The following is a 57,671-nucleotide window of genomic DNA, read 5'->3' as shown; positions in this document are numbered from 1 at the left end:
TTTTTGGGGCATACGCATAGTCAGGTGAAAAAAGACCGCCTTCTTTTTAAAGAAAGCGATCGTTTTTTAGCATGCTGTTTTATTGATACTGCCGTGGCTGCAAATTCTGATTCTGCCAGCTCTGAGCCATTGGCCAGCCCGCATTCTGCACGCCGGCTTGTTGTTGCGCTGTTTGTTGAAGCTGAGAACAAATTTGCATCGCCTGCTGCATCTGCTGTATGGCAGTTTGATGTCCTTGCAGAACAGATTGAATGGTTTGAACCGCTTGACGTTCTTTCTGGGCCAGCTGATCCAGTTGGGCGGCGTTTTGCTGCTCCTGTTGCAACATTTGCTGATACATGTTGCTCGATTGCTGCGTTTGCTGGATCAACTGTTGAATAATCTGCGCGCATTGGCTTGCTTGCTGTGAAAGGTTTTGTTGATACACGATCTTTGACCTCCTTCAATATGGTAGGACTTCATCCCCCAAAGCTTATTATGTGCAAGCGCCCATTTTTCATGTAACGCCTATATTGTGATCTCACAATTCATTTTAATGAAACTGCACATCAATTTGCCGTTGGGTATCGGCTTTTAATTTCGGCATGCGAACTTCAAGGACACCGTTGCGATACGTTGCTGTCGTTCCTTCCGTTTGAACGCGTGATGGCAAAGACACCGACCGTTGGAACCGTCCGACAAACCGTTCTTTGCGGTGTATTTGTTCCTGTTTCACTTCATTCGCTTGCTTTATGGTCCCACTAATTGTAAGCATGTTTTCATCCACATCGATATGAAGGTCTTCTTTTTTATCCAAACCAGGGATTTCACAAGAAGCAATCACTTCATGTTCATTCTCAAATACATCAATACGAGGGGTTGCAAATCCTAGACGCGCGCCGATTTCTGGAAGACCTTCGTTAAAAATTTTTTCCAAATCCCTTCTCCATAGATCGGTATTGCGAAACGAATCCCAAGGAATGAGCGGCATGTAATTTCCTCCATTGTCACAATATCATTTTTTCAGCTTTATTTTGTACTCTTCGGGAAATATTATTCTTTGCTACCCTGCATTGTTGAATTGGAATATACCTTTGGTCACGAACTCCCAGCAATAGCCTCCGAAAAAAATTTTTGAGGGTTTGTTCCGTGGCCATTGGCATTTACCGCAATGTTACCGACACTTTTAAGCTGTTCCCGTAAATGCGGGTAATTGAACAATAACGTTTGTGCCGAGATCAGAGCTATCGATGTTCAAAGAGCCTCCCATTTTTTCTATCATAGCATGACTAAAACTGAGCCCAAATCCAATGGCGTCCGGTTTGTTTGTAACAAACGGTATGATGATTCTGGACTGCAGATCTTTTTGGAATTCCTGATCCTTGATCGCGAACAATGATTTGGATATGATTGTCGGTAATGTGTATCCGAAGCGTTAAGACAGAACCTGGGGGACTTGCATCTAATGCGTTGTCAATGATTTTTTGCAGCGCCGCTTATCAGCAACTTGGGGTGTCCCAGCACAAAGCCATTTTGCTCCGGATATTCCAAAGCCAAACGCACTTTTTTGTCCAGTGCTTGGATTTGTATACCGGGAATCCATTCCTGCATGAACGAAATGACGGAAACAGGAACAAATTTCAATTCGGAAGGCTTCCCAAAAAGCAAAAACCGCTGCAGCGAGTTGTCAATCGTCTGAATTTGATCGTCAAGCAGTTTAAAGTATCCGGCCATCTTCTGATGAAGCGGAGAAGCCGCAAATTCCAAATAGGAAACATGATCCTTTAGACTTTTTTCCAGAAGTTGAAGCGTTCCTTTTATTACCGCTAAAGGATTCAAAATGATATTGGCTGTGCCTGCCGCCATATGCCCGATCGTTTCCATCCTTTCTCTTTCCCATTGGAGCTGCACGTACTGCTGAAAATCCCCGATGTCTGCTAATAGAACGAAACATTCCGACTTTTGCTGCGGGTAGACGTAGGCGATCATGGATCGCACTTGGCCATCGAAACCTTCTTGCACTGGAACCCCTGAATAAATCTTTTCTTCTTGCAACACTTGCCCAAGGATAGATCTTAATACCGAGTGCTCTGGGAATCCTTCTCCAAGGGTTACCGAATACCATTTAAGAATAGAATTTTTGCTTTAGAATCGACGACGGCTAGTCCAACATCTACCTGATTGGAATTCATAAGAAACTCGAAGGTTTGCTTAATCTCCATTAATGTCCTCCATTTATGCCCTTGACCTACCACTAATCGTTTGCAGGAAGCGTAACAAGCACGCGAGCAAATTCACATCATGAAGTAGATTGGTGATCATGTAATGGAACCCGCTTTCTGCTTTGTCTCTTGAAAAATCTCCCTTGTCGTTAACCTGATGAAGAAGATTATCTCATGCCAGAAATAGTGGAGATAGGAGTGAAATAATTTGTTTAATTCCAGCCTTTATGTATTAACAAAAATAATATGTTTATCGTATGAGCCGTTACGGAGCAATGGGAAAGGATACTGTGAAAGTCGTGCCTTTACCAACCTCACTCGCTACTTGTATATCCGCTTTATGATACTCTGTAATCTGGTAACATATGGATAGTCCTAGACCTGTTCCTGTTGATTTTTTTGTAAATAAAGGTTGACCAATCTTTTCCAAAATTTCTTCCGGAATTCCAACACCATTGTCCCTAATCTTCACTTTAACCCATTCATTACACCGTATTTGTTCAATCCAGACGTTTCCTCCTTCGGGCATCGCTTCAATTGCATTCTTGATCAAGTTAATAAATAGTTGTTTGATTTTATGTCCATCACACTGGATATGAACTGGTTCCTCGGATGAGCTAAAGAGAATTTCAACATTATTTAGTGTAGCTTGAGTTTGAAGCAGCACGACGACATCCTGAAGAAGTTCGGAAATATTATGCCGCGTCATCTTCATCTCATTCGGCTTGGCTAAGGCAAGCAATTCATTGAGTATAAGCTCGATACGATTAAGCTCTTCCTTCATAATGCCGTAGTATTTACCGGCATTTTCGTTGCCGTCGCTAATCAATTGTAGAAAGCCTTTTAGTGCGGTGATCGGGTTTCGAATTTCATGCGCAATACCAGCGGCCATCTGGCCCGCTAAGGATAATTTTTCTGATTGGTGGGCAGATTGCTTGGCCGCGTCAAATTCGGTAATGTCGTGCATCACACAAATTCCACCTACGATCTTGTTTTGTACAACAATCGGCTTCCCATGACAGAGAACAAGACGCAGTTCTCCGCTAGATTTTTTTACAATCATCTCCACGTCACGGAAACTTTCGCCTCGATACGCCCGATACAATGGGACGCGTTCCTTGCTCAGCAGCACTTTTCCATCGGCCTCATACAATCCGTATGTAGAACTCCAGTGCTCAGGGGAAGAGGCAGCTTTACAACATCGTGCAATTGTCTTGCCGCTCTGTTCATTCTCGTTAATACCCCGTTTTCGTCACAAATCACAACGCCGACAGCCATTGTTTCTACAATGTCACTCATAACCCGTTCCTGAGCGGCAAGTGCATCTTCCAACATTTTGCGTCTCGTGATATCCCTAAAAACGCTTATAATTTCACGAACATTGCCCGATTCGTAACGTATCGTGTTGCTCACAACCTCGACCCAAACAAATGAACCGTCTTTTCGAAGCAGTCGCAACATTTTGTATGATTGGTTTTCGTTAATCCAGTCTTGCCACCTTTCCATCTTCTCCAAATCATGAAGACAGAACAATTCCCAGACTGGTTTTCCTATCAATTCCGTTGGTTCGTAGTCCAGCATTTGTTTGCACGCTGGCGATACATAATAGATAATGCCATTGATATTCAGTGTAGCAATCATTTCTAAAGAGTGATCAGCTAACAACCGATATTTTTTTCGCTATGCTCCAGTGCCTTTTCCATGGTAGATTGTATAGTAACATCCCTGGCGACGCAATGCACCCTAACGAGCTCATCCCGAACGAAATTGGGGATATGTAACACGCTGAACTTTAAGATGCGCCCATCTTTCGTTACTATCGATGCTTCCATTTGAAAAGGCTCCTTCGTGTACCTTTGTGTAACCTGCTGCAGGACTTTTTTCGATAACATTGTCTAGCGCTTTCTCAAATTCATACAAATCATCACCCAATAGTTTCGCGCAGGTACGATTCACGTAGCTGATACTTCCATCTAACATGACATCGTAAACCAGATCTGGATGATTGTCTGCAAGCATTCTGAATTTATGGGCGTATTCCTCATTTAATTCAACCAGCCTTTTGCGATGTGTTACCTCTTGAATTTGGATTAGAAAACAACTTTCTGGCAGACTCTCCTTTTGGATGACAGATAAGCCTGTTATTCCCCATTTGTGCATGCCGTCATGGCATATATAGCGATTTTCCATTTCGACATAATCGATGTTACCCCCTAGCAACGCATTTATGGATCCGGTGTATGATGACACGTCTTCCGAATAAATAATATCCTGAAATGTTTTCCGAATCAGTTCTTGCTCTGTGTAACCCAACATTTTGCATAGAGAGTGATTGACCATTTTAATTTCACCGTCAAGCCGAACCAGAGCTTTCCCATTTGAAGTATAATGGAACGAATGATGAGCGATAGGATCCAATAGCAATTCTGAAATGTCCATTCTGTAGGTGACCTCCGACTGCGCAAAGAGCGAATTTCTTGGTATACGATTGATTGGAAAGCGCGTATCTATTCATGTACATCATTATATAGGTAATCTCTAACAGGTGAAACAGATTTCGAGGCAAACTTTGATTCCCGGATGCCAAAGGAATCGATTCTCAGTTCGCCTAAGCAGTAATGGAACTAACAATGCATCCTTTGCTTCTCATTGCAATCCTCACGAAAGCCAGCGGCGGAATCCCAAAGCGCAAGTCTGATCTCAAGCGATTAAACGGATCATGAATTGTAAAATACAATTCCGGATTGACTATAAGGTCGCAGGGTCGGGTTCTTACAGAGTTATTTTATATAGCGGGAATACAAGGAAACATCCGCTCGGTATCCTGCTCATTATTTCGGCTCCTCTCCTCCTGGATCAATTGACATAACGTATTCGCTAATATACGGCCAGCCGTTCTAGGTGCTACCAACCCGGGTAAACTTGGCGCCAACAAGGCCTTGATTCCCCGTTTTTCAGCAAAACGAAAATCAGTTCCGCCGGGTTTGGAGGCCAAATCAATGATGATGGCACGATGCGGAATGCGGGTTATGACGTGAGCAGTAAGTATATGATCTGGAACGGTGTTAAAAATGATATCCATATTCACCACTTCATCGTACAAATCTTTAGTATAGAACGGTTGAATCCCCATTTCCGAAGCACGTGCAAACTGATCCGGTTTCTGTACGCCCACTTTGACCTGTGCTCCTAATCTTTGAAGCATGCCGGCCAAAGTAAGACCAGTTCTCCCCAAGCCCAGTACCATACATCGCGAACCATGTAGGGTAATGTCCGTATTTTGAATGGCCATCATTAAGGCCCCCTCTGCAGTGGGGATGGAATTATACACAGCGACATCATCCCTGCTGAATAGTTCAACGAGGTCGATCCCGTGGTTTGCACATAGCTTTTTTAAGTAAGGCTTTGCTATTCCGGTATAGACTTTTGCATGTTGGGGCAATGAGCCTATATATGCCTCATTCAGCACTAGCGTTTCGTTTGAATACGAAGATTCTACGCTGCCATGATCATCTGTACCAACGACCGGCAGTATCAATACGTCCACTTTTCTAAAAATTTCCTCAGTAAGCTTGGAATGTGAGACCCCCTTGAGTTGATCATGAATACATTCAAAGCCGATCAAAACAACCGTCGCATCCAGGTCTGTGCATGTTCGAATGATTTCAAGATGTCGAGCATCCCCTCCCAGGAATGCAACTTGTAAACCAGTGAGCAAAATATTCCCCTTCTTTCCTCAATAATCACTTTTCTAAAGAGTCACTCGGCAATGTTTATCATCTTTAAAAGCGCATCCGTTCCCTTCATTCCAGGGTGAATCCCGTGCAATTCCGCCTCAAAGGTAACCATATCAAGAGGAGCATCCAGCAATTGCTCCATTGTACGCACCCCGGTTGCGCGTCCTGCCACAATTCGACGATCTTTTAATTTCTGATTTAGCAAGTGGATATCCAAAGCGCCGCACATGATATATCCTTTATCCGTTGTTACCGCAAGAAGTGTTGTTTTTGGCAGAGCGACCTCGATACCTATCACCTTGAAACCTTCAACTTCGATTGGTTTCATCCGTATCATCCATTTTGCATCTCCTCTTTTTTTCTACACTATATGCCGGGCATGATATTTGCACCATAGACTGCTGCCTAAATCGGATATCAAATTTCATACTTCGTCGTTTTATTCGTGAGGGTTATCGACGGGTGTCAGAGGTATCGGTACTTCAATTCTCCTCTCTTCAACTTCCAATAATTCATTGCTCAACCTCGAATTGGCAATAAAAATAAGGAACGGTTGTGAATTTTAACTCATCGTGGAAAGCATACTAAGAGTAAATGGAATATGGAGGCATAGCAGATGACCATGGCCAAAAAACGTAACATCAAGAGAATCGCCGTGTGGCTTGTTGTTGTATCGATGATGTCAACAGGGTGCGCGAGCAAAACAGAAAATCAATCGCGGCAACAAGGCGTGCAAATGCAGCAAATCCTAACCCCTCCCCAGACACATATCGATAATCGAATTCAAATTGCTGACGCGGCGGCAGAGAAAATTGTTCGAATAAACCGAGTAAAACAAGCCAATGTACTTGTAACGGGAAGAAATGCATATGTAGCCGTGATCGTGGATACTCCCCAAAATCAGTTATCCCGTGATTTGGAAGCTCAAATTGCGCAGCAAGTTCGATCGACCGATCCGAATATTCAAAATGTGTACATCTCCGCGAATCCTGAATTTGTGGACCGTATTACCAGTTATGTAACAGACGTACGACAAGGCCGCCCTGTTTCCGGGTTTTACGAGCAATTCACAGAGATTGTTCAACGCCTGTTTCCAAAAGCCCGATAAAGTTTCGGTCTCCAAAAGAATACAGGTTGGTTTCGGCACGAATGTGAACTACTTCTCCAATCGAGTAGGAGGCGGCTAACCCCCGTCCTCTCACAACACCTAAGCACTAGGTGTTTCCAAAAATCAACATGTTCCAAGTAACGAAAAAGTAAACCTTTCAGCCCTTTCGCTTCCCAGTAGGAAGTTGGAAGGGCGTTATTTAATTACGAGACATTTCCAACACCTCGCCTTGAATTAGCCATCATGAATGCAGCCCAATCAGGCACTTCAAGCGCCCGGAGTTCGCGAATACGGGGGCGCACCCCATCGGCCAGAAGGTGTACTCTGCACGTATTATCGCCCTCGGCTCGCTCATCATCAAGGAGCGCCTTGGTTTAAGCGATCGTGAGACCACCTTGCAAATCCAAGAGAATCCGTATTTGCAGTTCTTCTTGGGCTACACCACATATGTAGATGAAGAGCCCTTTCATCACTCTTTACTAACCCATTTCCGAGAACGGCTCGGTCTGGAAGTCTTGGCTGAAGTTAACGGCTGGATTGCCCATGCCGCGCTGCAAGCAGAGCGCTAGGCCAAGACGAAACCGTCCAAGCAGGACCGCGATGACGACGATAACGACGCGGGCGGTTCGCAGCTCACCATGGAGGTAGGCGAGGCGTTCTCCCTTCCACAGGAGCCCACCACTGTGGCAAAGAAAAACCGGAAGATGGCGAAAGAACTGAGCGTTCTGCCAATCGCAGCCTCCCCGGTAGCGAATGTCACGAACAAGGCACCCTCATGCTCGATGCGACATGCGCGCCTGGAACGATTCTTGTTGAGCAAGCCCTATTTATAACAACGGAGATAAAACGCGCGCTGCTTGATCAAGAATGCGCTCAGAAGAAGAACGATGCAGATAATCTTCCATTCGCAAAGGAATGGAGTCGGTGAGATCCCGTTCGAATTGTTCCGTAAGCACCCGAGCCACATCGGAATTATACAGCACTGCACACACTTCGTAGTTTAAACGGTAACTACGGAGATCGTAGTTGGAAGAACCCACTTCGGCAATCTCGCCATCGATAATCATGACTTTCGCGTGCAGCACCCCTTTGTTGTACTGAAACACATCGATCCCTGCTTCCACGAGTTCGCCATAATACGTACGGCTTGCAGCTCCTGCAACTTTAGGAATCACTTGGCGCGGCACCAGTAATCTCACTCGAACGCCACGCGCCGCGGCTGTTTTGATGGCCATCATGATATCCGCATCGGGTATAAAATAAGGGTTGGTCACGTCGATGGTTCGGGTCGCCTGCGTCAGGCAGATGAAATGCATTTCCCGAATGACCGGGGTAGGCAGCCCGGGATTGCCTTCAAATATCTGTATATAGACGCTATGCGAATCCTCGGATGGGGAAGCTTTTCCAGTTTGGGTGCTCTCCATCGTTCCCAGCTCCGATCCCCATTCCCATCCGTATCCGGATCGTTCCGTTTTGCCGGATGGAAAGGGATGAATGGCTTTATCGTCTGAAAGTTGAGCCAATTCAGGGATAAATTTTGCCTTTCCCGTTGAATGGAGCATGTCCGGTGACGCCATTTTCCAGTGAGCCTCAAAAACGGCTTTCACATCATCCGCTGTTTCGCCGGTTAACCGCATATGAGTGTCGCGCCAAAAACCGACATCCGGCTTCATTCCGGTATACTCGTCCCCAACGTTGATTCCTCCCATGAAAGCTTCCTTTCCGTCGACGATGACGATCTTGCAGTGATCCCGGTATGTCAAGTTGGATAGTACCCAGGGGAATCGCATGGGAAAAATAGTCCTGCATTCAATGCCTGCTTCCATCATCCGGCGAACCGCATGTTTGGGAAACGACCGACTTCCCCAGCCATCCCTTATAAAACGAATTTTCACACCGGATAAAGCCCGGTCAATCAGCACATCTGTGATACGTTTACCGATATGGTCATTCCGGTATATGTAATATTCAAGATCTATTGTCTTTTGTGCGGCCTGAATTGATTGAAGGAGTTTTCCGTAGGTTTCCATCCCGTTCGTGAGGATTTGGACGGAACCGGTTCGAAGGCCACTGACAGACAAAGGTTGCAAAGCCCGGGCGATAACAAAAGCGGAGTGACCGCATGCTGGAGGCAACGCTATCGGGTTATTGTGCGAAGAAACGAGCTTGTCCCGCCGCATTTGCACAGGATTCGTGACGAACAGGTAACAAACGAATCCGATAATCGGTAATACAAGTCCGACTGATATCCAAGTCAACGCTTTGGCGGGGCGGCGCACCTCCCGAACCGCAATAATGATCAACAGTGCCGTATTTACTAGCCATAATCCTGCTATCCATGCCAAGAAAATCAGCCTCCCAATCAAGTCATCTACGATGGAATAAAGGGGCAGCCATGCCGAGAAGAGATCGGCATGGCCTTTTTTAGAACCCTTTATACTGCGGTTCTTCCTGTTCAATTTGTTGTAACCGTGGAATGACCTGGTCAATGATGTTTTGTGTCTGTTGCGCTGCATTTGTGAACGTGGTTTTGGCCTGCTGGTTTTGTGTATTTAACGCAAATTGTTCAAAACTCGCCTGCGCGCTTTTTAATGAAGCTACAGCTGTTTTCAATTGAGAAGCTACCGTCATGTTGATCACCTCCTGAAATGGCATCAGTATGTAATATGTCAACCCGTCAGAAAATTAATGAATGGTAAAATTTGATGATCGGCGATTGTCAGGGGTTAGAGTCTTCCTGAAAAGACTTACCGCAATCTATGCCCTTCTTGGCAATGCTTGAAGCCAGCAGGTACAGCCCAACATAGATAGTTGCTCCTGAAAAAGTCCAATTTTAAAAATGGTCTCGGGGAGCCGAGTGGTTTTGTGGATGTCGGTTCCCCCGGATTTCTATTTCTACCTTAGTTTTGAAGCATTTTTGCTGCTCTTTGCAGATTGTGGGTCAGGATTCCGAAGCCGACCCAGCATTTTGAGCCAGCAAAGCCCCGGTACCTGCTGCGGTTCAAACCGTACTTGCGCTTGAGAAGACTAATCTTCGCTTCTCCGGCTGCACGGTAACGCTGCAAGTCCTTAAACCATTTTTCGTTTTCGTACTCCGTGCGGGCAATGCCTTTCTTGCCCTTTCGCGGCAAGCTGGCTCGCTTTACACCAAGTTCAGTAATGGCTGCTTCATTCTTCTTGCTTGAGAAGCCGCGGTCGGTGGCTACGGCCTGCGGTGCTTTGCCGAACTGCTTGATATGTGCTTCTATGGCGGGAACAAGCAATTCGTCATCAGAGGGATTTCCCTCGTAGACGGCGTAACCGGTGACGAAGCCGCTTTCCGTCTCGTCGATTCGCACCTTGTATCCGAACTCCGTGCCTTTGGCTAGCTTGCCCTTCTTGATCGGCCTGGCTTCGGGGTCAAAGAAGCTGACGATACGATCGGCGATGATACGATTGCCGGAGACGACCTGTCTGGCTTGTTCCAGCAGTTTCCCGGTAAGCTCGACCGCCGCCGACAGTTTTGCTTTGCTTTGCTGAACGGCCGTTTTGCCCTTGTCTTGCAGTTTTTCTACGACGCTTTGTGCACCCTTTACGACGCTGTCGGTTACTTCGATTACGCTTTGCGTAATCTTGTCAACTTCTTCCCACGATTCCCGTGTGCGACGCCGCAGTACTTTGGCGATGGACAGAATCTTTTCTTTAACTTCAGCCGTACGATCTTCAAAGCCTTGAACGGCGTGGGAAGCGACCTTGCGGATTTTCTGAATCATTCGCGTGATGACCTTCACACCATCCTGCAATAGCGTAGCATCTGTCGGGTGATGAATGTCGGATTCCACGACAGTCGTGTCTGTACGGAATTTACGGGTTTTCAGAATCGCTTTTTCTTCACACTGTTTGATAAGCGCAGCGTTGATGTCCTGGGCGATTTTATCGCCGTAGCGTTTGCGGGCATAGATGAGCGTGGACGGATCCGGCATCTTCTCATCGATGGCAATACGGCAGAACATTCGCCAGGTGATGCTGTCGCCAACTTCCTTCACGAGCGACTCGTAGCCCAAATTATATTTGTGTTTCAAGACCATAAGACGGATGTACTTCTCGATCGCCAGCGTAGGGCGACCGCTCTTCTTGCCTTTCGGATGCAGCTTCGCGAATGGTTGAAGAAATTTTTCGTCGTCCAGCAAGCGATCGATGATGGCAAGTTCGGCCGGCAGCGTTCTAACAGCTTCCGGAAGAATCGCATCCCACATCGTTATTTGCTCGTCACGAAGTTTCAACATTTTCATCACCTCAAGGAAGGATTCCCGAGGCTCTGCGTTGAACTCCTTAAACAAAGGAATTCTTCCCTCGGGGATGGATGGATTGTTATCTGGACAATAACAATTTCCATTTTGAGGTGCCGAATTCCTTTTTATTTTGTCAAAATAGCCCGACTTTTTCAGGGGTAACTAGATAGGAAACGAATATATATGTTCCAGTGAACGGGGTGGTATAAATCGGCCATTTGTGAGATCGGCTCGGCCACAAAAGCGGAAAATCCCCCAAATAGGAGAGCTTTGAACAACGGATGTATGCCAGACTTATACTGGTGTAAGAACATAACCGTGACGGGAAGAAGTGAAAAATTCCATGGAAAATTGGCAGGCATGAACGGTATGACTTCCCAGTGATAATGCTAGAGTCCAATGGCAATCCCAAGCTGGTCCAGCCACGATGACACGATAATCATCGTAAACCCGGATAGGAGAAACTGTCCCGTAGCTCTCTTGTCCCGGAATCCGATCCAAAATAGCCAGGGGCATATCGATAAACCTACTCCCAACCACCATTGCCGCGTAAACAGTACGTGAGTGCGCCAAATGTCAGTCATGTTGCGGTGTGCTTCAACAATCAATTGATAGGCTTGTTCGATTGCATGATGAATCTGATTTTCGTCCACCGATGCCACCCCTTTCCGTTATCTGGATACCCATCATTTGCTCTTCTGTTGACAAAACGATGCACCAGCGATTTCATTTCCATACCCTGCACAGAACCCGGCACCGGTCATTTATTATCCGTCAAGGCCATATTTGGGGACAATGACGGATATGTGCCTGCTTTATATACGCGAGTTTCCATGCAGTATATTCGACGTTACAAATACGCCAACCGGCGGCAGCGAAGTTGAAGACGGTTGGGGTGGGACATAGCCGCTATACTCCGGCAAGCTTATATCAGTTGTCGCTACCCAGGTTCCATATTCGCCCGCCTGTAAAGAGGGGGGTAGCATCCGCAGACGTCCGGTGAGAACCAGATGCCGAAGTTGAATCTGGACATCGTCATAGATGGTTAAATGGCCGGAGTAGGCGGCGTAGGGGGAATGAAACGTGATCTGCTGCGCGCTTTCATTCCAGCTTCCTTCAATCGGAATCGGCGTTCCGCGAAATTGGATGGTGCCTTGAAATTGTTGGTCCGGCAAAACACGCATCACGAGTTTGCCCCACACAACCGGTCTTCCGGCGACAGATGCATGAACTCCCCATATGGAAAAGGGAGGTAAACTCTTTGTACTTGTTTGAGCCGCAACGGACATGATTCATCACTCCTCAAAGTTGGATCACGTCATTATATGCTTCCTCGGAAAAAATGCCAGTCACTAGGCATGAATTCTTTACAGATAACCGAACATGATTAAGTAAAAGAATATGGACAGTATCGTCATCGGGATGCTCCAAACCCGCTTTGTATGATGAAAGCGAAGCATCAGAAACATGTGTACATCAAAGAAAAGCGACCACCAGCAATTCCAGCCGTGGGAGTAGGTAATATAACCGAAGCGATATCCAACCCATTCTACACCGATATAGATCAGCACCCATTTTGCAATGTGAACCGCAGCCTTCCATTCGACTTCCGGAAAACGAGTCAGGTAGAGAAAGCAGTCAAAGGATAAATGCAAAAGGTGTGCAGCATAACAATGCCGGTATGGGATCCGGTTCCAGACGCCACACATAAAATTTTTCATGCGAAAAAATTTCGTAAAGCAATTGACAACAAGAAATGTACAACAGCGTAGGATAGCACTGGGGAAACTGTGTCCACCGCCCCCATCTCCACGCCGCCCATACTGTCCACAAAGCAATGGTTAAATGGATACTCATCCCGCACCTTGTCATTTGATGGCGTCTTTCACTTATATCGGTTGTTTCTTAATGCAGACGGGTTTCGAACAAAATTGTTTCAGTCCATCCCAGTTGCCCCAGATGCAATTTTTGCATCGATTCGGTTGTCTTGGGCCGGATATAGTCCGGTTTTCAACGCTTGTACTGAATGTTGGTGACATGCAGGCATCCGCCTTTCCAGATTTATGCAAACAGCATTTAATTTGTCCAGAAACGAATCATCCTATTCCGCCAAGAAGCAATCCGCATCGTGAAAGTTCCGCTTTGATCCCACCTATGCGTGTCCCTACCGGATCAAAACTCAGCTACAGGCTGGTCGCTGCGCATGCGAGATCTACAATCCGCAGGGAACTTGCTGTTTGGGTAATGTAAGCGCTTTTGTACGCGGCTCCAAACGTTCCATGTCATGAAGACGCGTTAATTGGCGAGCGACACAGGGCGCGCGAGTAGCGTCTTCATCGCCGGTCCGCATGCGAATCGAGCATCCCGGTATGCTCCAGCTTCAGCGAAACATGGATCGTCACGTCCATCACCGGCCATCGTTTGTTCCACTGCTCACGGGTGAATGGCCGTTCCTTCCATCCTACCGTGTGCATGCCCAGGCCGAACGGATCGACAGATAACGACTGGGTTCGATCGATGACCTTCTTCAGCTTCTCCTGGATTCTCCGTTCAAGCATGCGCTCGAACTCCTGCAGTTCACGTGAGCTGTCCGTCTTCTGTCCAGCGGGGACTTCTTCCACCCGTCCTTTAAGCATCACGTCAATATGAACGTTCCGGAACGAATCGGTAAAACCAATTCGCCGCTCGGTTTTGATACTGCCAAGCACGACATCCGCCTCCGTTAGCGGCACTGTCTTTTGAATCCTCTTGTTCTCACGCAGCATTTGGAAAAAGACGTCATCGGACAGCGGAATCTTCCCAACCATCTTATCCCCACGGAACAGCGCCGTCCCGGAATAACGAAGTTCATTGTTCGCGACCGAGTAATAGGGAAGAACCGGATCGGCATAAGGGTTGTACATCTTGGCCAGAAATTCATGCAGGTTGCTTGTCGTCAATTGCCCTTGCTTTTCGTAGTGCGCAAACATTTTGTACAGATACAAGTCGATTTGCTCCTGCCCGCTCTGCAGTTGCCTGTTCAGATATACGATCATATCGCCACTCTCAACAGAGAGAAATACGCGGCTGGAAATTTCGGGATCACGCAGTAACGTATCGAGCAGAGACGTCAGCCCCCGGTTAGCCATGGCTTCGGAGAAGAAAATCATTCGGATCTGCCCCCCTTTCGTTTCCCGGTAATACTTCAAGTTTCGTAAGTATCTCCCCTCGATTAACGTATTGGACGGTCGTTGTAATCACGCTCTTTTTCTCTTTCTTCAGCGGGGGCATGATGGTAGACAGTTTTACGGATCCGTCGTTCCCTTCATCCAGATAAAGCAATACAACCGGCGATATTTCCTCAATGGTATTTATCGACAAACGAGCAACCGCCGAGAACAAGCAACGCCAGTAATAGAAGAAGCGGTTTATGACGAGCCGCCGGCATGTCGATTCCTCCATGTCCTGCGAATCGTGATCCATCCCAAGAGGAAGAATCCAGAAGGCAAAACGGTATACGAGCTGGCATCCAGCCATGAAAGCCATGTGATCCACTCCTTGGCTTTCCATTCATCCGGCCATATCCAGCGACCGGCCATCCATGTCAGCAGAAGCATGACGCAGAACGCCAGCCAAATAGGCGCTCTTCCTGCTGAAAGACGACTGCGCGCAAGACATTGGATTGCTCCCGCCGCATACAGGAGCAGAATAGCGACGACGTAAACGACGGAAATGGCGTAGGCCGGAATCAGGATCATTTCCAGCCGTTCGGCGAAAGGAAGCTGAACATACCGGATCAGATCGACGATCGGCAAGTCTTGCCGCTGCAAATAATCGGATCCGTAAAACGTCAGGCAAATGACAAAAAAGAATATATACTCGAATGCGGTAAATGCATTGGCGGCAATTAGAGCCGTTTGCGTCTACCGCCTCTTTCGGCAATGCCAACATATATTCGGGACCGGAGAAAGCCGCCCATCGTAAGAAAGGTTTGCCAAGCTCCCATGGGCATGTGCTCCGGAAGAAGAGGGAGCAGATGGCGGTATTCGGCAGCCGGCGAAAACGCGAACGGCACGTAAAGGAAGGTAACCCATATCGTGCCGACAAACGCAATGATCGCAAAACGAACGGTCTTCTCCATGCCCAATCGAGCCAGGTATACGCAAGCACACAATAGCAGGATGCCAAACAACGTAGCATTTAAGGCGGGAAACAAAATATGGTGCACAATATCGACATAACCCATCATCAGCACGATGCCTTTCATCAAAACAGCGAACAGACCCGCAAGCAAAAACAGGAAAGACACCGCCGGTCCCAACGCGCGGACGATTCCGAGGTAACCGCCGGGCGTTTCTTTCCATGCAAAACAGCGGGCAATCATCAAAATGTTAAGGTGCGAGCATCCCGCCGCCAGCAGGATGAGGGCGATCATGACCGGCTCTGCAAGCACACTGGGCAAATATAGAAGGTAATATAACGTTTGCATCCGGTTCGCCCAGAAGGCGAGGGACAAGAAGCCCAAGTGCGCTGAAATCGAAAACAAACCGGCCGAACCTACACGAGAAGCCATCAAGGTTTCCTCCCGGAAACGCGCATCCGCTGCAGCGGTTTCAAATAAGCCGGTCTTGTACGCATCCGGGACAGCGGCGAGCGAAACACAGTATCCTTCCAGTCGCTTGCAAAAAAAGGGCTAAGCGGAGACAAATACGGTTGTCCGAGCGAAGTCAGCCCGTACAGGTGGATGCACAGCCAGAGCAAACCAAACCCGATGCCCCACATGCCAAGCCAAGCCGCCAGAACGAGCAGGGTAAATTGGAGCAGCTTGCTCGCGTTCGTCATCAAATAATTGGGTACGAGAAACGAGGCGATAGCGGAGATGGCGATCACAATGACCATCACATTGCTTGCAATTCCTGCTTCCACGGCCGCTTGACCGATGACAATACCGCCCATGATGCCGAGCGTCTGGCTGGATTTGGTCGGCATGCGCAAACTGGCCTCCTTTAATATCTCCAGCGTCAGCAGCATGAGCAGCGCTTCCCAGAACGGAGTATACGGAATTTCACTGCGGGATTGCATCAGGACAAACAACATCTCCAGCGGAACCATCTGATAATGGTGAACCGTCACCGCCACGTAAGCGGGGGTCAACAACAGGGCGACCACAAACGCGACAAAACGAAGCCCCCGCAGGAAGCTGCTCACCATCCATCGGTGAACGTAATCCTCCGGGGACTGAAACATATCAAAGAACGTGATGGGCGCTACAAGCGCAAACGGGGTATTGTCCACCAGCCAGACCACTTTGCCGCTGGCCAGCGCCGCGGCCAGCACGTCCGGACGGTCCGTCTGTTGAAATTGCGGAAAAACGCTGTTGACGTGGTCCTCCATCAATGCGGAGATATGGGAGGAATCGAGAAGAACATCGAAATCAATATGTTTCGTCTTGTTCTCAGCGATCCGCACCAGTTCCGGATTTACAATGCCTTCCATGTACAGCAGCACAACGGAGATTTTGCTTAGCGATCCGACCGTCCATTTCTTTGACTTTAGGCTTGCTACGCGCAGCCGGCGGCGGATTAAGGTCAAGTTTTTGTCAAGCTACTCGTTCAGGCTGTCTTTGGGACCGTACACAATCGATTCCTGCTCGGAAAAATCGATGGCGCGGCCAAGTTGATTCTGCTTTTTGACTGCGCAAACGTTCCCGATTTCATCAAAAACAAGAATTCCTTCCTGCAGGACGAGCTCTTCGGCTTGCTTCAGCGTCGTTACGTTCACCCGATCTTCAGAGATCACCTTTTGTCCTGCTTGTTCGTCCGGGGCGTGCAAAAGGGGAAGCACGACGTCGCTTTCGACCTGTTTTTGATCCACAAAGGAACGGATGTAGAACAGCTTTACTTTCCGCCCTCCCGTTTCCAACTCATGCACTTGTGCATCGTGAATATCATGAAACAATTGCTGCACGTGCTGCGGAGACAAGTTGCCTGCGGGAGGTTGAGTGTCGGCGTACAGCTTTTGTCTTGCTTTTTAAACCAGCCGATCCAACGCATCGGCTCCCCTCCTTTCGCGTTTGGTCCATGTAATATTTTCCCCGAAATGACAAAAACCATACCTCGCAGTTCCGGGTTGACGGCAAAGCTGAGATGATGAGCCGGTTCGTGAAAAAACCACCGGTTTTCCTACCGGTGGCTTGAATCGCGAACATTTCGCAAACACTGATTCTCCCAGTTGTTGCAGAAGTCCTCATACACTTGCTCGACTCCGCTGTCGGATATCATGTGTCTGGCCAGAAAGTCGTACCAGAACTGATCGAAAGACAAGGGCATCCGGGTTCCATATTGGGAACGAAGGGTTACATAACGGTCCCAGATTTTGATTCGGAATGCTGCCAATTCATCACATCGCTCCATGTCGGTTCGCCTTTAAGCGGCGCTTGTATCGCTGGATATTTCTGACGTTTTCGCTCTTTCTTCGGCCAGCTTTTGAAATTGTTTCGCTCTTTCCAGATGAAAGGCACGCAATTGGTCGTGATATTGAGCCATTTTCATGTGCCAGTCGTACATTTGCCTGACATAAGCGGCGTGGTCATGCGTAAACATGGGCATTGCCTGTTTAGTAAACTGCATTCGAAACCATTCCTCCTTGGGTAGGTGAATTTTGAACTTACAGCATCAGTCTATGGCAGACGTGAAGAAGCGACAACGGCATCCGCCCGGTTTCCGGTCATTTTTATCGGGTTGTTTGTCTATACGCAGGCGGAAACACAACCTTCCTTACTTCGGCATAGGCTAAATGGTAACGAGAATGAGGAGGAGATTTCATCGTGTATGCTTATCCGAATGGAATGTACAGGGAAACGGCAAATCCCGCATTATCCACAGTAACCTTGGTTGACCCGTATTTTCATCACACCTTGCGCTCGCTTCAAGGAAAGCCGGTGGTTATTGAAACGTTTCGGGACCCTGTTCGGGGTACGATAACCGACGTGAAACCGGATCATGTCCTGCTGCAAACAGACAATTCCCCATTTTTTCTGCGCACGCAGCAAATGATTTGGGTTATGCTCTCTTAGCGCTCCGGCGCGGCATGAGACAAACGTCCCCTGTCATAAACAATTCGGTAAGGGGATGATGTCCACCATGTTCAAGCGCATCAATCGATTGCCCATTGCATTGCCTGTTTCCAAACATCCGGACGCTAACGCCGCCGCGGCCGTGCAGGAACTATTAGGCGGCCGTTTCGGGGAGATGTCTACGTTGAATAATTAGGGCTTGCTGAACAAGATTCGTTCCATTTACACCCAACGTAAGTCTCTAAACCCAAGCAGTCTGAAAAAATGCAAAAAGAGAACACGCAGTCGCCGCTCCAGATTCATGACCAGAAACTGAAGGGCGATGACGGTCAAACTGGTTTCGGCGCCACGCGCCCGAATGCGACCTAGGCCCAATTTGCGCTTGCCTTCTCCAAATTTTCCTTCGATCGCATTACGCTGTACAGCGTCCTGGCGCTCTTGCCGACGATCGGCGACTTCACTTTGCTCTTTCGAGGGTCTGCCGAGCTTCGGGCCACTAAGGCGAATCCCTAGCGTTTTGCAATAGTTCAGGTTGTCTCGATTGCGGTAGATTTTATCGGCTAGAATGACGGCGGGATAATACCCGAATCGCTGTTTGTACGCTTCCACCGATGCTTGCAGCGTGGTTGCCTCGTTGAAGCTGTCCCATTGTGCCGTTTCGATCCAAGCGTAACCGTCCACCAGACTGGCGGCGATTTTGGCGCCGAACTCCACGTTCGCTCCAGCTTTGCCTCGAACCATCGGACGTACATGCGGCTGTTCGATACTCACGATGCGATCGGCGACGATATGTGTCTTCTTCTCCATCATTTCGCGCTGCTGACGGTAGAGCTCCGAGATGATCAGAAGCTGGCGATAGTGTCTTTTGCTCAGTTCCGTGAGAGGCGTATACTTCACGAGGGCTTCAATAATCCGCAGATTCCGTCCCACGTAGCCAAGTTGCTTTTTGATCGCTTTGCGGATCACCTTGCCCGATGCCTTGCGTTGCTTGGAAACACTCAGGTACGATTTTCTGGCTTTCTCGCGGTACGTGCGCGGCTTCTCCATCGCTCCGACATGGGGACGGTGCAGTACGTCGATGATGTCTTCCAGGATTTCACGGGCGTGATTCAGCAGCCCCAAGTCAGTCGGATACTTGATGTCCGCAGGCGCGCATGTCGCATCCAGCATGAGGGTGCCCTTGTTCATGACTTCCGCTGTCGGTGCGGCTGTAGATGGCAGGACGTGTAGCTTTTTCGCCATGTTGCGGGGTTTCTTCGCCACAACAGGGGGCTCCTCGGGAATAGAGAAAGCGTCCCCTACCTCCATGGTGAGCTGCGAGCCGCCCGCGTCGTTGTCGTCGTCATCGCGATCTCGCTTGGACGATTTCGGTTTCGCCTCGACCTCTCGCTCTGCTTGCAGCGCGGCTTGGGCGATCCAGTCGTTGACTTCAGCTAGGATTTCCAAGCCGAGCCGTTCCCGAAAATGCGTGAGCAGGGAGTGATGAAACGGCACTTCATCGACATACGCAGTGTAGCCCAAGAAGAACTGCAAATATGGATTTTCCTGGATTTGTAAGGTGGTCTCGCGGTCACTTAAACCAAGGCGCTCCTTGATGATGAGCGAGCCGAGGGCGATACGTGCCGAGTACGCCTTTTGGCCGATGGCTGGGGACTTGAACGAGCTCACATATTTCTCTTCTACTTTGTCCCAAGGGATGATCGCCGCAAGCTGCACCCACCGATTGGTTGGATTTAATTTTCCGCCAAAGGGCAAATAGAAGTTTTCCAACAAGTCTGCCATATCTCGATTCAGCACGAACACTTTCGCTCACTCCATCTGCAAGGTTTTTTACCGATTTTCCGTGTTTTCTTTGCAGATGAATTCGACAAAAGTGCCTCTAAACCCTTGTGAGATAAGGATTTTTTGATTTTTCAGCAAGCCCTAATTAGGGCTTGCTGAACAAGATCCATCCCAGTCTACACCCAACGTAAGCCTCTAAACCCAAGCAGTTTGAAAAAAGGCAAAAAGAGAACCCGTAGTCGTCGCTCCAAATTCATGACCAGAAATTGAAGGGCGATGACGGTTAAACTGGTTTCGGCACCACGTGCATGAATGCGACCCAGTCCCAATTTGCGCTTGCCTTCTCCAAACTTTCCTTCGATTGCATTGCGCTGTGCGGCGTCCTGCCGCTCTTGCCGACGATCGGCGACTTCACTTTGCTCCTTCGAGGGCCTACCGAGCTTTGGGCCACTAAGGCGAATCCCAAGCTCTTTGCAATAGTTCAGATTGTCTCGATTGCGATAGATTTTGTCAGCCAAAATGACGGCGGGGTAATACCCAAATCGCTGTTTGTACGCTTCCGCCGATGCTTGCAGCGTTGTTGCCTCGTTGAAGCTGTCCCACTCAACCGTTTCGATCCAAGCGTATCCATCCACCAGACTGGCGGCGATTTTGGCGCCGAACTCCACGTTCGTTCCAGCTTTGCCTCGAACCATCGGACGGACATGCGGCTGTTGGATACTCACGATACGATCAGCGATGACGTGTATTTTCTTCTCCATCATTTCGCGCTGCTGACGGTAGAGTTCCGAGATGATCAGAAGCTGACGATAGTGTCTTTTGCTCAGCTCCGTGAGAGGCGTATGCTCCACGAGTGCTTCAATGATCCGCAGATCCCGTCCCACGTAGCCCAGTTGCTTTTTGATCGCTTTGCGGATCACCTTGCCCGATGCCTTGCGTTGTTTGGATACGCCCAGATATGATTTTCTGGCTTTCTCGCGGTATGTGCGCGGCTTCTCCATCACTCCAATATGGGGATGGTGCAGTATGTCAATGATGTCTTCGAGGATCTCACGCGCGTGATTCAGCAACCCCAAATCCGTCGGATACTTGATGTCTGCAGGTGCGCATGTCGCATCCAGCATGAGGGTCCCCTTATTCCTCACGTTCGCAGTCGGTGCTGATGCTGGTGGCAAGACATGGAACCTTTTAGCTATGTTACGGGATTTCTTAGCTGTTGCGGGAGTTTCCTCAGGAATGGTGAGGGCTTCCCCTACTTCCATGGTGAGCTGCGAGCCACCCGCATCGTTGTCGTCGTCATCACGATCTCGTTTGGACGATTTCGGTTTCGCCTCGGCCTCTCGTTCTGCTTGCAGCGCGGCTTGGGCGATCCAATCGTTCACTTCAGCCAGGATTTCCAGGCCGAGCCGTTCCCGAAAATGCGTGAGCAGGGAGTGATGAAACGGCACTTCATCGACATACGCGGTGTAGCCCAAGAAGAACTGCAAATACGGATTCTCTTGGATTTGCAAGGTCGTCTCGCGGTCGCTTAAACCAAGGCGCTCCTTGATAATGAGCGAGCCGAGAGCGATACGTGCAGGGTACGCCTTTTGGCCGATGATCGGTGACTGGAACGAGCTCACGTATTTTTCTTCTACTTTGTCCCAAGGAATGATCGACGCAAGCTGGACCCAACGATTGGTTGGATTTAATTTCCCGCCAAAGGGCAAATAGAAGTTTTCCAGCAGGTCTGCCATATCTCGATTCAACACGAACATTTTCGCTCACTCCATCTGCAAGGTTTTTTACCGATTTCCCGTATTTTCCTTGCAGATGAATTCGACAAAAGTGCCTCAAAATCCTTGTACGATAAGGATTTTTTGATTATTCAGCAAGCCCTAATTATTTGGTCCAATCTTCAAATTTTCGCAGCAAAAAAAAAGCTGAAGCCCTTTTATGAACTTGTGGCCAGCATTACGGCGGAGGAGGTTGGCCATGTGGAATTGGTGATGAATTCCATTAATTTGTGCCTGTCCGGTTCCACATTTCCGGCAGATCCGGATGAGGCCCCTCTGCGCAACGGGGTTGACAAACGCAATACCTACCATTTTATTGCAACGGCTCAAACCTCGTTGCCCGGCGATTCGATGGGCAAAGCATGGAACGGTGATTATGTCTTTAACAGTGGCAATCTGGTACTTGATCTGCTTCATAACTTTTTTCTCGAATGCGGCGCCCGCACCCATAAGATGCGTGTGTACGAGATGACAGATCATCCTGTCGCCCGCGAAATGACGGGTTACTTGCTGGTCCGCGGGGGAGTTCATGTGCTTGCTTACGCGAAGGCGCTCGAAATCATGACCGGAGTCGACTTAAAAAAAATGCTCCCTATTCCCAATCTTGAGAATCGGGCATTTGATGCGACCCGCAAATACGAAGAACAGGGAATTCATCGAAAGTTATATACGTTTAGCGATTCAGACTATGAAGATATCGCTCAAATCTGGAAAGGATCCCACCCGTCCGACGGAGAGCGATTGGAAGTCGTCAGAGGAGTTCCCCAAGGAGGGAAGTGCCCAATCTTGAAGAAGTGCCGGAAGAATTTGCCCCTGGCATCTCGAATGAGGATTTTATGCAGATTGCCCAACGGCTGCAAAAGCTCGCCGGATTGTAAGGTGTTGCGTTCCTATACGGGTAAGGGTTGCTGCTTATATGGCATGTATACGAAACCTTTATTTATTTCTATTAGCCGTGCGCGACTCCCAGCGTGCGGCTCGTCACATGGTGGCGGTCAAGCACAAGCCTTTATTTGAATGGTTTCAATTGCCTATCCCTTAGTTCTTGAATTTTATTTTCTAAATATTCGATACGAGATTTTAGTTGTGCTTTCTCTATGACATGTTTTCTGCATATTTCCAGAAGTTTCTCGTTCTTTTCCTTCTCATTCTGAAGCGCCTGCTTAACTTTTTCATACCGATTCTCAAGCAGTCTTTTGCCGCTTGGTCTGGTTGACGTTTCGATTGCAGTAGCTGCAATTTCTTCTGTCCCTTTTTCAATTTCCATCTGCAACAAAATGGCTTGATCACAGCGTTCCTTAAGATCAGGACGATTATAGATCGTCTTTCGCTCAATGCCAGCTTTTTTAGCAATCGCTGATATGGACAGTTTTTTCTTTCCTTTTCGGAGGTTTGTTATTGCTTGTTCGATACGCTCCAGTGTAACGAGTTTATTTTCTTTAGAAGGGTCACTCATGCCATTCCCTCCCATTCGCTTGGTGTGATATTGTAATCTGAATGATTATCAATTCCGGAATAATTCACCTGGGTTTCCAACTCATCAATAATTCCTACGAGGTATTTTTCAATTGTCTTTAACTTGTTCTCATAAGGACCTCCAGCAGGTGCAGATGCCAATTCGCTACGAATTTTTTTCAACCGGCCTTTATGAACTTCAAGAAAGTCCGGAGTAGTCAAAAAATTGCGGCATCCTAAACATACCCCGTCGCCTTCACAAGGTTCATTTCGCATTGGATGGTGAAGACAAAGTCCATGTGACAAAATTTGAATCTTATGCGCTTTACGCAATTTATCAACTTGTTCGATGGTCTTTCCTTTGAATGGGTTATTTACTTTAAGTTTTTCTTTTATTTGAAGAGCCTGCTTACCAACAAGAACTGCGCCTTCATTGAATACTTTCGCGAACTTGTTCCTTACATCCTCTTGAAGCAGGTGGGTATAGTGCTGTGTACCTCTAATGGACTTGTGATTTAACAATTCCCGTATGGTTTCCAGAGAGGCCCCGCCTTTTAAAGCATACGTAGCGCAAGCGTGGCGGAATGTATGAGATGAAAAATCAGCAATATCTCCATTTTTATATCGGAGATTGTGTTTTTGAAGCCAGGGTCTTAAAAAATTCTTTGACCAATTTGCATGGGAAACTATACCCACGGGATATCCTTTGACATTACGTATTCGATTAAGAAATAAATACGGTAAGCCCGATTCTTTTCTTAACGGATCCGTGTATTTTTCAACTTTCGTAATGGCTTGTACGACAAGGGCATTCGCTGGTTTATACACCCTCGTAGGTTCGGCTTGCAGTTTACCGGTGTTGTATACTAATTTAGTTTCTCCGCCAATTGGCTCAATGGAGGCATTATACATAGTAATGATTTCGCTAATGCGAAGTCCAAGCTGCAATCCAACTACTACGCTAGCTGCAACAAGTATATTTTCGTCCATATCTAAATCACTTACTGCTTTACGCAATATCTGATCGATCAACTGTTCGTCCGAAATTTTATCAATGTTTACTTGCTCTGCTTGCTTGGCATCCTTCTTTAACGCTTTGTTATTAATAATGAGCTCATTGTACATGCCCTGAACAAATCGAACATCTTTTGGAACATCCCAGCCTTTAATATTTCCCTTTAATAAGATTTCTTTTAACGCCAATGCACTTTTCTTGATTGAAACAGAGCTTATTAACTGACCGCTTGTCTCGCTTTTCGCTTCAGGCAAATACGTAAAATACGTCTCCAATAAAATCTGATCAATTTCTGAAAACGACTCCACTTCCGGCGCATATTCTTTTATAACTCAACTTTCGCAGAGCGAAAATCGGTTTAATTGCATGATGTGACTAGACAAACAGCAGATTCAATACGGATGTTGTAAAAATAGAAAAACACCGCTTCGTTTGGTAAAGTGAGAGTGTCGAATCAAACACTACCATACAGAAGAGGTGTCCTCTACATGATAGAGCAAAACGTACAACAGAATCAACTTCCAAATGAAATCAAATCAGCCTTCAAAGAACTGAAAGTGTTGCAACACTTAAGAACAGCGGGCTTCAAAAAGAAATTCGGATATACTTGCTCGTTTCTATTCCAACTTGTCTTTGTGCTCTTGTTTCATCACAAGAACTGGTTTCGTTTGTTGGAAAGCCACAAGGGTGAATCATTTCCTGGCAAGGATGCGGTCTATCGCTTCCTAAATCACAGCGGCTATGCATGGCGCAGATTTCTAACATTGCTTAGTTCCTCCACCATTGGTAAGATTCAGCCGCTGACAGGAGAAAATCGCGTAACCGTATTTGTTGTTGACGACTCCATGTTTGAGCGAAATCGCAGCAAGGCGGTTGAACTGCTTTCCCGATTTAAGGATCATGCGACGGGTTGCTACTACAAAGGATTCCGGATGCTCACGCTAGGCTGGTCGGACGGCCATACGTTTATTCCGGTTGACTTCTCTTTGCTCGCTTCAATCAAGTCGCAAGTGAACGGCATCATGCAGGGGATCGACAAGAGAACGTCCGGCTACAAACGGCGGGTCGAAGCTTTGCTGCCTGCTCCTGAAGTCATTCCAGCGATGATTGATCGTGCGCTTTCGGCGGGCATGCAAGCCTCGTACGTCCTCATGGACAGTTGGTTCACACATGCCCCATTAATCCAAGCGATCCTTGATTGCGGTCTGGATGTGATCGGCATGGTCAAAGCGGACAAGAAACGTTATCTTGTTCGCGGTCGCCGTTTATCCTTGCAAGAGCTTTACTTTGAAGCCATCCCCGTTCAAGGGAAGAACAATGGAATCCTGCGTTCCATTCGTACCGAGTTGTCCCCAGGGATTCCGGTCACAATGGTTTTCGTGCGCCACCGCTCAAAGAAGAAAGAATGGCTTGCGATTCTATGCACTGACCTCTCCATCCCCGAAGAAGAAATAATCCGGATCTACGGAATTCGCTGGGATATTGAAGTGTTCTTCAAGTGCGCCAAATCCTTGCTGCGTCTACAAAAAGAGTTTCAGGGGCGCTCGTATGACTTGCTCATCAGTCATACTACGATTGTCTTTTCCCGTTACATATTGCTGGCGTGGCAACACCGACAAAGCACTGACAACCGCACGCTAGGCGGCTTGTTTCATTTGCTATGCGATGAAGTAAGTCAATTAGATTGGGCAGTAGCCTTAAAGCAACTTATTGAATTGCTCGAGGAAGTCGCTAAGAAAGCCAGTAAGAAGATCACAACACTTATCCAAACACAACTTCAGCATTGGATCGCCGGTTTGCCCAATTACATCAAGGCTTACCTACCGAATTTAAGCTGCGAAAGTTGAGTTTTATAAATTTAGAAAATCGAACAACACCGTCTAAATTTCGTTTGGCAGTTGAAAACTTGCCCGTGGTTAACTCATGATGCATAAACCATTTTATTACTTCTAGCATTTTGGGCTTATCAACAACAAATTCAAAATCAATCATAAGCCTCTTGCCAGACAAATGCTCTACATTAATAAATCCGTTAAAATCCCATACATTGTCTGAGAATTTACTATTACCGCAGCGGAAATCTAATTGGGGCATTAGGGGGTTGTAATCAAACAATTGAAGCTTTATGCTTTCAACCACTCTGCATCGCCTCCAAACGCCCTATAATCGTTTCTAAGGCGTATTCAACAGTCTCAAGATGATTCGTCGTCCCGATATACTCCTGAGCCATATATGCCTCTCTGTTGGCTCTGAGACGATCCAAATGGTCTTTATGAATTGGTAAGTGTTCGGGAGTCGTGATAAACTTAGGACAGATCACGCACATATTAAATTTAGAGCATATCTTGCCCTCATTATTTATCGGCTTCTGACAAGCCCCATCAGGCAATGAAGCAGACAATAGCGTTTCCGTGTCGAGATTCTTTCCTTGACCAAGTTCCTTCTCATTGATTTCCTTGACTATCATGCCAATAAATCCAAGCTTTTTATATTCGCTTTCAACTTTTGGATTTTGGACTTTTGCATATAAGCTTGTGGAGTGCAATGATTCGTGACCTAGATATTCTTGAATTTCAAACATGCTCATGCCCTTATTTAGCATGTCCGTTCCAAGCGTATGCCTAAATGCGTGAAAGGTTAATGGGTATAATTCGCCATTGTTATCTCTGATATCATGCTTTTTGACAAACCGATAAAGTTTATCTCGAAATATTTTTTGGAGCAGTCTGGCGTACCGTATATTCCGTTTTTGCCAGTAAAGACAAATGTAGTTTGTTGCAAGTTCTTTCCTGGCCACTTCTGAGTATTGTTCAAGTAGTTGAACTGCCCGTTTGACTCGATTTGATACGGGGATATATCTGTCAGCCTTATTTTTCGGAGAGAAAACATACAATACGGGTTTTCCTGTAAAATCTTCAGTTATACAACCCTCGGTTAGGTCCAAAACCTCTGAAAGCCTTATTCCCGAATCGATGCCGATCTCCACAATAGACTTCAAGAGGATGTTATTCTCCTTTTTTAAAGCTATTTCAATCTGTTCCATTACATTATCGGGTATATACCTTGTCCTTAAAACATCATCTTGCTTCAGTGCTTGGTACTCATCTCCATCAAAAACCTGTCCCTCCGGAAAACCATCATACTCAAAAAACTGCCCATGTTCTACTACCCATTTTAGTGCAGACATAGCAACCGATCTTGTAGAGTTTGCTAAATGAATCTGTTGTAAATAATAAATATACATTTGAGTAATTTGGTGCGATAAATCGGCATAATCCATAATTTTCAAGTTGTATTCTTTCAGGAATTCAAAGAACCGTTTCAATGAATAATTATATCGATACAGTGTTTCGACGCTCGGCTTCCCTAGACTCATGCATTCAATTGTTATTTGCTTATGTATTTTCTTGAACCATTTATTTGGCAAATATGAAAATTCAAAAGATAATTTATCACCATAACTCGATTGATACGGAACCTCCCATCTATCAGTTTTTGTATCAACTGTTGAAATATACGCTCTACTCAATTCAACTCCGCGCTCCTTCTCTGACGCATGAAGCTTTCATATGCCGTTGTTTTCGCTTCAAGCGACAAATGTTGATACTTACTCGTAGACTTAACATCATTATGACCTAACCTATCTTGGACATAACGCATATCAAATCCCGATTCGGTGAGTTCGGTTCCATGGGTGTGCCTAAGCATGTGAGGAGTGCATTTTATACCCACTTGTTCAGATAGCTTATTGAAGAGCTTTGTTATCGTATCGCGGATCATATATTGGCCAGGGCTGGTTTCATGATTCACAAATATCGTAAGATGTTTTCCATCATCAGGGCGATGATACAAGATATAATCCTCTATGGCAAAGACAATATCTCTGCTGACGGGTATTTCCCTTTCTAGTGATTTGATGTTGTGGTCTTTATGGTATAGTGGATCATGCTCTTTTACCTTTATAACCCCAACTTTTGTTTGAATCTCATAATCACCTATACGAAGACCTAATGCCTCACTAATCCGGCAACCCGTTTCATAAAGAAATCTGAACAATAACTGATTTCGGGCATTTAAGCTCTCATCTGACTGTAACATCTCAAGTCCTTGATAGAGCTTTTCAACCTGTTCCCGAGTCAAACGCTTACCCTTAACTGATTTTTTCTCTTTAACTCGGAAGAAATTAAAACCCATATCTTTACGACTAACTTTCTGAACTAGGAAATGTCTGTTTTTTGAATCATCTTTATAAGTTAATGGGTTCTCCGTCACAAAGCCCCCAATCACTTCATAAAATCGATAAAATGAGGCTATTGTTGCCATATACTTATTCTTTGTCTTTGCAGATTTCTCTTTGTCCGTCTTTCCGACTTTCGTTTTCAAATACTCAAGCCAAGAAAACATATCCGCTTTCCTAACCTCGTAAAATTTAAGCCCCATTTCGTTTAACCAAGTGAAATATTCCTTTAAGTCTCTACTATAACCTTCGATTGTGTTCTCAGAGTGCCCCTTCTCTTCTAAATAGTGAAGAAACAATGTTATTTCCTCGACAATGTTGTAGTCCTCATCCACAACTACTACATTTCGTTTTCCGGCCTCATTGAGAGTTTTTTCAATTTTCAGATTGCCCATATTCATCACCACCAAGATCAATACTATATGATGTTCAGCCAATGTTTTCCCACTTTAACCGAACTTGAGTGTATATATCATCCATCATCTATTATTATGGAGCTAATTGTCAATTATCATAGTTGAGTTCCGGCTAAACTCAAGAAACAAAAGGAACGATTCGCATATGCAATGCTCTTCCGCCGCGGGTATTCTTTTGTGCTGCCATAGAAAAAGGTGTGTTGCCATAAGGCCAACACACCTTTTTCCTAGATATTATCCGTTGTGTACGGAAGCAACGCTACCGCCCTAGCACGTTTAATTGCAACTGTTAAAGCACGTTGATATTTTGCGCTTGTTCCAGTCACACGGCGAGGAAGAATCTTCCCCCGTTCACTAATGAACTTTTTAAGAACTTCCGTATTTTTGTAATCAATATGAGTAATTTTATTGACTGTAAAGTAGCAAACTTTTCTACGTTTACCTTTGCCACCTCTACGTGGAGCAAACTTTCTTTCGCCACGTTCTTCGTCATTTCTTTGTGCAAATGCCATTGTTATACTCTCGTTCCTTTCATTATGCATATTGGTCAAACGTAATAAGCTTTCTCTGGCTATCCCCAACTTCTCACTACGGGGCTGTACCCACATCTTGAAATAAGGATGGTCATCATCACTAGACTACATAGACTGTCATAACATATTACACATTTTACTCAACATCGTGCGATCTTAATAAACCGTGGATGCTGGTCGTAAATGAAGATTACCATTACACAGTTAAAATGCTTTAAAACCCCTTGATTTTACTGAGGTCTTAAAGCATTTTCTTGCTCTCAGATGTTACGCTCTCTAAAACGGCAAATCATCATCAGAAATATCAATCGGTTTTCCATCATCCTGGAAAGGATCCTGCTGTTGGCTGCGTCCTCCGCCGTAACCTCCACGGTAGCCGCCTCCATCGCCGCCGCTGCCGGCACCCATTCCCATACCCTCATCGCGATTGCCGCTGTTAGCCGACTCCAGAAAGCGCACATTGTCCGCAATGACTTCCGTCACATAAACGCGACGTCCTTCATTGTTATCATAGCTGCGTACCTGAATACGGCCTTCCACTGCTGCCAAACGACCTTTGCGAAGATAATTCGCACAAGTCTCCGCGAGTTGGCGCCAAGTTACGACCGGAATAAAATCCGCTTCTCTTTGGCCTTGATTATTTGAGAAAGGTCGGTCAACTGCAAGTGTAAACTGGGTTACAGCCACACCTGCGGGCGTATAGCGCAGTTCAGGGTCACGTGTCAGTCTTCCGATCAGAATCACACGATTCAGCATGTATTTCCCTCCCGGATCCGTTGCAACGTACAGCCGTGATTTCCGTTGTCCGTTGTCAACAAACTCAATTACGGCACTGGAGCCTTAAGCTACGTCTTTGACGATCAGGTATCGAATGACTTCGTCGGAAATCTTCAATACACGGTCAAGCTCGCTGACGACTTCACTATTAGCGTTGAATTGAACCAACACATAATGACCGTCACGATGCTTGTTGATCTCATACGCAAGACGGCGCTTACCCATCAGATCGTGCTTCGTAATTTCGCCACCGTTGTTGATGATGTTTTGGAACTTCTCCACCGTAGCCTGAACCGCTTCTTGTTCCAGATCAGGACGGATAATGTACATCACTTCGTATTTGCGCATGTTGCCACCTCCTTTTGGACTAAAAGGCCTCTGATTCGGCTTGTACCGTCAGAAGCAAGGAGCGAGAATGTTTTCCTAAACTCGCACCATAATACTATAGCAAAAATAGAATGCCAAAGCAAGAGAAACCATCACACGATCATGCTTTTTTAACAGGGCAGGATGGTAATTATTAACCCTAATGCTAAAGTCGTTTTGTGGAAAATCTAACAATACACCAACAACAGGAGGTGACCCGCCATGGGTGAATGGTCGCAATTCCGTCCTGGCGACAGGGCGCCGAACGACGGCGAGTATATGGAAGTTGGCGAAAATGCCTTCCATATGGGCATTAACAATCCCAAAATGATCACATTAAAAAAAGGGGAACGCTTCCCCGAAACCACCAATCATAACCGAAAGTGGAAAAAAGTGTTTCGGGGCTGACCCCCTCTCCCCGACCGCCGCGGAATCGGAAGGCGCGTCGGGGAACCAATAACTTCATGTAAATGACAACTCAAAAGGAGATTACGATATGCGATATAAATATACCCTTATTCTTACCATTATCGGTGCCGCGCTCTGCCTGATCCATTATATCGGACACGAATACGACCCGATTTATTTACTGTTTTACTCTCTCAGCGTGCCGGCCTGGTTTTACCCTATCTTCACTTATACGGACGTAAACCCCCTGCTTCTCTATTTTCTCACGACTTTGTCGTGGACCGTCATGGGTTACGTCATTGACCGCTTCTCGATTTACCGCCAATCCCGCAGTCAATAGGCCTTCCAGGCATAGACCCAATCCATGTTGGAAACATGGCCGGGTCTTTTGGTTATGGCTGCAATTTTTTTCTACACTATTAAAATGAAGCCCTTGAGCTATATACCACTCATTTGCAGCAGCAGGTTATGGGATATGTGGATAACCCCGGCATATCCGGCAAAGCAAAACTTTTCAACATGTGATTAACTTTTGGGTTAGACGAACTGATATTGTCCTGTTGATAACTTAATTAGGGCTTGCTGAACAAGATCCATCCCAGTCTACACCCAACGTAAGCCTCTAAACCCAAGCAGTTTGAAAAAAGGCAAAAAGAGAACCCGTAGTCGTCGCTCCAAATTCATGACCAGAAATTGAAGGGCGATGACGGTTAAACTGGTTTCGGCACCACGTGCATGAATGCGACCCAGTCCCAATTTGCGCTTGCCTTCTCCAAACTTTCCTTCGATTGCATTGCGCTGTGCGGCGTCCTGCCGCTCTTGCCGACGATCGGCGACTTCACTTTGCTCCTTCGAGGGCCTACCGAGCTTTGGGCCACTAAGGCGAATCCCAAGCTCTTTGCAATAGTTCAGATTGTCTCGATTGCGATAGATTTTGTCAGCCAAAATGACGGCGGGGTAATACCCAAATCGCTGTTTGTACGCTTCCGCCGATGCTTGCAGCGTTGTTGCCTCGTTGAAGCTGTCCCACTCAACCGTTTCGATCCAAGCGTATCCATCCACCAGACTGGCGGCGATTTTGGCGCCGAACTCCACGTTCGTTCCAGCTTTGCCTCGAACCATCGGACGGACATGCGGCTGTTGGATACTCACGATACGATCAGCGATGACGTGTATTTTCTTCTCCATCATTTCGCGCTGCTGACGGTAGAGTTCCGAGATGATCAGAAGCTGACGATAGTGTCTTTTGCTCAGCTCCGTGAGAGGCGTATGCTCCACGAGTGCTTCAATGATCCGCAGATCCCGTCCCACGTAGCCCAGTTGCTTTTTGATCGCTTTGCGGATCACCTTGCCCGATGCCTTGCGTTGTTTGGATACGCCCAGATATGATTTTCTGGCTTTCTCGCGGTATGTGCGCGGCTTCTCCATCACTCCAATATGGGGATGGTGCAGTATGTCAATGATGTCTTCGAGGATCTCACGCGCGTGATTCAGCAACCCCAAATCCGTCGGATACTTGATGTCTGCAGGTGCGCATGTCGCATCCAGCATGAGGGTCCCCTTATTCCTCACGTTCGCAGTCGGTGCTGATGCTGGTGGCAAGACATGGAACCTTTTAGCTATGTTACGGGATTTCTTAGCTGTTGCGGGAGTTTCCTCAGGAATGGTGAGGGCTTCCCCTACTTCCATGGTGAGCTGCGAGCCACCCGCATCGTTGTCGTCGTCATCACGATCTCGTTTGGACGATTTCGGTTTCGCCTCGGCCTCTCGTTCTGCTTGCAGCGCGGCTTGGGCGATCCAATCGTTCACTTCAGCCAGGATTTCCAGGCCGAGCCGTTCCCGAAAATGCGTGAGCAGGGAGTGATGAAACGGCACTTCATCGACATACGCGGTGTAGCCCAAGAAGAACTGCAAATACGGATTCTCTTGGATTTGCAAGGTCGTCTCGCGGTCGCTTAAACCAAGGCGCTCCTTGATAATGAGCGAGCCGAGAGCGATACGTGCAGGGTACGCCTTTTGGCCGATGATCGGTGACTGGAACGAGCTCACGTATTTTTCTTCTACTTTGTCCCAAGGAATGATCGACGCAAGCTGGACCCAACGATTGGTTGGATTTAATTTCCCGCCAAAGGGCAAATAGAAGTTTTCCAGCAGGTCTGCCATATCTCGATTCAACACGAACATTTTCGCTCACTCCATCTGCAAGGTTTTTTACCGATTTCCCGTATTTTCCTTGCAGATGAATTCGACAAAAGTGCCTCAAAATCCTTGTACGATAAGGATTTTTTGATTATTCAGCAAGCCCTAATTAACTCGCTGCTTCACGTTCTCAACATGTATACAAACGTTTTTGAGGCCGTTGATAGGCCGCAATATTCTTTTTCATATTCCGCTTTACGGCCGACTGCGATGTATTCCTGCCGATGCTTATGCTCCGACGAACCCCTCGGGTTCTCTCCCCTTTCCGCAACAAAAAAACGACCGTCATCGGTCGTTTGGTTATTGTATGTATGGCGGAAAGAGTGGGATTCGAACCCACGCACGGCTTGCGCCGCCTAGCTGATTTCGAGTCAGCCCCCTTGGGCCACTTGGGTACCTTTCCGCATTCCAAAAGGGACAAGTAATATAATATCACAGCCCCTCTTATAAATGCAATACCTAATTAAGCAGATTATCAAAGCCTTTGTTTGCTGGTTTCTTTACCTATTGTCCTGCTTCCGTACCGTCCGCTCCAGCCTCTTCTGATACAGCGGCAGACCTCAGCACCTTTTTTAATTTGCTCTCAAACTTCGCCCTGGGTACGAGCACACTATGTTTACACCCGACGCACTTGATCCGAATATCCATGCCCATCCGGATAATTTCCATTTCGTTCGTGCCGCATGGGTGAGGTTTCTTCATCTGTACTACATCACCAAGCTGATATTGTTTCTTTTCCATTAAGATTCCGCCTTTTCCGTCCGATGATAAGTGACGAGTCTCGGATAAGGGATATCAATCCCGTGTGACTCGAATGCCTTTTTGATTTCCGCATTCAATTGGCGCATCACCGCAAAATGAGTGTTGGGTTTACATTCGGCAGTCAGTCTCAATGTAATATCTGAAGTCCCTATCATATGAACACCAAGCACGTCAGGAGCCTTCACCATATCCACGCTATGTTCATAAAAGGCATTTGCAACTTCCTTTAATACCTTCAAAGCGGTATCGATATCCGTTTCATAGGCAACATTTACATCGATTACTGCAAGTGAATTATTAATCGAAAAGTTTGTTACCTGATTAATTGTTCCATTAGGAATAATATGAACCTCTCCCGTCCAACTTTTGATCCGGGTTACTCTCAAGCCGATTTCTTCGACTGTTCCTTTGTAGGTTCCTGTTTGTATGACATCTCCGACGGCAAATTGATCCTCAAATATAATAAAAAGCCGGTAATGACATCCTTCACCAAGCTCTGGGCTCCGAAACCGATGGCAAGTCCGACAACGCCTGCACCAGCCAGCACAGGACCCAAGTTTACATTAAATTGACTCAATATCATCAGAATCATGATGAAATTGACCACATAAGTAATGATATTCGCAGCTAATTTACCGATCGTTTTGGTTCTTCTCTGGTCAAATTGGATCGGACCCCGCGATCTTTCTCTCAACATATGCTCTAAAGCCTTATTAGCGATTTTAATAATGACCCGAGCGGCTATATAAATCAGAAATACCTTCAATAAGGTAAACAGTAATCCAGTCCATACTTCAGGATTGGAAATATAGTCCGTCAATTCCGTTCGAAGTTTTTTCCATATTTGCGGTAAATTTTCTAATGTTATTTCCTCCGTTTGAACTTCAGGATTAGATTGGTTCATTTCCTTCCCACCCTACAGATCTATCGTAACATATTTATCACCGTTTTTAAAATAAATGCCCCTGATCTCTACATTTTCTTGGCGGATAATGTCCGCTACTTGATGTAAACATTCATCCGGAAATTCCAAAGATAGGGCACATCCGGCCGTTATTTCTTTCGGAGTCGGACACATATCATTCTCAATGCCGGCATAATCGAGCAGCATCTCCGCTCTTAACGCTTGTTGAGTTGAATCAAAAGCCATCAACAGCAACGCTCTCCCGCCTTTTCCGTTTTTTTCAGACCTACGTATAATTCATTCCTATTAACCGTATACTAGTAACAGTTTTAGCCCTGATTTTTGTGTATGAACTCTTAATGGGAGGCGTAAATATGAAAATTCCTTTTCATAGAGATGCGCAAAAGACAACAAACAATGAAATTCTTAAGGTAATGCATTCAGAATCAAACAGTATCGAATTGCTCTCCGAACGCCTTTTTGCTTTTCTCCAACAAGTGCCTCCCCATCAGCCTATCGTTCTGGTTTGTGTCGGCACGGATCGTTCCACCGGCGATTCATTAGGTCCACTCGTGGGAACTCAATTAAAAAAGTATGCGATAGAAGGCCTTCATTTATTTGGAACGTTGGATCATCCGGTTCATGCAATGAACCTAAGCGAAACGCTCACCACCATAAACCAACACTTTAATAATCCGTATATTATTGCCGTCGATGCTTGTCTTGGTCAATTAACAAGCGTGGGCTGCATCCAGATCGGGCAAGGTCCGGTCAAGCCCGGTGCCGGCGTCAATAAAGAGCTTCCTCCGGTAGGAAATATGCATATTACCGGTATTGTTAACGTCGGCGGTTTTATGGAATATTTCGTGCTTCAGAATACGCGACTAAGCTTGGTCATGAATATGTCCGACATCATAGCCAAATCATTCTACACCGCTCTAACCAGTAAACTGCGGTGGAAACCTACACCTTTAGTCCGCATCGATTAATGGCTTCGATTTCTTCCGGGGACAACGTATACTTGGACTGTCCTTGCTCTATCGGCTTAGCATACATATAAGTTTGTTCCCGGCTGTGTATTCCCGTAAGCACTACCCCATCCCTCTGATCATCCAGGATCGCTATGGAGAAACTTAGATCACTTCCTCGTTCCGCGAAAGCATTGTAACGGCAAAATCCGATATGTGATTTCATATGACGCATATGTTGTCTGATTTGTTTGATTTTTTCATCAATTTCACCGTTTCTAGCCTCTTGGTCATTTAACTTTTGCTGCAGGTCGATTAATATTTGTTCAACATTGACAGCCTCCGCTCCGTTCAGCATACGTTCGTATCTTTTGCGGAGTTTATTCAGCTTCGCCCATAAGGAAACAACGATAATACTAAAAAACAATATGATGATTCCCACAAATGCTAATACAGCTTCTAACGGAATACTTGCTCCAAGTTCCCCCATGTGATGGCCCCCACATCCACACTCTTAGTTGGTATATTTCACGATTTCCTTGATCGCATAAACGAATTGATCGACTTCTTCATTCGTTGTAAAACAGCCTACACTCGCCCGAACCGCTCCACGTTCCATGGTCCCGGCCATCTCATGGGCCATAGGCGTACAATGATATCCTGCCCGAACGGCAATTTGAAACGATTGATCCAAAATAAAAGCAATCTCAGAGGAATCCGCATTTCCTATGGTAAACGAAACGATACCGGTTTTATTTTGCCCCACTTCAGGACCTAATACAGTAACGCCATCAATTTCCAATAGCCCTGACATCATTCTTTGAGTCAGCTGCCATTCCTTCTTATGAATGCTTTCAACCGTTTCCTTTTGTATGTATTTCACGCCCTCAATGAGTCCCGCTATCCCCACCGTATTTTGTGTCCCTGCCTCATATCGATCCGGCCGTACGGTAGGCTGATCAATGGCTTCCGATTGGCTCCCCGTCCCCCCATGCAGCAGCGGATCCAAATCAATATCGGGATGGATATACAACCCGCCCGTTCCTTGCGGTCCAAGAAGTCCTTTGTGGCCGGGAAAAGCCAACATATCAATCCCCATTTTTTCCACATCAATTTCTAATATCCCTGCTGTTTGCGCGGCATCCACTAATAGCTTGATTCCTCTGTCTCTGCACAGTTCTCCTATTTCTGATACAGGCAGTATGCTTCCAAGCAGGTTAGAGCTGTGACTGCAAACAACCAACTTTGTATTACCATTTATTTCCGAAACCAGATTATCAATTGCCAGATGCCCTTTCTGATCTGTTTTAATGTAAGAAATGTTTATGTTTTTCGTTTTTTTCAAATATTCCAATGGTCTTCTGACGGAGTTATGCTCTACAGCAGTACAAATGACATGATCTCCCTCATGAAGAAATCCCTTTAAGGCCAAGTTGAGAGCCATGGTTGTATTTAGTGCATAGGCAATATCGTTCGGATTTTTAATATGAAAAAGTTTGGCTAATTGCTTGCGTCCTTCAAACAGAGTGCGGCTTGCTTTTACAGCCATTTCATGACTGCCCCGGCCCGGGTTCGCAGCAAAGTGTTCCATATTGTCGTACATTGCTTTTAATACCTCCGGGGGTTTTGGCCAAGAGGAAGCTGCATGATCCAAATATATTATCGACAATTTCAATCACCCCACCTTTTCATTTTCATAAAGATAGCATACCCGAATCACCTGAGAAAATCAGGTATATAACTCAGGTATGCTATACGAAATAGCTTCATGAACTTTTCCCTTGCAGCATTTCCAACAGGCGATCCAAATCATCTTTTGAATAATATAAAATTTCAATCTTACCTTTATTGTTATTATGTTTGATTTTCACTGTAGTGCGATAAGTTTCCCTCAAGCTTTCTTCCAGCTGATTAATATAAGGATCCTTGCGTTTCGGTTTTAATTTGGTTTTTTTCTCCGTATTTTCTTCCAGCTTTTTAACTTCTTCTTCTAATTGGCGTACACTCCACTGTTCTTTAATAGTTGTATCCGCCAAGGCTTTGACGATCTTTTTATCTTTTAATCCTACAATAGCCTTTGCATGACCCATCGATAATGTTCCACGTGAAACATATTGTTTGACTTCTTCTGGCAGCTGCAATAACCGGAGAAAATTGGCAATGTGTGAACGGCTCTTTCCGACCTTCACTGACAGCTCTTCTTGCGTCATATTAAACTGATCGATCAAAGCTTGATATGCAACGGCGACTTCCATCGCATTCAAATCTTCACGCTGTACATTTTCTATTAAAGCAATTTCCATAACTTGCTGATCGGTAAATTTTCTGACAACGGCCGGGATCGTCGCCAACCCGCTGGCTTGTGAAGCACGATACCGTCGTTCGCCCGCAATGATTTCAAATCCCTTTAAAACGCTTCTTACAATAATGGGTTGAATGACTCCATGCTCTTTGATCGATGCAGCCAACTCTTGAATCGATTCATCATTAAAGTTTTTTCTCGGCTGATATGGATTCGGTCTTAATTGAGCAAGTGGAATTTCAACAACCTTATCATCTTCATTGATGTTAAGTGAGGGCAGTAACGCATCCAGCCCTTTTCCCAGTCCCGTACCTAATCGCTTACTCACAGTGCAATCACTTCCTTTGCCAACTCCATATATACCTCTGCACCCTTTGATTTCGGATCATAAGTAATAATGGACTGACCATGGCTCGGAGCTTCACTTAATCTCACATTACGGGGAATAATCGTCTGATATACTTTCTGCTGAAAGTATTTTTTCACTTCTTCAATAACCTGCATCCCCAAATTGGTTCTGGCGTCAAACATCGTTAAAAGAACGCCTTCAATTTGCAATGTCGTGTTAAGATGCTTCTGCACAAGGCGCACAGTGTTCAAAAGCTGACTTAGTCCCTCCAAAGCATAGTACTCGCATTGAATTGGAATAATGACCGAATCAGCAGCCGTTAATGAATTTACAGTTAAAATACCTAAAGATGGCGGACAATCGATCAATATGTAATCAAACATGTGTTTCACTAGCTGAAGCGATTTTTTTAAACGAACTTCTCTTGATATGGTCGGAACAAGCTCTATTTCCGCGCCGGCAAGCTGTATAGTAGCAGGAATAATTTTCAAATTTTCAATTGCCGTATCACACATGGCATCTTTGGGATGTACATCATTAATCAGAACATCATAAATGCAATATACGGCATCCGCTTTGTTGATCCCAATACCGCTTGTCGTATTGCCCTGAGGGTCAATATCAACCAACAATACCTTTTTTCCCAAAGATGCCAGAGAAGCTCCTAAGTTGACAGACGTTGTAGTTTTGCCAACCCCGCCCTTTTGGTTGGTTATGGCGATAATTTTAGCCAATGAGTTCACCTCATAAAATTAAAAACTTAAATGATTCAAAACTTTTTCGAATTCCATTTCACGAAACAATAATGAATAAATACACTAGAAAAAATTCGAATTTTTCATTTCTTTTAAGACGGTTCCAAAATAAATGTAAATAGATCGACACGACTTGACGCAATTTCAAAAAAAAGAATCATTAGAGAAGCTTAGAAACTCCCCAATGATATGTTCAGCAAAATGCCTAAAGAGAAAAACAAGCCTCCTAATGAGGCCAATCCTTTGATTATGAATTCAACGGAGTGAACTATAATTAAGAACAGCACGATGAACAATAAATGTATAATTTATTTTAGCGTTTTGGTATCCGAATGACAATTTCGTAATGATCTTCATGATCTTGTTCCGTAGTATTAATCGTTAAACCGGAAGATGAAACCATATCAACGGATTGCCTGATTGTATTTAGCGCCAATCTCACATCTTTAGAGTACGAAACCCTCTTGGCTTTGCTTTTTACTTTAGCCGATTCCTTCAAAAAAGCAATTCTCGCTTCTGTCTGTTTCACATTTAATTCTTTAGAAATGATGTCTTCCAGCACTTTAACCTGAAGTTCTTCTTGATCCAAAGAAAGCAAAGCTCTGGCATGCCGCTCCGTCACTTTACGTTCAATTAACGCTTGCTTCACCGGTTCACTCAATTGCAAAAGTCTGATTTTATTGGCAATGGTGGACTGACTTTTCCCCAGCCTTTGAGCCAAGCTTTCCTGTGTCAAACTGTGCAAATCAATTAATTGCTGATAAGCAATGGCCTCCTCAATAGCTGTTAAACCTTCACGCTGAAGATTTTCAATTAAAGCTATAGAAGCCGCTTGCGAATCATTAAAATCACGTATGATGGCAGGGATCGTTTCTAAACCCAATTTTCTCACGGCTCGCAAACGACGTTCTCCCGCAATCAATTCAAACATATTGTTCCGCATCCGAACTACAATCGGCTGAATTACGCCGTGTGTTTTAATCGTCTGACACAGTTCTTCAATCCGCTCATCATCGAATATTGTTCGAGGCTGGTATGGACTTGGAACGATCTCATGGACAGGAACATTTTTCACTTCGCTTGTTGACGCCTTATCAGCAAAACCAAACAACTTCGAGATTTGTTCCTTCATTACGATAACCACCCGATCTTTTTAACCGATATATAATATCCCTTTATTAATTAATTCTCCAGAAAAGTCTAAACTCCTGCTAGTACCGACAAAGAACTTTAGCCTATCCCTGAAAAGACATCCATTAAAATGTTCCACGTGAAACAAAATTAAATCAAAGGAGATTTTAACGGTGTACCTGCTTTTCTGGGGTATTTTTTCGGCGTCGGACCCGTTTTTGTAATAAGCACGATATGTCTGGTTGACTCTTCAACAGGAAGCTCAAAGCGATGAGTGTTCAGCCATTGACCCCTCAGTTCTCTTAAGCTGAAAGAGGCTTCCTCTATTTCGTCTTGGACCCCCTGCCCTTTCATTGCCACAAATAATCCTCCGACCGAAACAAAAGGCAAACAAAATTCATTAAGCACGGCCATACGTGCCACCGCTCTTGCCGTAACTAAATCATACTGGTCACGATGTACGGGGAGACGGGCCGCGTCTTCGGCCCGAGCATGCACACATTGAACGTCGGATAACCCTAAAAAAGACGTTACATGATTTAAAAAGTGAATCCGCTTGTTTAAAGAATCCACTATGGTGACCCGTAGATGGGGAAAAGCAATTTTCAAGGGAATACTGGGAAATCCTGCTCCTGAACCGATATCGGCTATCTTCAAATGATCCGACATAGGAACAAAAAAAGCAACAGAGAGAGAATCGTAAAAATGTTTAATATATACCTGTTCCCTCTCGATTATACCGGTCAGGTTCATTCGCTCGTTCCAATCCACCAGCTCCCTGTAATAAAGCTCAAATTGATGAAGCTGAGACTCCGATAACTGGATTCCTCTATTATTTAGCAAATCTGTAAAATTATTCAATATATTATCCATAGTTATCCTCTGGCTGCGAGTACTTTGTTATATTGCTCCAAATAAACCAGTAAGATAGAAATATCCGCAGGCGTCACGCCGGAAATTCGAGAAGCTTGCCCGATCGATATCGGCCGGATTTTGGCCAGCTTCTGCTTCGCTTCTGTTGCAAGGCCATGGACTTCTTCATAAATGATATCTTCCGGAATCCGTTTTTTCTCCATTTTACGCAGCCGTTCTACATGAGCCAATTGCTTTTCGATATAACCGCTGTATTTGACCTGGATTTCGACCTGCTCTTTCATATCTTCCGTCAGTTCATAAGGAGCCGGCGAGAGCGCATGAAGATGCTCATAAGTAACCTCCGGACGACGAAGCAGCGAAAGCATGTCGACAGAGTTATTCAAAACGGCACTCCCTAATGAGGTGAGCATCTGCTGTACCTCCGGTGTCGGCTTCACTTTCGTCGTTTTGAGGCGTTCGATCTCTTCCTCAACCTTCTTCACCTTGTCTTGGAACCGTTCATAGCGCGTTTGGGATATGAGTCCGATCTCATACCCAATGGGAGTCAGACGCAGATCGGCATTGTCATGACGAAGAAGAAGCCGGTACTCCGCGCGGGAAGTCAACAATCGGTAAGGTTCATTGGTTCCCTTCGTTACCAGATCATCGATCAAAACGCCGATATAAGCTTGGGAACGATCAAGGATCACAGGTTCTTTACCTTGAACCTTACGGGCGGCATTAATTCCAGCCATAATTCCCTGCCCCGCCGCTTCTTCATAACCGGACGTACCGTTGATTTGTCCAGCGGTGAAAAGCCCCTTCACTACCTTTGTCTCAAGAGACGGATATAACTGCGTCGGAATCACCGCATCATATTCAATCGCGTAGCCCGTCCGCATCATCTCTACCTTTTCCAGGCCAGGGATTGAACGTAGAATTCTAAGCTGAACATCCTCGGGCATACTTGTCGACAGACCCTGCACGTAATATTCTTTGGTGTTCCTTCCTTCCGGCTCCAGGAAGATTTGATGCTTCGGTTTGTCGCTGAAACGCACAATTTTGTCTTCAATCGACGGACAATATCTTGGACCCGTGCCTTCAATCGCTCCAGAAAACATTGGAGCGCGATGCAAATTATCGTTAATAATTTGATGTGTCTCTGCAGATGTATACGTTAACCAGCACGGCAGTTGATTTGGAACCTCTTCCGTCGTTTCATAAGAGAAAAATTTAGGTTTTTCATCCCCCGGCTGAATTTCGGTTTTTGAAAAATCAATGGTGTCCTTATGCACCCGCGGCGGCGTACCGGTTTTAAACCGGACCAGCTCCAGTCCGTGTTTGCGCAGACTCTCCGACAGCTTAACGGCCGGCTGCTGATTGTTCGGACCGCTCTCATACATCAGCTCGCCCATGATGATTTTGCCGCGAAGGTACGTTCCTGTCGTCAATACAACTGCCTTGCCCAGATACCGGGCTCCAGTCTTGGTGATGACTCCCTTGCATACCCCGTCCTCGACAATCAGCTCCTCCACCATCCCCTGGCGAAGCGTTAACCGTTCTTGTTTCTCCAACGTTTCTTTCATGGTATGCTGATACAGAAATTTATCGGCTTGCGCGCGCAAAGCATGAACTGCCGGACCCTTCCCGGTATTCAGCATCCGCACTTGAATATAGGTCTTATCAATGTTGCGGCCCATTTCGCCTCCAAGGGCATCAATCTCGCGCACAACATGGCCCTTGGCCGGTCCGCCGATCGAGGGATTGCAGGGCATAAACGCAATCATATCCAGATTAATCGTCAGCACCAGCGTTTCACATCCCATACGCGCTGCCGCCAAGGCCGCCTCGACGCCTGCATGGCCTGCACCGATAACAATAACATCATATTCTCCCGCTACATAACTCATCGATCCGACCTCCTAACAAGTGATCTTATTTACCTAAGCAAAACTGTGAAAAAATCTGATCTATCAAAGAATCGCTCACGGAATCTCCTATAATTTCCCCCAGGTGCTCCCAGGCGTTTCGAATATCAATCTGAATCATATCGATCGGCACGAACGATTCCGCGGCTGAATAAGCTTCCGAAAGAGCTGTCCGGGCCTGTTTCAGCAAATGAATATGCCGCGCGTTGCTTACATAAGTCAAATCGCTGGATTCAACCTGACCGCTGAAGAATAACCCTGCGATGGCTTTCTCCAAATCGGCGATGCCTTGATCCGACAACAGCGACATCCGGACGACCCGCTCTTCGCCGAACGCATCGACCAGTATATGCTGTTCCAGCTGCTGAGGCAGGTCAAGCTTGTTGATAATTGCGATCACCTGACGTCCCTTCAGCTGTTCGATCAACTGCAGCTCATCCGGCTGCAATCGCTCCGCCCCATTGAACACCAGCAGAATGAGATCGGCATCGGCCAGCGCCTGACGGGATTTCTCCACGCCAATTTTCTCAACAATATCCGATGTTTCGCGGATCCCGGCCGTATCGAGCAGTTTTAGCGGAATACCACCTACATGCACATATTCTTCCACAACATCTCTTGTCGTACCCGCAATATCGGTAACAATAGCCCTCTCTTCTTGTGCCAGAGCATTAAGCAGCGACGATTTTCCTACATTGGGGCGCCCGACGATCGCCGTAACAAGGCCCTCGCGCAAAATTTTTCCCTGTTCCGCTGTACTCAGCAGCCCGTCGATATCCGTCATCGCCTCCGAACACTTGTTTTTAATATAGGCGTTCGTCATTTCTTCTACGTCATGCTCGGGATAGTCGATATTCACTTCGATATGAGCCATCAGCTCAACCAAACGATGACGAAGCTCTTTGATTCTCTTCGATAAGGTTCCTTCGGACTGCTTCAAAGCGATTCGGAAGGCACGATCGGATTTCGCCCGGATTAAATCGATAACCGCCTCGGCCTGGGACAAATCAATTCTCCCATTGAGAAAAGCACGTTTTGTGAATTCCCCCGGCTCTGCCAGCCGAGCCCCGTTCCCCAGAAGCAGGTCCAGCACTTTCCGCACGGAGACGAATCCCCCATGGCAGCTGATCTCCACTACATCCTCTTTGGTGAAGGATCTCGGAGCCCGCATCACCGTTACCAGCGCTTCCTCCGTTCTTGCCCCGGTGTCCGGGTCCACAATATGACCGTAATGTACCGTATGCGAAGGTACTTCGCTAAGCTTCTTTTTTCCTTTAAAAATACGTTCACTGATCCGAACGGCTTCGTCTCCGCTGACGCGAATGACCGCGATCCCCCCTTCCCCCATCGGAGTGGCAATCGCCGCTATGGTATCCTGAATCATGGTTGCACCTCAATTATTTGTAAGCTTCAATACTAAAGAAAAAGCAATGAAGTCATACGAACATGACATCATTGCATGTGGTAATCAGCGTAAAACAATCACGACACGGCGATTGGGCTCATCTCCCCGGCTGAACGTGCGGACTTTCGGATGATGTTGAAGCTGCGAATGAATGATTTTACGTTCCTGAGGAGACATCGGTTCGAGAACGACTTCTTTCCTGGTACGGATGACGCGATCGGCCAAACGATCGGCAAGCTCCTGCAGTGTTTTTTTCCTTCGCTCACGGAATTGCTCGGCATCCAGCACAATGCGCAAATGCCGGTCAGAGTACCGGTTGGCTACAATGTTGACCAGATATTGCAGCGCATCAAGCGTCTGCCCTCGCCGCCCGATCAGCATGCCGAGCTCCGAGCCGTGCAGGTGCAGCTCCGTAACTTCCTTGTCCTGTTTTTGCTCAATCCGAACATCAAGCTTCATGGAACGAAACACATCCTCAAGGAACAAGACCGCTTCTTCGATCGCATCCGGAAGCAAAGTCAGTTCTACCTTCGCCTCCTTAGCCCCGAAGAGTCCGAACAAACCTTTGGCAGGCTGCTCCAGCACATTCACATGGACTCGGTTCTCGGTTGTCCCCAGCTGCTGAAGCCCGTTATTTACTGCTTCATCGATCGTTTTACCTGTTACCACGATTTTCTTCGTCATCCGATCACCCTTAACTGAAGAGTAATGAAATTATTTTTTCTTTTTCGATTTCGGTTTAGCTTCTGCCGTTGCTACAGCTGGTTGTGCTTTACCCGGCTTATATATGAAATAAGTTTGAACGATCGTGAAAATGTTACTGTAAACCCAGTATAACGGGAGGGCCGACGCAAAATTCATCGCCATGACAAAGATAAGCACCGGGAATATAATCATCAGGCTTTGCATCTGCGGAGGCGTCTGCGAAGACATCATTTTTTGCTGCAAATATGTCGTGACCGCTGCGAGCAGAGGCAATATATAATAAGGATCCTTCGTTCCAAGCTGCATCCAAAGGAAAGTATGGTCACCGATATGTCCATTGCGCATGATCGCGGCATACAAAGCAATCAGGATCGGCATCTGTATGAGGATCGGAAAACATCCGGCAAGCGGATTCACGCCTTCCTTTTGAAACAGCTTCATCGTTTCTTCCTGCTGTTTTTTGGCGTCGTCTTTGTATTTGTCTTTAATCTTCTTCAACTCGGGCTGCAATTCCTGCATCCGTTTCGAACTGCGATATTGTTTTAGCGTAAGCGGTAATATGATGAACCGGATAATAATCGTTACAACAAGAATGGACAACCCGTAAGAGCCCCAAAGCATGTGTGCAAACCAATCCAGCCCATCCGAGAGAGGACCGACAAACCACTTGTCCCAAAAGCTGTTTTCCCGGTCAATCGGCGCATTCGCCGGGCTGCATCCCGCAAGCAGTAAAAATACGAATAAAAGCGGAATGTATTTCAATAATCGACGCGTCAAAATCATATCCTCCCAGCTTCATCTTTTCCATTCTAAACTATATCATATCTTCAGGCACAAAGAAACTAATCGCTGCGTATCATCTCTCTTTACGAACCAGAAGAGACGCGCGTTTGAGCACATGAAGCACACTTTTCTCCATATCATGGTAATCCATCTCGGCAGCCGGCTTACGAGCGATGATGATCAGATCGTATCCCCCCGGAATTCGGGCTGCGTTAAGCCTTACAATCTCTTTCAACATACGCCGGATACGGTTTCGGACGACGGCGTTTCCGAGCTTTTTGCTGACCGACACCCCAAGACGAAAGGTTTCCTGCTCCGGGCGGGCTTTATAATAAAGTACAAATTGGTGGTTCGCAGTCGACTTGCCGTGGCGATAAACTTTATCGAAATATTCTCTTTTCGTCAGTCGGTTCTTTTTCTCCACGAACGCACGCTCCATTATCAGCCCCAATAGCGGCAAACTCACATGATCCTTATCCAAATCAGACGATTCCTGGTCCATAATAACAAAAAAGACCACCTATCAGTGGTCTTACGCCCTTATGCGCTCAATACTTTTCTTCCTTTTTGACGGCGAGCTGCAAGTACTTTGCGACCATTCTTCGTGCTCATTCTCTTACGGAAGCCATGTACTTTCTTGTGTTTACGGACGTTCGGTTTATATGTCGGTTTCATCTATCGTGCACCTCCTCGAAGGATTTGTTCCAATCCCAAAAATACCTTTAAACATTAAAGCACATTTTCACAATAAAAGTCAACTCGGATCCCCTCACTGCCTTCAAACAACATCTGCCAGGAAAGTTTCGGTCCATCCGCCGTCAATGACTAACATATAGAATAAATAAAAATCCAACCGGTTATCCACTTGTGAATAAAAATAATCGGAGTTTCTCCGATTTTGTCGAATTATGAACACATTATAAACAATATATAGTGCTGTTGATAAGTCATACATACAAGTTGTAGGGTATGTGGATAAATCTTAACATTTCGTTGCTTATCAGGGTCTTTTTTGATATCATGAATATGTTTTCTGTTGTGGATACGATTACTTTTCAACAACTTTATCAACAGCCTGTGGATATCTTTGTGAACAATTTACACGGCTTATGTATAATTGGGTTATCGACTTTCTGCATATTGTGGATAGTTTCGACAACTCACCGCTTTTTTTCTACAGGGTCGCGGCTTACGCCACACCGGTTATTTTTTTAAGGGAGTGAATAGATTGTGGAAAGCCATCCTAACGACCAGTGGCAGCAAGTATTATCCATATTGCAAAAAAGGGTGAGCAAACCGAGCTACGAAACGTGGCTTACCTCCACAAGAGCTGTCGTATTTAACGATACCACGGTAACGATTTGTACCCCGAACAATTTCGCGCGCGACTGGCTGGAAAACCGCTATACCAAACATATTAAAGAAGCGGTTTACGATTATACCGGCAAACAAGTCGAGCTCAAATTCATCATTGAATCCGAAGAACAGCCTGAACCGCCCAGCATATCAGCAGCATCGGCTGCTGCTCCGGCCAAAGCACATCAAGCCTCTGCTCCGGAGGAAACGTTCAGTCATATGATGAACCCGAAATATACGTTCGATACGTTCGTCATCGGTGCAGGAAACCGGTTTGCCCACGCGGCATCGCTCGCGGTTGCGGAAGCGCCGGCCAAAGCGTATAATCCGCTGTTTCTGTATGGAGGCGTGGGATTAGGCAAAACGCACCTTATGCATGCCATCGGCCACTATGTTCTTGAGCATAACCCCAGTGCACGCGTGCTCTATATCTCGTCCGAGAAATTCACGAACGAATTCATCAATGCCATCCGTGACAACCGCGGCGAAAGCTTCCGCAACAAATACCGCAATATCGATGTACTGCTTATAGATGATATTCAGTTCCTAGCCGGAAAAGAACAAACGCAAGAGGAATTTTTCCACACGTTCAACGCTTTGCATGAAGAACGCAAGCAGATCATCATTTCCAGCGATCGGCCGCCCAAGGAGATTCCGACGCTTGAAGAGCGTCTCCGCTCACGCTTTGAATGGGGTCTGATCACCGATATTCAGCCTCCGGACCTGGAGACGCGGATTGCGATATTGCGCAAAAAGGCGAAAGCTGAAAATCTCGACATTCCCAATGAAGCCATGGTTTACATCGCCAATCAGATCGATTCGAACATTCGGGAGCTGGAAGGCGCATTAATCCGTGTGGTGGCTTACTCTTCTTTAATTAACGAGGACATTACATCGCATTTGGCCGCCGAAGCGCTGAAGGACATTATTCCAAGCAGCCGTCCAAGAGTGATTACGATACAGGATATCCAACAAAAGGTCGGCGAATTCTACGGCATGAAAATCGAGGATTTCAAAGCGCGTAAACGGACCAAAACCGTAGCTTTTCCAAGACAAATTGCCATGTACCTGGCTCGGGAGATGACGGATTTCTCACTGCCGAAGATCGGGGAGGCATTCGGTGGACGAGATCATACGACGGTTATTCATGCGCATGAGAAAATAAGCGAAGCACTGAAAGTAGATCAGGAATTATTCAAAATCATTCAGAACATTACAGAAAAAATCAGAAACGTAACGATGTAAACGGGAAACGATGCGATGAACGTCTTATCCACAGCTGCATAAAAGAAGGCCTATGCACAATCTTATACACATGTGGATAGGCCTTCTTTTTGCCTTATTCACTCACATATCCACATATCCCGGCTCCCTACTACTATTACTAATTAAAAAAAAAATGTAATATAGAAGTATATGCCCATCGTTTCCCGATTAGAACCAGTAGGAGTGACATACATGAAATTAACGGTACTGAAGCAATATTTGAATGAATCCATCGGTCACGTTTCTAAAGCCATCTCAAGCAGAACGACCATTCCCATCTTAAACGGGATCAAAATAGACGTCGATTCCAGCGGAATGATACTGACAGCCAGCGATACCGATATTTCGATCCAAAGCTTTATTCCTGCCGAGGATAATGAAATACAGGTCATTGATCTTAAACAATCCGGCAGCGTTGTCCTTCCTTCCAAATTTTTTGTGGAGATTATACGTAAACTGCCGGCGCAGCAGGTAGAAATTGAGGTTAAAGACCATTTTCAAACGACGATTCGTTCGGGTTCATCGGAAATTCAGCTTGTGGGTCTCGATCCGGAGGAATATCCGATTATGCCCGGCATCGAGGAGAATAAACGGATCCAAATTCCTAGCGACCTGCTGAAAACGATGATCAAGCAAACTTCGTTTGCCGTTTCAACGAATGAAGCTACTCCCGTGCTCACTGGAATTTTATGGACCATTACAGACGGAAAACTGAAATTCACCGCATGTGACCGTCACCGGTTAGCGAGCCGCGAAACGAATATCGATACGGAAGAAGGCATGACGCTTAACAATGTAACCATTTCCGGAAAAACGTTAAACGAGCTTGCCAAAATATTACCGGACCAGAACACGCTGATCGATGTCGTTTTTGCCGAAAATCAAGTGCTGTTCCAAATCAATTCCATCTTGTTTTATACCCGGATTCTAGAAGGGACATATCCGGATACGTCGAAGCTCATTCCGCAATTCTATCAAACGGAAATTGTCGTCAATACGAATGAATTGATCGATGCGATTGACCGCGCCTACCTCCTATCCAGAGAGGACAAAAGCAACATCGTCAAGCTGATGATGCTTGAGGACCAATCAATCGAGATTTCTTCTACCTCTTCTGAGCTTGGAAAAGTGACCGAAGAGTTGATGACTTCAAGCATGAAGGGGGAACTGCTGCGCATTTCCTTTAACTCCAAATATATGCTCGATGCCTTAAAGGTCATGGACAGCGAACAGATTCATATCGGCTTTACCGGCGCTATGCAGCCGATTATCATCAGGCCGAATGAGAACTCCAGCCTGCTGCAGCTGATCCTGCCCTACCGGACTACGGGCTAGAAAGAAGGATAATCCGTATGAAAAAAGTGGGCATAAGCACGGACTATATAACCCTTGGTCAATTTTTGAAGCTGGCCGATTGCATTTCTACCGGAGGTCAGGCCAAAAGTTTTCTTCAGGAAACCGAAATCTTTGTCAATGGAGAACCGGAACATCGACGGGGCCGCAAGCTGGTTCCGGGCGATATCATTAAGGTGGCGGGCTGCGGCGAGTTTCAGGTCGATGGGCCGACATAACCGCCGACTTTGGCAGAAGGCTTTGTTCGGCAAAGCCCCGCGATTGCTTATGAAGCAGGCTTTGCTACGCAAAGCACTCAGGAGGAACCGTCTTGCAATTAAAAAGGCTGTTAGTGCAGCATTATCGCAATTACGAGCAGGTCGAATTCCAAACCGACCGGATGGTGAACATCATCGTTGGACCGAATGCACAGGGAAAAACGAATTTGCTGGAATCGATTTTCGTGCTCGCGCTTACCAAGAGCCATCGGACCAACCAGGATAAAGAGCTGATTCGCTGGAACGAAAAAAAGGCCAGTTTACATGCGGAGATTGAAAAACGGTATGGTACGCTGCAATTGGATCTGATCATATCGCAGCAAGGCAAACGTGCCAAAATCAATGGGCTGGAGCAAAAAAGACTTAGCCACTTTATAGGAGCTTTGAACGTTGTCATGTTTGCGCCTGAGGATTTAGAGATCGTCAAAGGGTCTCCAAGCGTCCGCCGACGTTTTCTCGATATGGAAATCGGACAGGTGCATCCTGCGTATTTATACGATCTCTCCCAGTACAACAAAGTACTGCAGCAGCGGAACAATTACTTGAAGCAGCTGTTCTCATCCTCCGGCGACGCTCCCCTTCTTGAAGTTTGGAATGAGCAGCTTGCTCAATTTGGTATTAAAATAATGAAAAAACGTCAAAGCTTTATAAAGAAGCTGCAAATATGGGCGGAAAAGATACATGCCGGCATCACCAATGGCATGGAACGGCTTCGAATTGAGTATGACAGTGCCTTTGCCAACGCTCTTGAAGAAGAAGAAGCTGTCTTATTTGACCGATTTATGATAAAGTTATCACAGGTGAAGGATCAGGAAATCCGCCGCGGCGTCACGCTGGTAGGACCGCACCGCGACGATCTCCGCTTTTACATTAATGATAAAGAGGTACAAACGTTCGGTTCCCAGGGGCAGCAGCGAACAACGGCCCTTTCGCTTAAACTGGCCGAAATCGAGCTCATCTGCGAAGAAGTCGGGGAATATCCCCTGCTTTTGCTCGACGATGTGTTGTCAGAGCTTGACCGATATCGTCAAACCCAGCTTATTGAGACGTTCCAACGGAAGGTGCAAACCTTCATTACGACAACCGGCATTGAAAGCATAGATTTGTCAAAACTGGAAAACGCTTCTGTCATCCATGTTCGAGACGGAAGCTTAACATAAATGGATTGCCATCGTTTTGCCGGGAAGGAGTGGGTCAGCATGTTCATTCATTTGGGCGGCGAAAAAATTATTCGCGCATCGGAGCTTGTCGCCATTTTTGACCTGTCGATCGAGAAATCTTCCAAAATATCCAAGCAATTTGTCACCTATGCCAATAAGGAAAAGCGCGTGGAAGTGATTGGCGACGAGGAAAGCAAATCCCTTGTTGTGACACATACAAAAGTCTATTACTCTCCGATATCGTCCATGACTTTGAAAAAACGGGCGCATCATTTGTTAACGAACTAGAGACCATGTCGCTCCGCGATTTCATCAGCTAGTTGAACATAATAAATGAGATTTCCTCCTTGACAGCGCATGTTCAGGAGAGATTTACTCTTTTTACTACGGAAAAGTGGGTGTCTGCATGTCTGTAAATCCAGGTACAAGCTATGATGAAAGTCAAATTCAGGTGCTTGAAGGTCTAGAGGCGGTTCGCAAACGACCGGGGATGTACATCGGATCCACGAGTAGCCGAGGCCTTCATCACTTGGTATGGGAAGTCGTCGATAATAGTATCGACGAAGCACTAGCCGGATATTGCACGAAAATTGATGTGATTGTTCATCGGGACAACAGCGTAACGGTTATTGATAACGGGCGCGGCATCCCGGTCGGGGAGCATCCGAAGCTCAAGCGTCCGACCTTGGAGGTCGTGCTTACCGTGCTTCATGCAGGCGGCAAATTCGGCGGTGAGGGTTACAAAGTATCCGGCGGTTTGCACGGTGTAGGCGTATCTGTCGTGAACGCTTTGTCCAAGAAATTGATTGTCCGGGTGAAACGCGACGGTAAAATCCATGAACAAGAATTCAGCTGCGGTATTCCCCAGTATGACGTAAGGATTGTCGGGGAGACGGAGGAAACCGGAACGCAGGTGACGTTCTGGCCCGATGAAGAAATATTCACGGAAACAACCGAATACGATTTCGATACGCTTCAATCCCGTATCCGGGAGCTTGCATTCTTGAATAAAGGGATCGAAATTACGCTGACGGATGAGCGTTCGAATGAGTCCCACACGTTCAAATACGAAGGAGGGATCGTCTCCTTTGTTGAATATTTGAACCGTACGCGGGAAGCTTTGCACCAGCCTCCGATCTACGTCGAAGGAGATAAAGACAATATTCATGTCGAAGTCGCCCTTCAGTATAACGACAGCTATACGGAGAACATTTATTCGTTTGCGAATAATATCAATACGCATGAGGGCGGTACACACGAATCCGGATTCAAAAGTGCGCTTACACGAGTTTTAAACGATTATGCCCGTAAAAACAATGCGATTAAGGATAACGATGCCAATCTGTCCGGCGATGACGTGCGCGAAGGCTTGACAGCCATTATTTCGGTCAAGATTCCGGATCCGCAATTTGAGGGCCAGACGAAGACGAAGCTCGGGAACAGCGAGGTTCGCGGTATCGTGGAATCGCTTTTTGCGGAGAAGCTCCAGGAGTTCCTGGATGAGAATCCGTCCATTGCAAAAAAAATCGTAGAAAAAGGCGTACAGGCGCAAAGAGCCCGCGAAGCGGCAAGAAAAGCGAGAGAGCTGACGCGCCGCAAAAGCGCCCTTGAAGTGAGCTCTTTGCCTGGCAAGCTGGCCGATTGTTCTTCTAAGGATGCTTCCATCAGCGAAGTGTACATCGTCGAAGGGGACTCCGCCGGCGGCTCGGCCAAGCAAGGACGCGACCGGCATTTTCAGGCGATCCTGCCGCTACGCGGCAAGATTCTCAACGTGGAAAAAGCGCGGCTGGACAAAATTTTATCCAATGCGGAAATTCGCGCGATCATTACGGCGCTTGGCACAGGGATCGGCGATGATTTCGACATTTCAAAAGCGCGGTACCATAAAATCATTATTATGACGGATGCCGACGTCGATGGAGCGCACATTCGGACGCTGCTTCTCACCTTCTTCTACCGCTACATGCGGAGACTGATCGAGGTTGGATATGTCTACATCGCACAGCCGCCGCTTTACAAGCTTGAGCGGAACAAAACGGTACGTTATGCCTACAATGACAAACAGCGGGAAGCCATTATGGCTGAATTTGGGGAAGGCGCTAAAGTGAATGTACAGCGGTACAAGGGGCTTGGAGAAATGAATCCGGGCCAGCTGTGGGAGACGACGATGGACCCGGAGAGCCGTACCTTGCTGCAGGTAAGCATTCAAGACGCGATCGAAGCGGACCTGGTCTTCGATACGCTGATGGGCGACAACGTTGAGCCGCGGCGTGAATTTATTCAGCAGCATGCGAAATACGTCAAAAACTTGGATATTTAATTCATCGCCATGAACCGTAGGAGGTAAAAAATCTTGTCGGAAGAATCCCGTTCACAGGTTAGAGAAATAGATATCGGCTCGGAAATGCGCACTTCCTTTATGGATTACGCGATGAGCATTATTGTCAGCCGCGCTCTGCCGGATGTCAGAGACGGTCTTAAGCCGGTGCATCGGCGTATTCTGTATGCCATGTCGGAGCTGGGCATGTCACCTGACAAACCCTATAAGAAATCGGCCAGAATCGTTGGCGAGGTCATCGGTAAATACCATCCGCACGGTGACTCTGCCGTATATGAAACCATGGTGCGCATGGCGCAGGATTTTTCGTTGCGCTATATGCTTGTCGATGGCCACGGAAATTTCGGCTCGATTGACGGCGACGCTGCCGCGGCTATGCGTTATACGGAGGCGCGGCTGTCCAAAATCGCGATGGAAATGCTTCGCGACATCAACAAAGAAACGATCGATTTTGTGCCGAACTATGACGGTGAGGAGCAGGAACCCGCCGTATTGCCGGCACGCTTTCCCAACCTGCTCGTCAACGGATTGTCCGGTATCGCCGTAGGGATGGCAACCAATATTCCGCCCCACAACCTTACGGAAGTCATCAACGGCGTTCAGCAGCTCATTGAAAATCCGGACGTGACACCGCTCGATCTGATGCAATCGATCAAAGGACCCGATTTTCCTACCGGCGGTTTTATTATGGGGCGTGAAGGAATTAAACATGCATACACCACCGGCCGCGGTTCCGTAACGATGCGAGCCAGAGCGACCATCGAGGAAACCGGCGGCAAAGCGCGAATCATCGTTCATGAACTGCCCTATCAAGTCGTCAAAGCTCGTTTAATCGAAAAAATCGCCGAGCTGGTCCGCGAGAAAAAAATCGACGGCATTACCGATTTGCGGGACGAATCGGACCGCAACGGAATGCGTATCGTTATTGAGCTGCGCCGTGACGTTAATCCGAATGTCGTACTGAACAATTTGTACAAGCAAACGGCCATGCAGTCCAATTTCGGTATCATTATGCTTGCACTGGTAAACGGTGAACCGAAGGTGCTTAATCTTCGTGATATGCTTTACCATTATCTGCAGCACCAAAAAGAAGTCATTCGCCGCCGGACAGAATTTGACCTTCGCAAAGCGGAAGCCCGTGCGCATATCTTGGAGGGCTTGCGCATTGCGCTGGATCATCTGGATGAAGTGATTACGCTGATCCGTTCATCCCGCACGACGGAAGATGCCCGTGAGGGCCTGATCAACCGCTTCGGCCTTAGCTTGGAACAGGCACAGGCGATTCTCGATATGCGTCTGCAGCGTTTAACCGGCTTGGAGCGCGAGAAAATCGAAGAAGAGTATGCTGAATTGCTCAAGAAAATTGCCGAGTACAAAGCCATCCTGGCTGACGAACAGTTGGTATTGAATATCATCAGCGAAGAGCTGAATGAAATTAAGGAAAAATTCGGTGATGAACGCCGCTCGGAGATTACGATCGGTGAAGAAAGCATCGAGGATGAAGATCTGATTCCTCAATCCGAAGTCGTGATTACGATATCGCATACTGGCTATATCAAGCGTTTGCCGGTGACTACCTACCGCAGTCAGAGACGCGGAGGCAAGGGCGTTATCGGTATGGATACGAAAGATAATGACTTCGTAGAACATTTGTTCGTAACGAATACACACCATTATCTGATGTTCTTCACGAACAAAGGAAAGGTATATCGTCTAAAAGCTTATGAAATTCCGGATCTCAGCCGTACGGCCAGAGGAACGCCGATCATCAATCTGATTCAGATCGAGCAGGGAGAAACGGTAAATGCCGTCATTCCTGTGGAAAGCTTCGAATCCGATAAATATTTGTTCTTTGCAACCAAGAACGGTTTGGTGAAGAAAACGCCTCTGGAAGACTACTCCAATATTCGGAAGGGCGGGTTGATCGCCATCACGCTCCGTGAAGACGATGACCTGATCGGAGTGAGGCTGACGGATGGAAATCAATCGATTATTATGGGTACGAAGCAAGGGATGTCCATTCATTTCCCGGAACAGGATGTTCGCCCGATGGGTCGGGGGGCTACCGGAGTGAAAGGTATTCATCTGGATGATCATGATGTCGTTATTGATATGGACGTCGTTCAAGAGGATAACAGCGTGCTTATCGTTACGTCCAAAGGCTACGGTAAACGGACTCCGGTTGAAGAGTACCGGATGCAGTCCCGCGGCGGTAAAGGCATAAAAACACTCAATGTGACGTCAAAGAACGGCCCGGTCGTCGGCTTGAAGGTTGTTCGGGAAGACGAGGATCTTATGGTCATCACTGCGCTCGGAACGATTATCCGTACAAGCATGTCGGGTATTTCCATGATGGGACGTAATACACAAGGGGTTAAACTGATCAATATCCGTGATGAGGATGAAGTGTCCACCGTAGCGCGGGTAGAGAAGAATGATGATCAGCCTGAAACAGAAGAAGACGGCGAGACGCCGGACATTACGGCAGAAGAATGACCGTCTTATGCTTCAAGGGTTAAAGAATGGGGCTTACATCCCCATTCTTTTTCGTTTAAAATATATACAAAGATAATTTTTCAGCGGAGCTGAAGGTAAAGTGAGGGAATTCCATGGCTACTGTCCCCGTTTCCCAGTTAAAATCCGGCGAGAAACTCTCTGAAGATGTGCTAACCAAATATAACAACGTTCTTCTTCGCAAAGGAAAAATCATCTCGGAGCACGATTTGGAAGTACTTCGAGCGTTTTTAATTCCTGCTGTTCAAATCGAATCCAAGAATGGACAAGCCGTTAGCTCATCGGACGAAACCGCTTTGGATGAAAAACAACAAGGGACGGTCTTGTCTTTTTACGAACATTATGAAAAAATGCTGCAGCTGATGCGGCGTGTTTATAATATTGCGAACGCCGGCGGTCAAAACTTGCCGATACTGGAGATACGCACGACATTGGAAAAGCTGATCCAGCATATTGATGATTACAATGTGCTCACATTCAGTCCAAGACATTTTCAATTGAGTGATTTTATTTATCATAACAGTATTATGGTCAGCCTTACTTCCTACAATTTGGCCAAGTGGCACGGTTTGTCTTCTAAAGATTTGATGCCGGTAGCGCTGGGCGGATTATTGCATGATATCGGGAATGCGAAGGTGGACGCGGGGATTTTGTTCAAACCGAGCGCGCTGAATGCTGCTGAAAGAGAAGATATGAAAAAGCACACGATTATCGGCTATAATCTGTTAAAAAGCGTACCTGCCATTAACGATGGAGTGAAGCTTTGCGCACTGCAGCATCATGAACGTGAAGATGGATCCGGATATCCCTTGGGTGTTCGCGGTGATAAGATTCATTTATATTCAAAAATTGTGGCCATCACCGATGTCTTTCACGCAATGAAAACCAATCGTTATCATAAGAGTGGAGCCTCTCCATATTTGGTATTGGAACAGCTTTTGAATGAATCCTTTGGTAAATTGGATCCTGCACTTGTTCAAACCTTTATCAATAAAGTAACTTCCTTCCATAACGGGACATTGGTCAAGTTGAGCGATAACCAGGTTGGAGAAATTGTCTTTTCCGACCGGTCGCACCCGACTCGCCCCTGGGTGAATGTGAACGGAAAAATCATCAATTTGATGATCGAACGCAATCTGTATATACAAGACGTGATTCAAACATAAATTTCCGGCACACTGTACTTGACTTCAGGAAGCCGCTTGTGTTAAATTAGTCTTCGTCGCTTTGGTGGCGAGGCTTTTTT

61 protein-coding genes, 1 tRNA gene and 6 pseudogenes (1 of these 68 running past the window's edge) are annotated in these 57,671 nt (G+C 46.4%); 18 read left to right on the top strand and 50 right to left on the bottom strand.

Translation table 11 applies throughout. The features are described from left to right. A pseudogene (locus EXW96_RS00320) lies at positions 1-20 on the top strand (beta-class carbonic anhydrase) (its annotated part extends 307 nt beyond the left edge of the window); the annotation flags it as partial. Between the two features lie 59 nt (positions 21-79). Here EXW96_RS00320 and EXW96_RS00315 read toward each other — a convergent pair. The 9 genes from EXW96_RS00315 to EXW96_RS00290 all read right to left on the bottom strand — a co-directional run bounded on the left by EXW96_RS00315 (position 80) and on the right by EXW96_RS00290 (position 6,275). Continuing rightward, entirely contained in the window at positions 80-427 is a 348-nt protein-coding gene (locus tag EXW96_RS00315) for a hypothetical protein (RefSeq protein WP_023559073.1), read from the bottom strand. Between the two features lie 105 nt (positions 428-532). Continuing rightward, positions 533-970 carry an Hsp20/alpha crystallin family protein gene (locus EXW96_RS00310; protein ID WP_174349569.1) on the bottom strand — a complete coding sequence of 146 codons (438 nt, stop codon included), beginning with the start codon at positions 968-970 and terminating at the stop codon, positions 533-535. 298 nt (positions 971-1,268) lie between these two features. Further along, positions 1,269-1,457, bottom strand: a complete 189-nt coding sequence (locus EXW96_RS27060) for an ATP-binding protein (RefSeq protein WP_309224974.1) — start codon at positions 1,455-1,457, stop codon at positions 1,269-1,271. After that, complete coding sequence (locus EXW96_RS27055; RefSeq protein ID WP_254611149.1) at positions 1,453-2,001, bottom strand: nitrogen regulation protein NR(II); 549 nt, start codon at positions 1,999-2,001, stop codon at positions 1,453-1,455. Before EXW96_RS27055 ends, EXW96_RS27060 begins: the two co-directional genes overlap by 5 nt. A 465-nt stretch (positions 2,002-2,466) precedes the next feature. Then, entirely contained in the window at positions 2,467-3,354 is an 888-nt protein-coding gene (locus EXW96_RS27050) for an ATP-binding protein (protein WP_254611148.1), read from the bottom strand. Further along, positions 3,324-3,842 carry a PAS domain-containing protein gene (locus EXW96_RS27045; protein ID WP_254611147.1) on the bottom strand — a complete coding sequence of 173 codons (519 nt, stop codon included), beginning with the start codon at positions 3,840-3,842 and terminating at the stop codon, positions 3,324-3,326. Before EXW96_RS27045 ends, EXW96_RS27050 begins: the two co-directional genes overlap by 31 nt. A gap of 111 nt (positions 3,843-3,953) precedes the next feature. Beyond that, positions 3,954-4,640 carry a PAS domain S-box protein gene (locus EXW96_RS27040; RefSeq protein WP_254611146.1) on the bottom strand — a complete coding sequence of 229 codons (687 nt, stop codon included), beginning with the start codon at positions 4,638-4,640 and terminating at the stop codon, positions 3,954-3,956. Positions 4,641-4,986: 346 nt separating this feature from the next. Continuing rightward, positions 4,987-5,919, bottom strand: a complete 933-nt coding sequence (gene dpsA, locus EXW96_RS00295) for a dipicolinate synthase subunit DpsA (protein WP_174349568.1) — start codon at positions 5,917-5,919, stop codon at positions 4,987-4,989. Positions 5,920-5,960: 41 nt separating this feature from the next. Next, positions 5,961-6,275 carry a YunC family protein gene (locus EXW96_RS00290; RefSeq protein WP_174349567.1) on the bottom strand — a complete coding sequence of 105 codons (315 nt, stop codon included), beginning with the start codon at positions 6,273-6,275 and terminating at the stop codon, positions 5,961-5,963. Positions 6,276-6,554: 279 nt separating this feature from the next. Between EXW96_RS00290 and EXW96_RS00285 the strand changes: the two genes are divergently transcribed. Further along, positions 6,555-7,046, top strand: a complete 492-nt coding sequence (locus tag EXW96_RS00285; protein ID WP_127607794.1) for a YhcN/YlaJ family sporulation lipoprotein — start codon at positions 6,555-6,557, stop codon at positions 7,044-7,046. A 131-nt stretch (positions 7,047-7,177) separates the two neighbouring features. Here the strand turns inward: EXW96_RS00285 and EXW96_RS28165 are convergent. Next, positions 7,178-7,348 (bottom strand): annotated as a pseudogene (locus tag EXW96_RS28165) (group II intron reverse transcriptase/maturase); the annotation flags it as partial. Positions 7,349-7,363: 15 nt separating this feature from the next. Here EXW96_RS28165 and EXW96_RS00280 point away from each other — a divergent pair. Beyond that, the gene (locus EXW96_RS00280) at positions 7,364-7,615 is read left to right on the top strand and encodes a transposase (RefSeq protein ID WP_174349566.1); all 252 of its coding nucleotides are present in this window, start codon (positions 7,364-7,366) and stop codon (positions 7,613-7,615) included. A gap of 258 nt (positions 7,616-7,873) precedes the next feature. On the opposite strand, the gene EXW96_RS00275 is transcribed toward EXW96_RS00280, so the two are convergent. The 13 genes and pseudogenes from EXW96_RS00275 to EXW96_RS00215 form a co-directional block, all read right to left on the bottom strand. Continuing rightward, on the bottom strand, positions 7,874-9,391 hold the full coding sequence (locus EXW96_RS00275; protein ID WP_174349565.1) for a phospholipase D-like domain-containing protein: 1,518 nt from the start codon (positions 9,389-9,391) through the stop codon (positions 7,874-7,876). A 79-nt stretch (positions 9,392-9,470) separates the two neighbouring features. Beyond that, a complete protein-coding gene (locus EXW96_RS00270; RefSeq protein WP_101807379.1) occupies positions 9,471-9,677 on the bottom strand; it encodes a DUF1657 domain-containing protein in 207 nt (68 codons plus the stop codon). A gap of 269 nt (positions 9,678-9,946) precedes the next feature. After that, positions 9,947-11,311 carry an ISNCY family transposase gene (locus EXW96_RS00265; protein ID WP_074730150.1) on the bottom strand — a complete coding sequence of 455 codons (1,365 nt, stop codon included), beginning with the start codon at positions 11,309-11,311 and terminating at the stop codon, positions 9,947-9,949. Positions 11,312-11,469: 158 nt separating this feature from the next. Continuing rightward, positions 11,470-11,679, bottom strand: coding sequence for a CBO0543 family protein (locus EXW96_RS27985; RefSeq protein ID WP_302621086.1), 210 nt, complete (start codon positions 11,677-11,679; stop codon positions 11,470-11,472). Positions 11,680-11,706: 27 nt separating this feature from the next. Further along, positions 11,707-11,970, bottom strand: coding sequence for a hypothetical protein (locus EXW96_RS27035; protein WP_254611145.1), 264 nt, complete (start codon positions 11,968-11,970; stop codon positions 11,707-11,709). Positions 11,971-12,132: 162 nt separating this feature from the next. Then, positions 12,133-12,519, bottom strand: coding sequence for a hypothetical protein (locus EXW96_RS00255; RefSeq protein ID WP_309224970.1), 387 nt, complete (start codon positions 12,517-12,519; stop codon positions 12,133-12,135). Between the two features lie 165 nt (positions 12,520-12,684). Then, complete coding sequence (locus tag EXW96_RS00250; RefSeq protein ID WP_174349563.1) at positions 12,685-13,038, bottom strand: hypothetical protein; 354 nt, start codon at positions 13,036-13,038, stop codon at positions 12,685-12,687. Between the two features lie 612 nt (positions 13,039-13,650). Beyond that, positions 13,651-14,529, bottom strand: a complete 879-nt coding sequence (locus tag EXW96_RS00245; protein ID WP_483874526.1) for a Ger(x)C family spore germination protein — start codon at positions 14,527-14,529, stop codon at positions 13,651-13,653. Positions 14,530-14,724: 195 nt separating this feature from the next. Continuing rightward, positions 14,725-15,156 carry a GerAB/ArcD/ProY family transporter gene (locus tag EXW96_RS00240; protein ID WP_309224973.1) on the bottom strand — a complete coding sequence of 144 codons (432 nt, stop codon included), beginning with the start codon at positions 15,154-15,156 and terminating at the stop codon, positions 14,725-14,727. 47 nt (positions 15,157-15,203) lie between these two features. After that, positions 15,204-15,869 carry a hypothetical protein gene (locus EXW96_RS00235; protein WP_174349561.1) on the bottom strand — a complete coding sequence of 222 codons (666 nt, stop codon included), beginning with the start codon at positions 15,867-15,869 and terminating at the stop codon, positions 15,204-15,206. After that, positions 15,869-17,263: pseudogene (locus EXW96_RS00230) on the bottom strand (spore germination protein). The gene EXW96_RS00235 and the pseudogene EXW96_RS00230 overlap by 1 nt, the downstream one beginning before the upstream one ends. Positions 17,264-17,478: 215 nt before the next feature. Further along, a complete protein-coding gene (locus tag EXW96_RS00220; protein ID WP_174349558.1) occupies positions 17,479-17,709 on the bottom strand; it encodes a hypothetical protein in 231 nt (76 codons plus the stop codon). A 12-nt stretch (positions 17,710-17,721) separates the two neighbouring features. Further along, positions 17,722-17,925 (bottom strand): hypothetical protein, encoded by a 204-nt coding sequence (locus EXW96_RS00215; protein WP_079911412.1) that lies wholly within the window; start codon positions 17,923-17,925, stop codon positions 17,722-17,724. A 197-nt stretch (positions 17,926-18,122) separates the two neighbouring features. Here EXW96_RS00215 and EXW96_RS00210 point away from each other — a divergent pair, with 197 nt between their 5' ends. Together EXW96_RS00210 and EXW96_RS00205 are read left to right on the top strand one after the other, a co-directional pair. Further along, entirely contained in the window at positions 18,123-18,371 is a 249-nt protein-coding gene (locus tag EXW96_RS00210) for a YuzF family protein (protein ID WP_174349557.1), read from the top strand. 67 nt (positions 18,372-18,438) lie between these two features. Continuing rightward, a pseudogene (locus EXW96_RS00205) lies at positions 18,439-18,564 on the top strand (manganese catalase family protein); the annotation flags it as partial. A 29-nt stretch (positions 18,565-18,593) separates the two neighbouring features. Here EXW96_RS00205 and EXW96_RS00200 read toward each other — a convergent pair. Next, positions 18,594-20,174 (bottom strand): IS5 family transposase, encoded by a 1,581-nt coding sequence (locus EXW96_RS00200; protein ID WP_375256423.1) that lies wholly within the window; start codon positions 20,172-20,174, stop codon positions 18,594-18,596. Between the two features lie 155 nt (positions 20,175-20,329). Next, positions 20,330-21,910 carry an IS5 family transposase gene (locus tag EXW96_RS00195; protein WP_074729564.1) on the bottom strand — a complete coding sequence of 527 codons (1,581 nt, stop codon included), beginning with the start codon at positions 21,908-21,910 and terminating at the stop codon, positions 20,330-20,332. A 116-nt stretch (positions 21,911-22,026) separates the two neighbouring features. Between EXW96_RS00195 and EXW96_RS00190 the strand changes: the two are divergent. Beyond that, positions 22,027-22,806: pseudogene (locus EXW96_RS00190) on the top strand (manganese catalase family protein); the annotation flags it as partial. 131 nt (positions 22,807-22,937) lie between these two features. Here EXW96_RS00190 and EXW96_RS00185 read toward each other — a convergent pair. Both EXW96_RS00185 and EXW96_RS00180 read right to left on the bottom strand, forming a co-directional pair. Next, positions 22,938-23,384: a DUF6262 family protein gene (locus EXW96_RS00185; RefSeq protein WP_174349556.1), complete on the bottom strand. Its 447-nt coding sequence runs from the start codon at positions 23,382-23,384 to the stop codon at positions 22,938-22,940. Next, positions 23,381-24,652: a tyrosine-type recombinase/integrase gene (locus EXW96_RS00180; RefSeq protein WP_254611144.1), complete on the bottom strand. Its 1,272-nt coding sequence runs from the start codon at positions 24,650-24,652 to the stop codon at positions 23,381-23,383. The genes EXW96_RS00185 and EXW96_RS00180 overlap by 4 nt, the downstream gene beginning before the upstream one ends. Positions 24,653-24,886: 234 nt before the next feature. Here EXW96_RS00180 and EXW96_RS00175 point away from each other — a divergent pair, with 234 nt between their 5' ends. Next, positions 24,887-26,245, top strand: coding sequence for an IS4 family transposase (locus tag EXW96_RS00175; RefSeq protein ID WP_074730243.1), 1,359 nt, complete (start codon positions 24,887-24,889; stop codon positions 26,243-26,245). Here the strand turns inward: EXW96_RS00175 and EXW96_RS00170 are convergent. The 6 genes from EXW96_RS00170 to rpsF form a co-directional block, all read right to left on the bottom strand. Then, positions 26,208-26,537 (bottom strand): hypothetical protein, encoded by a 330-nt coding sequence (locus EXW96_RS00170; RefSeq protein ID WP_254611143.1) that lies wholly within the window; start codon positions 26,535-26,537, stop codon positions 26,208-26,210. The two genes, EXW96_RS00175 and EXW96_RS00170, sit on opposite strands and share 38 nt — an antisense overlap. After that, the gene (locus EXW96_RS00165) at positions 26,530-27,927 is read right to left on the bottom strand and encodes a tyrosine-type recombinase/integrase (RefSeq protein ID WP_174349555.1); all 1,398 of its coding nucleotides are present in this window, start codon (positions 27,925-27,927) and stop codon (positions 26,530-26,532) included. The genes EXW96_RS00170 and EXW96_RS00165 overlap by 8 nt, the downstream gene beginning before the upstream one ends. Beyond that, positions 27,924-29,072, bottom strand: a complete 1,149-nt coding sequence (locus EXW96_RS00160) for a tyrosine-type recombinase/integrase (RefSeq protein ID WP_254611142.1) — start codon at positions 29,070-29,072, stop codon at positions 27,924-27,926. Before EXW96_RS00160 ends, EXW96_RS00165 begins: the two co-directional genes overlap by 4 nt. 206 nt (positions 29,073-29,278) lie before the next feature. After that, on the bottom strand, positions 29,279-29,563 hold the full coding sequence (gene rpsR, locus EXW96_RS00155; protein ID WP_023559051.1) for a 30S ribosomal protein S18: 285 nt from the start codon (positions 29,561-29,563) through the stop codon (positions 29,279-29,281). 297 nt (positions 29,564-29,860) lie between these two features. Next, positions 29,861-30,340 (bottom strand): single-stranded DNA-binding protein, encoded by a 480-nt coding sequence (ssb, locus tag EXW96_RS00150; protein WP_054816952.1) that lies wholly within the window; start codon positions 30,338-30,340, stop codon positions 29,861-29,863. An 84-nt stretch (positions 30,341-30,424) separates the two neighbouring features. Beyond that, positions 30,425-30,709, bottom strand: coding sequence for a 30S ribosomal protein S6 (gene rpsF / locus EXW96_RS00145; RefSeq protein ID WP_054816951.1), 285 nt, complete (start codon positions 30,707-30,709; stop codon positions 30,425-30,427). A 240-nt stretch (positions 30,710-30,949) separates the two neighbouring features. Between rpsF and EXW96_RS00140 the strand changes: the two genes are divergently transcribed. Both EXW96_RS00140 and EXW96_RS00135 read left to right on the top strand, forming a co-directional pair. Next, positions 30,950-31,135: a YjzC family protein gene (locus EXW96_RS00140; RefSeq protein ID WP_062410208.1), complete on the top strand. Its 186-nt coding sequence runs from the start codon at positions 30,950-30,952 to the stop codon at positions 31,133-31,135. Between the two features lie 88 nt (positions 31,136-31,223). Then, positions 31,224-31,475, top strand: a complete 252-nt coding sequence (locus EXW96_RS00135) for a hypothetical protein (protein ID WP_062410207.1) — start codon at positions 31,224-31,226, stop codon at positions 31,473-31,475. Between the two features lie 263 nt (positions 31,476-31,738). Here EXW96_RS00135 and EXW96_RS00130 read toward each other — a convergent pair whose 3' ends face one another. The 5 genes and pseudogenes from EXW96_RS00130 to EXW96_RS00110 form a co-directional block, all read right to left on the bottom strand. Beyond that, positions 31,739-33,319, bottom strand: a complete 1,581-nt coding sequence (locus EXW96_RS00130) for an IS5 family transposase (RefSeq protein WP_074729564.1) — start codon at positions 33,317-33,319, stop codon at positions 31,739-31,741. Between the two features lie 327 nt (positions 33,320-33,646). Beyond that, a tRNA-Ser gene (locus EXW96_RS00125) sits at positions 33,647-33,737 on the bottom strand. 101 nt (positions 33,738-33,838) lie between these two features. Continuing rightward, positions 33,839-34,075 (bottom strand): DUF951 domain-containing protein, encoded by a 237-nt coding sequence (locus tag EXW96_RS00120; protein ID WP_054816949.1) that lies wholly within the window; start codon positions 34,073-34,075, stop codon positions 33,839-33,841. Further along, positions 34,075-35,000, bottom strand: a pseudogene (locus EXW96_RS00115) (mechanosensitive ion channel family protein). Before EXW96_RS00115 ends, EXW96_RS00120 begins: the two are co-directional and overlap by 1 nt. 12 nt (positions 35,001-35,012) lie before the next feature. Next, positions 35,013-35,255 carry a putative Se/S carrier protein gene (locus EXW96_RS00110; RefSeq protein ID WP_062410205.1) on the bottom strand — a complete coding sequence of 81 codons (243 nt, stop codon included), beginning with the start codon at positions 35,253-35,255 and terminating at the stop codon, positions 35,013-35,015. A gap of 119 nt (positions 35,256-35,374) precedes the next feature. Between EXW96_RS00110 and yyaC the strand changes: the two genes are divergently transcribed. Beyond that, positions 35,375-35,989, top strand: coding sequence for a spore protease YyaC (gene yyaC / locus EXW96_RS00105; protein ID WP_062410204.1), 615 nt, complete (start codon positions 35,375-35,377; stop codon positions 35,987-35,989). Here the strand turns inward: yyaC and EXW96_RS00100 are convergent. From EXW96_RS00100 to rpmH, 12 genes are all read right to left on the bottom strand, one after another. After that, positions 35,964-36,458: a DUF4446 family protein gene (locus EXW96_RS00100; protein WP_174349554.1), complete on the bottom strand. Its 495-nt coding sequence runs from the start codon at positions 36,456-36,458 to the stop codon at positions 35,964-35,966. The two genes, yyaC and EXW96_RS00100, sit on opposite strands and share 26 nt — an antisense overlap. A gap of 24 nt (positions 36,459-36,482) precedes the next feature. Further along, positions 36,483-37,637: an aminotransferase class V-fold PLP-dependent enzyme gene (locus tag EXW96_RS00095; protein ID WP_174349593.1), complete on the bottom strand. Its 1,155-nt coding sequence runs from the start codon at positions 37,635-37,637 to the stop codon at positions 36,483-36,485. A 97-nt stretch (positions 37,638-37,734) separates the two neighbouring features. After that, complete coding sequence (locus tag EXW96_RS00090) at positions 37,735-38,598, bottom strand: ParB/RepB/Spo0J family partition protein (protein WP_137671214.1); 864 nt, start codon at positions 38,596-38,598, stop codon at positions 37,735-37,737. Continuing rightward, complete coding sequence (locus EXW96_RS00085; protein ID WP_062410201.1) at positions 38,595-39,353, bottom strand: ParA family protein; 759 nt, start codon at positions 39,351-39,353, stop codon at positions 38,595-38,597. Before EXW96_RS00085 ends, EXW96_RS00090 begins: the two co-directional genes overlap by 4 nt. Before the next feature lie 334 nt (positions 39,354-39,687). Next, the gene (noc, locus tag EXW96_RS00080; RefSeq protein ID WP_174349553.1) at positions 39,688-40,506 is read right to left on the bottom strand and encodes a nucleoid occlusion protein; all 819 of its coding nucleotides are present in this window, start codon (positions 40,504-40,506) and stop codon (positions 39,688-39,690) included. Between the two features lie 149 nt (positions 40,507-40,655). After that, the gene (gene rsmG, locus EXW96_RS00075) at positions 40,656-41,378 is read right to left on the bottom strand and encodes a 16S rRNA (guanine(527)-N(7))-methyltransferase RsmG (RefSeq protein WP_174349552.1); all 723 of its coding nucleotides are present in this window, start codon (positions 41,376-41,378) and stop codon (positions 40,656-40,658) included. Positions 41,379-41,380: 2 nt separating this feature from the next. Further along, positions 41,381-43,270: a tRNA uridine-5-carboxymethylaminomethyl(34) synthesis enzyme MnmG gene (mnmG, locus tag EXW96_RS00070; protein WP_174349551.1), complete on the bottom strand. Its 1,890-nt coding sequence runs from the start codon at positions 43,268-43,270 to the stop codon at positions 41,381-41,383. A 25-nt stretch (positions 43,271-43,295) separates the two neighbouring features. Next, the gene (gene mnmE, locus EXW96_RS00065) at positions 43,296-44,672 is read right to left on the bottom strand and encodes a tRNA uridine-5-carboxymethylaminomethyl(34) synthesis GTPase MnmE (RefSeq protein WP_074729554.1); all 1,377 of its coding nucleotides are present in this window, start codon (positions 44,670-44,672) and stop codon (positions 43,296-43,298) included. Positions 44,673-44,756: 84 nt separating this feature from the next. After that, a complete protein-coding gene (jag, locus tag EXW96_RS00060; protein WP_062410197.1) occupies positions 44,757-45,377 on the bottom strand; it encodes an RNA-binding cell elongation regulator Jag/EloR in 621 nt (206 codons plus the stop codon). Positions 45,378-45,407: 30 nt separating this feature from the next. Continuing rightward, positions 45,408-46,175, bottom strand: a complete 768-nt coding sequence (yidC, locus tag EXW96_RS00055) for a membrane protein insertase YidC (protein ID WP_174349550.1) — start codon at positions 46,173-46,175, stop codon at positions 45,408-45,410. 79 nt (positions 46,176-46,254) lie between these two features. Then, complete coding sequence (gene rnpA, locus EXW96_RS00050; RefSeq protein ID WP_062411095.1) at positions 46,255-46,605, bottom strand: ribonuclease P protein component; 351 nt, start codon at positions 46,603-46,605, stop codon at positions 46,255-46,257. A gap of 116 nt (positions 46,606-46,721) precedes the next feature. Next, complete coding sequence (rpmH, locus tag EXW96_RS00045; protein ID WP_054816947.1) at positions 46,722-46,856, bottom strand: 50S ribosomal protein L34; 135 nt, start codon at positions 46,854-46,856, stop codon at positions 46,722-46,724. A 555-nt stretch (positions 46,857-47,411) separates the two neighbouring features. On the opposite strand from rpmH, the gene dnaA reads away from it, so the two are divergent. The 8 genes from dnaA to EXW96_RS00005 all read left to right on the top strand — a co-directional run bounded on the left by dnaA (position 47,412) and on the right by EXW96_RS00005 (position 57,591). Next, on the top strand, positions 47,412-48,782 hold the full coding sequence (gene dnaA, locus EXW96_RS00040) for a chromosomal replication initiator protein DnaA (protein ID WP_062410196.1): 1,371 nt from the start codon (positions 47,412-47,414) through the stop codon (positions 48,780-48,782). Positions 48,783-48,995: 213 nt separating this feature from the next. After that, a complete protein-coding gene (dnaN, locus tag EXW96_RS00035; protein WP_062410195.1) occupies positions 48,996-50,138 on the top strand; it encodes a DNA polymerase III subunit beta in 1,143 nt (380 codons plus the stop codon). Between the two features lie 17 nt (positions 50,139-50,155). Further along, positions 50,156-50,374, top strand: a complete 219-nt coding sequence (yaaA, locus tag EXW96_RS00030) for a S4 domain-containing protein YaaA (protein WP_062410194.1) — start codon at positions 50,156-50,158, stop codon at positions 50,372-50,374. Between the two features lie 92 nt (positions 50,375-50,466). Beyond that, positions 50,467-51,573 carry a DNA replication/repair protein RecF gene (recF, locus tag EXW96_RS00025; RefSeq protein ID WP_174349549.1) on the top strand — a complete coding sequence of 369 codons (1,107 nt, stop codon included), beginning with the start codon at positions 50,467-50,469 and terminating at the stop codon, positions 51,571-51,573. A gap of 39 nt (positions 51,574-51,612) precedes the next feature. Further along, positions 51,613-51,861, top strand: coding sequence for an extracellular matrix regulator RemB (gene remB / locus EXW96_RS00020; protein WP_062411094.1), 249 nt, complete (start codon positions 51,613-51,615; stop codon positions 51,859-51,861). Between the two features lie 118 nt (positions 51,862-51,979). Beyond that, entirely contained in the window at positions 51,980-53,893 is a 1,914-nt protein-coding gene (gene gyrB, locus EXW96_RS00015) for a DNA topoisomerase (ATP-hydrolyzing) subunit B (protein ID WP_054816946.1), read from the top strand. Positions 53,894-53,926: 33 nt separating this feature from the next. Further along, positions 53,927-56,407 carry a DNA gyrase subunit A gene (gyrA, locus tag EXW96_RS00010; protein ID WP_174349548.1) on the top strand — a complete coding sequence of 827 codons (2,481 nt, stop codon included), beginning with the start codon at positions 53,927-53,929 and terminating at the stop codon, positions 56,405-56,407. 113 nt (positions 56,408-56,520) lie between these two features. Beyond that, on the top strand, positions 56,521-57,591 hold the full coding sequence (locus tag EXW96_RS00005; protein ID WP_062410190.1) for an HD-GYP domain-containing protein: 1,071 nt from the start codon (positions 56,521-56,523) through the stop codon (positions 57,589-57,591). Positions 57,592-57,671 lie beyond the last annotated feature (80 nt).

This window comes from Paenibacillus sp. JMULE4, assembly GCF_013337105.1.
In the GTDB taxonomy this organism is placed as follows: domain Bacteria; phylum Bacillota; class Bacilli; order Paenibacillales; family NBRC-103111; genus Paenibacillus_G; species Paenibacillus_G naphthalenovorans.
Note: the sequence above shows the minus strand (reverse complement) of the source record. Positions and strands in the feature narration are given on the sequence as shown.

Coding starts and splice junctions, on each gene's coding strand:
- noc (WP_174349553.1), bottom strand. CDS start 40,506: ATGAAGGAACAAATCTCGAAGTTGTTTGGTTTTGCTGATAAGGCGTCA.
- EXW96_RS00310 (WP_174349569.1), bottom strand. CDS start 970: ATGCCGCTCATTCCTTGGGATTCGTTTCGCAATACCGATCTATGGAGA.
- rpmH (WP_054816947.1), bottom strand. CDS start 46,856: ATGAAACCGACATATAAACCGAACGTCCGTAAACACAAGAAAGTACAT.
- EXW96_RS00220 (WP_174349558.1), bottom strand. CDS start 17,709: ATGGAGCGATGTGATGAATTGGCAGCATTCCGAATCAAAATCTGGGAC.
- EXW96_RS00285 (WP_127607794.1), top strand. CDS start 6,555: ATGACCATGGCCAAAAAACGTAACATCAAGAGAATCGCCGTGTGGCTT.
- EXW96_RS00265 (WP_074730150.1), bottom strand. CDS start 11,311: ATGTTGAAACTTCGTGACGAGCAAATAACGATGTGGGATGCGATTCTT.
- gyrB (WP_054816946.1), top strand. CDS start 51,980: ATGTCTGTAAATCCAGGTACAAGCTATGATGAAAGTCAAATTCAGGTG.
- EXW96_RS00005 (WP_062410190.1), top strand. CDS start 56,521: ATGGCTACTGTCCCCGTTTCCCAGTTAAAATCCGGCGAGAAACTCTCT.
- EXW96_RS27045 (WP_254611147.1), bottom strand. CDS start 3,842: ATGATTGCTACACTGAATATCAATGGCATTATCTATTATGTATCGCCA.
- yyaC (WP_062410204.1), top strand. CDS start 35,375: ATGAAAATTCCTTTTCATAGAGATGCGCAAAAGACAACAAACAATGAA.
- rpsF (WP_054816951.1), bottom strand. CDS start 30,709: ATGCGCAAATACGAAGTGATGTACATTATCCGTCCTGATCTGGAACAA.
- EXW96_RS00250 (WP_174349563.1), bottom strand. CDS start 13,038: ATGAAAAATTTTATGTGTGGCGTCTGGAACCGGATCCCATACCGGCAT.
- EXW96_RS00185 (WP_174349556.1), bottom strand. CDS start 23,384: ATGAGTGACCCTTCTAAAGAAAATAAACTCGTTACACTGGAGCGTATC.
- dnaN (WP_062410195.1), top strand. CDS start 48,996: ATGAAATTAACGGTACTGAAGCAATATTTGAATGAATCCATCGGTCAC.
- remB (WP_062411094.1), top strand. CDS start 51,613: ATGTTCATTCATTTGGGCGGCGAAAAAATTATTCGCGCATCGGAGCTT.
- EXW96_RS27040 (WP_254611146.1), bottom strand. CDS start 4,640: ATGGACATTTCAGAATTGCTATTGGATCCTATCGCTCATCATTCGTTC.
- EXW96_RS00235 (WP_174349561.1), bottom strand. CDS start 15,869: ATGGCTTCTCGTGTAGGTTCGGCCGGTTTGTTTTCGATTTCAGCGCAC.
- ssb (WP_054816952.1), bottom strand. CDS start 30,340: ATGCTGAATCGTGTGATTCTGATCGGAAGACTGACACGTGACCCTGAA.
- EXW96_RS00215 (WP_079911412.1), bottom strand. CDS start 17,925: ATGCAGTTTACTAAACAGGCAATGCCCATGTTTACGCATGACCACGCC.
- EXW96_RS00100 (WP_174349554.1), bottom strand. CDS start 36,458: ATGGGGGAACTTGGAGCAAGTATTCCGTTAGAAGCTGTATTAGCATTT.
- EXW96_RS00130 (WP_074729564.1), bottom strand. CDS start 33,319: ATGTTCGTGTTGAATCGAGATATGGCAGACCTGCTGGAAAACTTCTAT.
- rpsR (WP_023559051.1), bottom strand. CDS start 29,563: ATGGCATTTGCACAAAGAAATGACGAAGAACGTGGCGAAAGAAAGTTT.
- EXW96_RS00290 (WP_174349567.1), bottom strand. CDS start 6,275: ATGATACGGATGAAACCAATCGAAGTTGAAGGTTTCAAGGTGATAGGT.
- mnmG (WP_174349551.1), bottom strand. CDS start 43,270: ATGAGTTATGTAGCGGGAGAATATGATGTTATTGTTATCGGTGCAGGC.
- EXW96_RS00175 (WP_074730243.1), top strand. CDS start 24,887: ATGATAGAGCAAAACGTACAACAGAATCAACTTCCAAATGAAATCAAA.
- jag (WP_062410197.1), bottom strand. CDS start 45,377: ATGACGAAGAAAATCGTGGTAACAGGTAAAACGATCGATGAAGCAGTA.
- rsmG (WP_174349552.1), bottom strand. CDS start 41,378: ATGGATAATATATTGAATAATTTTACAGATTTGCTAAATAATAGAGGA.
- EXW96_RS00270 (WP_101807379.1), bottom strand. CDS start 9,677: ATGACGGTAGCTTCTCAATTGAAAACAGCTGTAGCTTCATTAAAAAGC.
- EXW96_RS27985 (WP_302621086.1), bottom strand. CDS start 11,679: ATGCCTGCCAATTTTCCATGGAATTTTTCACTTCTTCCCGTCACGGTT.
- EXW96_RS00135 (WP_062410207.1), top strand. CDS start 31,224: ATGCGATATAAATATACCCTTATTCTTACCATTATCGGTGCCGCGCTC.
- EXW96_RS00120 (WP_054816949.1), bottom strand. CDS start 34,075: ATGGAAAAGAAACAATATCAGCTTGGTGATGTAGTACAGATGAAGAAA.
- EXW96_RS00140 (WP_062410208.1), top strand. CDS start 30,950: ATGGGTGAATGGTCGCAATTCCGTCCTGGCGACAGGGCGCCGAACGAC.
- EXW96_RS00195 (WP_074729564.1), bottom strand. CDS start 21,910: ATGTTCGTGTTGAATCGAGATATGGCAGACCTGCTGGAAAACTTCTAT.
- mnmE (WP_074729554.1), bottom strand. CDS start 44,672: ATGATTCAGGATACCATAGCGGCGATTGCCACTCCGATGGGGGAAGGG.
- yaaA (WP_062410194.1), top strand. CDS start 50,156: ATGAAAAAAGTGGGCATAAGCACGGACTATATAACCCTTGGTCAATTT.